A 55,959-nucleotide genomic window follows, 5' to 3' on the forward strand; every position below is an offset into this window, starting at 1 on the left:
GGCCGCCGGGTGCGTAGTAACGGGTGATCTTGCCGAAGCTGGGCAGGAAGTTGTTCTTCGGGTCCTCGGCGTTGATACGGAACTGCAACGCAAAGCCACGATGCTGGATATCTTCCTGTTTCACCGACAGCGGCAGGCCCGACGCGATGCGAATCTGCTCGCGCACGATATCGATCCCGGTGATTTCTTCGGTGATGGTGTGTTCCACCTGCACCCGGGTGTTCATCTCCATGAAGTACACCTCGCCCTCGGCGAGCAGGAACTCCACGGTGCCGGCGTTCTCGTAGCCCACGGCCTTGGCGGCGCGCACCGACAGGTCGCCGATGTAGGCGCGCTGTTCGGGGGTCAGCTGGGGGCTTGGGGCAATTTCGATGAGTTTCTGGTTACGACGCTGGATCGAGCAATCACGCTCGAACAAATGCACCACGTTGCCAAAGCTGTCACCGAGGATCTGCGCCTCGATGTGCTTGGGATTGACGATGCATTTTTCCAGGAACACTTCCGCCGAACCGAACGCCTTGGTGGCTTCGGAGATAACGCGGGGGAAGGCTTGTTCAAGTTCTTCGCGGCTGTTGCAACGACGGATGCCACGACCGCCGCCACCAGAAGTGGCCTTGAGCATCACCGGGTAACCGATGCGGTCGCCTTCAGTAAGCGCTTCGTGGATATCGGCGACGTTGCCTTCAGTACCGGGAGTGACCGGCACACCGGCCTTGATCATGCTGCGGCGCGCTTCGGTCTTGTCGCCCATGCGACGGATCACTTCGGCCGACGGGCCAATGAACTTGATCCCGCGTTCGGCGCAAATGTCCGCCAGTTCAGCATTTTCTGACAGGAAGCCGTAGCCGGGGTGCAGGGCGTCGCAACCGGTTTCCACGGCCAGGTTCACCAGCTTGCGCGGGTTCAGGTAGCCGGCCAGGGGCTCGGCACCAATGCTGTGAGCCTCGTCGGCACGCTTGACGTGCAACGCGTGGCGGTCGGCGTCCGAGTAGACCGCGACCGAGCGAATGCCCATCTCGGCGCAGGCACGTACGATTCGTACGGCAATTTCACCACGGTTGGCGATCAGGATCTTTTTTATCACTTGGAAATTCCCTTGAGCCGATTGCTGCGTCTTCGACCTGATGGAACTGGTCGGCGCGTGACCAAATGTTTCATGACAGTCGCGAGACACACACTAAGCCCGCCAAGGGATTAACAAAAATCAATAATTATTGGGTCATGCATAAGCAAAGACTTATAGTTGGCTGAATAGCCTGCGGTGAAGGGATCTAAATAATGCGTAAGTCACTGATGAGACTGACATTACGTCAATTGCAGATCTTTCATGAGGTTTGCGACCTGCGCTCCTACAGCCGCGCGGCCGAGGAAATGTCCCTGACGCAACCCGCCGTCAGTCTGCAGATTCGTCAGCTGGAAGAGCTGATCGGCCAGCCGCTGTTCGATTATGTCGGTAAAAAGCTCTACATGACCGAGGCCGCCGAAGCCCTGCAACGGGCCAGCCGCGATATCTTCGGGCGCCTGGAAAACCTCGACATGCAGCTATCGGACATGCAGGGCTCGCTGCAGGGCCAGCTGAAACTGGCGGTGGAATCGAGCGCCAAGTATTTCGTGCCGCACCTGTTTGCCGCCTTCAAGCGCCAGCACCCGGAGGTGCAACTGCACTTGACGGTCGTCAATCGTGCCCAGGTAATCCGCAGGCTTTCAGACAACCGCGACGATTTGGTGATCATGTCCATGGTGCCTCAGGACATGGGCCTGGAATTCCTGCCGTTTCTCAACAACCCAATTGTCGCCGTGGCACTGCCGGATCATCCGTTGAGCCTGCAAGGGCCGTTGCGTCTGCAAGACCTGGAGCCTTACACACTGCTGATCCGCGAGCCAGGTTCCGGCACGCGGCTGGCCTGCGAGGAATACTTCAAGGAAAAACGCGTGCACTTCACCCAGACAGTGGAAGTGGCCTCGGCCGAGGCGCAGCGTGAGTGCGTGGCAGCAGGTTTGGGCGTGGCCCTGCTGACGCGCCACGCCTTGAACCTGGAACTGGCCACCGGCGGGCTCAAGGAGCTGCCGGTGGAAGAACTGCCGCTGTACCGCAGCTGGTGCCTGGTGCAGGCCAAGGCTAAACGCCTGTCACCAGTGGCCCATGCGTTCCTGGGCTTTATTCGCAGCGAACGGGTGCAGATCAGCGCGCTGGCTGAGCGTTTCGCTGGGCGGCCACGGGTGCCTGCCAATGGAGTTCCGGGTAGTCAGTGATGCTCTGGAGCAACTGGCGCTCTTCGCAACGGTCTTCGATGGCGCGACGGAACGCCATGCGGCGCTGGTCTTCCTGCTGACGACGGGTCTTGACGGTGCTGTTGCTGTCTTCGTAGTGCCGGGTCATTTGGAGTCTCCCAATGCGAGTACGGGGGAGTACAGGGTGGACGCGGGGGATGACGGGGCGATGACAGCCTGATGAAGATTCTGGATGCATGGAAAATCTAATGTGGGAGGGGGCTTGCTCCCGATAGCGGAGTTTCAGTCACAGATTCATTGACTGACCTACTGCTATCGGGAGCAAGCCCCCTCCCACATTGAGTTCTGTGTACAGTTTTTTTTAGTCGTCGAGGGCTTTGACGGATTTGGGCGACAGGCGCAGGCTGCGCAAGCTGCGCTTGACGCTCTTGAGGTGGTTGACCAGGCTCGGGCCACGGGCCATGGCCACGCCCATCGCCAGCACGTCGATCACCACCAGGTGAGCGATGCGCGAGGTCAGCGGCGTATAGATTTCGGTGTCTTCATGCACGTCGATCGCCAGGTTCACCGTGGACAGTTCCGCCAATGGCGTCTGGCTCGGGCACAGGGTAATCAGCGAAGCGCCGCTCTCACGCACCAGGTTGGCGGTGATCAGCAAATCTTTGGAACGACCGGACTGGGATATACAGATCGCCACGTCAGTGGGCTTCAAGGTCACTGCCGACATTGCCTGCATGTGCGGGTCGCTGTAGGCCGCAGCCGTCAGTAGCAGGCGAAAGAACTTGTGCTGGGCATCGGCCGCCACCGCGCCCGAGGCACCAAAGCCATAGAACTCGACGCGCTGGGCCTGGGACATGGCAGTCACCGCCTTTTGCAGCTCCACCGGGTCAAGCTTCTCGCGCACTTCCATCAGGGTATGCAAGGTGGTGTCGAAGATTTTCAGGCTGTAGTCAGCGACGGAGTCGTCTTCATGAATCGCAAACTGGCCAAAGCTCGCGCCGGCCGCCAGGCTCTGTGCCAGCTTGAGTTTCAGATCCTGGAACCCGGAGCAGCCAATGGCGCGGCAAAAGCGCACGATGGTCGGCTCACTGATGCCCACGCTGTGGGCCAGGTCGGCCATGGAACTGTGCATCACGGCCGCAGGATCAAGCAGCACATGATCGGCAACCTTGAGTTCCGATTTGCGTAACAGGTGGCGCGACTGGGCGATATGTTGCAACAGGTTCAAAGGGCAGGACTCTTGTTATTGGCAGGCGCCAGGGATGTAGCAAGCTTGTAGTTATACTACAAGAATTCTCGTTTTGCCCGTTCGATGCATCACTAAATCGCCCTGCTCCCCCTCTGGTTTCAGCGGGCAGGCGCTATGTAGCCATAAATTCGGCCTACGCTGCGTTAAGAAAAATCTGCATTTTTGCGTAACAAATCCGCCAGCCCTTCGGCCGGCATCGGCTGGCTGATCAGATAACCCTGCACTTCATCGCACTGCTCACCGCGGAGAAACTCCAGCTGCTGCTGATCTTCCACGCCTTCGGCCACGACCTTGAGCGCCAACCCATGGGCCATGGCGATGATTGCACGGGTGATCGCCGCATCCTCACGCCCCTGGCCAAGGCCACGGATAAAGGTCTGGTCGATCTTCACGTAGTCCACCGGAATGCGCTTGAGGTAGCTCAGGGACGAATAACCCGTGCCAAAGTCATCGATGGCCAGTTTCACCCCCAGGTCGCGCAACTGCTGGAAGGTGGCGATGATGTGTTCAACGCTGTCGAGCAACTGGCTTTCAGTCAGCTCCAGCTCCAGGTATTGCGGGTCCAGGCCGGTTTCTTCCAGGACCTGGCGCACCAGACTGACCAGCTTGCCCTGGCGCAACTGATGCACCGACAAGTTGACTGATACCCGAATCGGCGCGAGCCCCTGGCGCTGCCACTCACAAGCCTGCCAACACGCCTGGCGCAGCACGAACTCGCCCAACGGCACGATCAAGCCGGTTTCTTCGGCCAGGCCGATAAAGTCCCCCGGCGGCACCATGCCCCATTGCGGATGCTCCCAGCGGATCAGCGCCTCGGCGGCATTCAGCTTGCCGGTGGCCAGGCACAGTTTGGGCTGGTAGAACACACTCAAATGACGCTCTTCGATGGCTTTACGCAGGTGATTTTCCAGCTGCAAACGCTCCAGGGTGCTGGCTTGCAGGCTGTCGGTGTAAAACTGGAAATTATTCCCGCCCAAGTGCTTGGCGTGTTGCATGGCCATATTTGATTGGCTGACCAATGCAGAAATTTCCCGCGCATTATCCGGCAGCAGACTGACCCCCATTGAGGCGCTGACCACCAGCTCATGCCCCTCCACCGTCACCGGTACACGCAGTTTTGCCAGCAGCCGCGTCGCCACCCGTGCCAGGCTCGACAGGTTGCCGTAGGCGTCGAAGAGCACGGCAAACTCGTCACCGGACAGGCGCGCAATGGTGTCGGCTTCAGGCAACGCGTTGATCAAACGCCGGGCCATTTTCTGCAATAACTGGTCGGCCACTTCATGGCCCAAGCTGTCATTGAGCAACTTGAAGCGGTCCAGGTTGATATGCAGCAGCGCCAGGCTGCGCCCGCCCTGACGCACACGCTGGTGGGCCTCGCGCAGGCGTTCGCGAAACAGCGAGCGGTTGGCCAGGCCGGTCAGTTCATCGTAGTGAGTGAGGTAGCGCATACGCTCCTCGGATTCACGCCGCGCCGAAAGATCGGCGAAAAAACCCACGATATGGCTGACGTTTCCCCGAACATCGCGCACTACGTTCAGTTGCAGCCACTGCGGGTAGAGCTCGCCGTTCTTGCGCGTTTCCACCAACTCGCCCTGCCAGGTACCGTGGCTGAGCAGCGCCTGGCGGATCACCGGGAAGTGGCGTCGCGCATCGCGGCTGCTGGGCAGTTCCACCACATTGCGGCCAAGCATGTCGTCGATGTCAAAACCGGTGACACGGCTGAATGCCTGGTTCACCGCGATCAGCACGTACTCGGGATCGAGGATCACGATGCCTTCGCTGGCCGCCTCGAACACCGTCGAGGCGAGCCGTTGCTGTTCTTCCAGCGCCTTACTCGCGCTGATATCTCGGCGCGTACCGAGCATGCGGGTCACGCGGCCGTTGGGCGCGCGCTCCACCGCACGGCCACGGTCCTGGATCCACACCCAATGCCCGTCACCATGGCGCACCCGGTATTCCACCTGATAGTCCTCGCTACGGCCTTTGAGATGCTCCACCAGCGCACGCTTGAGCAGCGGCAGGTCGTCGGGGTGCAGCCGCGGCTTGAGGTGGCTGAGCATCGCCGTGACGTACTCGGGCTCCAGGCCGAACAGCTCCTTGAGTTGGGTGTGGTGGACTTCGTCGGTTTGCAGGTTCCAATCCCAAAGACCCAGTTCGCTGGCTTGCAGGGCCATGGCCAGGCGCGCTTCGCTTTTATTCAGGGCAAGGCTGGCGGCATCCAGCTCCTGGCTGCGTCGCGCCATACCGTCTTGGAGGCCGACCTGGGCGTCGCGCAAGTCCTGTTCAACCTGGCGGCGCTGCTCGACTTCACGCACCAGCTCCAGGTTCAACTGTTCGCTGCGCTGCTGAGACTGTTGCAAATGCTCGATCAAGGCCTGGTTCTGAAATCGTCGCAACAGCCCGCGCTGAATCAGCCGGTTGACCTGCCAGGCCACCAGGCTCAGGGACGCCAGCAGGATCAGGCCGAGCACACCCCAGCCCTGCTGCTGGGCCGTGCCATTCCAGAACAGATAGACGATGGCCGGCACCAGGCACGGCAAGACAAACGACAGGAAGGCCCACAGGCTCACGGCATAGGCCACGCTGGCCGACAATGAAGCGGCGCCGATCAGGCCAAACACCCAGGCCTGATGCATGAAGCTGTCGGCAGGTACCAAGGCGATGGCCGCGACAGAAAGCGTCAAGCCACTGACCGCCGAACCGAGCATGAACATGCGCCGCCACACCGGCTGGGCCTGACGGCTGGGCATCGCCGAATCAAAGGCCGCCACCTGAATCACACGCATCGCCACCAGGGCCAGTAGCCAGAGCAACCAAATGCTGTCGAGCAGGTATTGCTGGGGGTTCCAAAGCAACCAGGCGCAGACCAGGCCATTGACCAGCATCAGCAGCGTCGGCAGCAATGAGCCCTGATATAGCAGGCGTGTGCGCTCGACCGCCATTTGGGTTGCATAGTGTTTACGGATGACCTGCGCCGGCGCCGCCGAGGGGCCGAACAGGTCGGTGCTAAGGGTCATAGGCGGTGTTCTTATAATGGTGAGCCCGAAACGTCGACGGAGCATACACAAGCAGGCGCCTGCACCAAACTGCTCCAGGTCATAAAAACCCCGCCAAGATCGGCCGCAAACCTTTGGCCCAGACGGCTTGAGCGAGACGCGGCGCGGGCTGCGGCCGATGACCAACCGGTCATCCCCCTCGGCAGAATGTCTGCCCGGTCGACAGCGCTCCGGATGTTTTGCGTCGACCACCTGGCATTGGGATTTGCCCGAGCCCCCTTAGGCCCATAGAATGCGTCGATGCGCGATGATCTCTCACTTTTGTTGAACTCCCTCAACGATGCCCAACGCCAGGCCGTAGCGGCCCCCGTTGGCCGTCAGTTGGTCCTGGCCGGTGCTGGCTCCGGTAAAACCCGAGTGCTGGTGCACCGTATCGCCTGGTTGATCCAGGTCGAAAACGCGTCCCCGCACTCCATCTTGTCGGTGACCTTTACCAACAAGGCCGCTGCCGAGATGCGCCATCGTATCGAGCAGTTGATGGGCATCAGCCCGGCCGGCATGTGGGTGGGCACTTTCCACGGCCTGGCGCACCGCTTGTTGCGGGCGCATTGGCAGGAAGCGGGGCTGAGCCAGACCTTCCAGATTCTCGACAGCGACGACCAGCAACGCCTGGTCAAGCGCGTGATCCGCGAACTGGGCCTCGACGAACAGCGTTGGCCGGCGCGCCAGGCCCAATGGTTTATCAATGGTCAGAAGGACGAGGGCCTGCGCCCGCAGCATATCCAGGCCAGCGGCGATCTGTTCCTGGCTACCATGCGCAGCATTTATGAAGCCTACGAGGCGGCGTGTTTGCGTGCAGGCGTGATCGACTTCTCCGAACTGTTGCTGCGCGCCCTCGACCTGTGGCGTGACAACCCCGGTTTGCTGGCCCATTACCAGAAGCGCTTCCGCCATATCCTGGTGGACGAGTTCCAAGACACCAACGCCGTGCAGTACGCCTGGTTGCGCCTGCTGGCCAAGGGCGGCGACAGCCTGATGGTGGTGGGTGATGACGACCAGTCGATCTACGGCTGGCGCGGCGCGAAAATCGAGAACATCTACCAGTACTCCGAAGATTTCCCGGACGCGGTGACCATTCGCCTGGAGCAGAACTACCGCTCCACCGCCGGGATCCTCAAGGCTGCCAATGCCTTGATCGCCAACAACACCGGGCGCCTGGGCAAAGAGCTGTGGACCGACGGCGGCGAAGGCGAAGCGATCAACCTGTACGCGGCGTTCAACGAGCACGATGAAGCGCGCTACGTGGTGGAAACCATCGAAAGCGCGCTGAAAACCGGCCTGGCGCGCAGCGATATCGCGATCCTGTACCGTTCCAACGCCCAGTCGCGGGTATTGGAAGAAGCCTTGCTGCGCGAGCGTATCCCCTACCGCATCTACGGCGGCCAGCGCTTTTTCGAACGTGCCGAAATCAAGAACGCCATGGCCTACCTGCGCTTGCTGGAAGGCCGTGGCAACGATGCGGCGCTGGAGCGGGTGATCAATATTCCGGCCCGTGGCATCGGCGAGAAAACCGTCGAAGCGATCCGCGACCATGCACGCCATGCCGATGTGTCGATGTGGGAAGCCATGCGTTTGCTGATCGCCAACAAAGGCCTGACCGGCCGCGCTGCCGGGGCTCTGGGTGTGTTTGTCGAGTTGATCGAGAACCTCGCCGCCAAGTGCGCAGAAATGCCCCTGCACCTGATGACCCAGACCGTGATCGAGCAGTCCGGGCTGATCGCTTACCACGAAGCGGAAAAAGGCGAGAAAGGCCAGGCCCGGGTAGAAAACCTTGAGGAACTGGTCAGCGCCGCCCGCGCCTTCGAAAATACCGAGGACGACGAAGAGCTGACGCCGCTCGCCGCCTTCCTGGGCCACGCGTCGCTGGAAGCTGGCGATACCCAGGCCGATGAGCACGAAGACAGCATCCAGCTGATGACCTTGCACAGCGCCAAAGGCCTGGAGTTTCCGTATGTGTTCCTGGTGGGCATGGAAGAAGGCCTGTTCCCCCACAAGATGAGCCTGGAAGAACCCGGCCGCCTCGAGGAAGAACGCCGCCTGGCCTATGTGGGCATTACCCGGGCGATGCAGAACCTGGTGATGACTTACGCCGAGACCCGACGCCTGTACGGCAGCGAGACCTACAACAAGGTGTCGCGCTTTGTACGTGAAGTGCCGAAAGGGCTGATCCAGGAAGTGCGCCTGTCCAACAGCGTCAGCCGCCCGTTCGGCGGCGGCCAGCAGCAGAACTCCAGCACCATGTTCTCAGGTTCCGAGATTCCGGAAACCCCGTTCAGCCTGGGTCAGCAGGTCAGGCATGCGATCTTCGGCGAGGGCGTGATTCTCAACTTCGAAGGCGCCGGTGCCCAGGCGCGGGTGCAGGTGAACTTCGCCGAAGGCAGCAAGTGGCTGATGATGGGCTACGCAAAGCTCGAAGCGGTCTAACACCCTCCCTTGTAGGAGCGAGCTCGCTCGCGAAGAACGTCCAGACAACGCGTTCCTCCAGAATGCCCACGTTATCGTTGACGATTTTCGCGAGCAAGCTCGCTCCTACAGAGAACGGTTCAACATGAAGGTTACGGCTGTGCCCTTGTATTTCACGAGCGCGGGCCAATATCTGTAATACGTCCTACAGACCCTTCGGATTCAGTCTTACGCAAAAGCCCGAAACATTATGCCGCTAGCCACTGTCACGACACCTGTGCAACATGGCGCGCGTGCAATCCACAAATGGGAATTCCCTTTATGAAACGTTTTCTTAGCATCGCCATGGCGTTGTGCATCGGCTTGACGATGAGTCTCGACGCCAACGCCAAACGCTTCGGTGGCGGCAAAAGCTCAGGCGCGGCGCCGACTCACCAGACCAGCCAGATGGCTCCAACCGCCGGTGCCGGCGGTGCTGCCGCAACTGCGGGCGCAGCCGGTGCCGCTGGCGCTGCTGCCAAGGCCGGCGGTGCTTCGCGCTGGCTGGGCCCTCTGGCCGGTATCGCTGCCGGTGGCCTGCTCGCCTCCATGTTCATGGGCGGCGGCTTCGAGGGCATGCAGATCTTCGACATCCTGATCCTGGCCGTCATCGCTTTCGTGATCTTCCGCTTTATCGCCGCCCGTCGTCGCAAGCAGCAGGAGCACCTGGCTCCAGCCGGCGCGCCAATGCAGCGTGAAGTATTCGAGCAGAAGCCTGCCATGGGTTCGATCTTCGGTGGTTCGGCAGCACCTGCCGCTGCCGCCCGTCCGGTGATCAACGCACCGGCCTGGTTCAACGAAGAGCGTTTCGTCGAAGCGGCCCGCAGCCACTTCCAGTCCCTGCAACAACACTGGGACGCCAACGAAATGGACAAGATCTCCGAGTTCGTGACCCCGCAACTGCTGGAGTTCCTCAAGCGCGAACGTGCCGAGATCGGTGACGCGTTCCAGTCGACCTACATCGACGACCTGCGCGTACAACTGGACGGTGTGGATGATCGCGCCGACAAGACTATCGCCACCCTGACCTTCAGCGGCGTGTCGAAGACCTCGCGCTTCGACCAGGGCGAAGTGTTCAGCGAAAGCTGGAACATGGAACGCGCCCAGGGCGAGGACCAGCCATGGCTGGTGGCCGGTATCCGCCAGAACGGCTGAAACCTGCACGTTTGAGCAAGCGGTAACAAAAACCCCGGACATGTCCGGGGTTTTCTATTTCACGGTTGCACTTATAGCGAGCTACTGTATAAAACGCCCCTATAAACCGCGCCATCTAGCAAGAGGATCCCGGCCGTGGAAGAAATCATCGAACAATTGCGTGAAGCCAACGAACCGGTCCCGGTTCCTTTGGAGCTGCCTGACGAAGACCAACTGGTGGAAATCGAAGAACAACTGTTCATCGACATCCCGTTTGTCTTCCGCGAATTCCTGCTGACCGTCAGTGATGTGGTGTACGGCAGCCTGGAGCCGGTGACCGTCACCGACCCACAATCCCATACCTACCTGCCGGACGTTGCCGCCAACGCCTGGGACGCCGGCGTCGACCGCAGCATGATCCCGATCTGCCAGGACGGCGATGACTACTATTGCGTCGAGGAAGACGGCACCGTGGTGCTGTGGTCCGGCGAAGAAGAACTCGTTACCGAAGAAACCTGGGAATCGGTATGGCACTGGGCGCGGGACGTCTGGCTGGAAAGCTGAGGCCTTTGCAGGAGTCGAGCTTGCTCGCGAGAAACCTGAGGGCGCCACTGGGTGTCAGGTTTCCCGCGTTATCGCTAACGATCTTCGCGAGCACGCTCGCTCCTACTGCGTATCCTTGTGGTTATCCAGGGTCTCCAGCAACGCCACTTGCATCCGCGTATGCACACGGATAAACCAGCGCCAGAGCACCGCCGCCACCGCAGCCGTGACCACGGCAATCAGCACCAGCAACTTGTTGGTCGGCAGAATGCTGGCCGACAAGGCTGCCAATAGCAGGAAGATCACCAGCAGCGACAATAGGGGGATCAGCTCCGCAATCACCCGTCGCACGCGCTGGGTATGCCGCCCGGCCATCTCCGGCTTCACACTCATCTCTGCCAACAACATCGACAGCGCCTTGAGCTTGCGATACGCCGCAATCAGGAATGGCAGCGATAACAGCAGTGCCCCACCCCAGATCAATGCCTTCTGCCAGCTCGGATCACTGATCCAACCCTCCAGGTACCCGCCGATGCGTGCGGCGAAATAACTACCAGCGAAGAAGATCGCGATCACCAGTGCCAGGTTGACCCCTACCTGCAGGATGATCTTGCGAATCATCGAGGCCAGCATCGCCCCCTCGCCCTGGGGCTGGATGCTGCGCAGCCACTCGCCATACATGCCGAAGACCCGGCTCATGCGCTTGGGCATCACCGCTGCGATCTTCAATGACAGTGGATCGGCGCCGCGAATCAGGTAGGGCGTCAGCAGCGTGGTAATCGCCGAAACAGCAACCGCCACCGGATACAGGAAGTCGCTGGTCACCTGCAGGGTCATTCCCAATGCTGCAATGATGAAAGAAAATTCGCCAATCTGTGACAGCCCCATGCCGACCCGCAGCGAAGTGCGGCCATCATTGCCGGCGATAAAGGCTCCCAGGCCGCAGGACAGCATCTTGCCCAGCACCACCGCCACGGTGATCACCGCAATCGGCCAGGCGTATTGCAGCAGGATATGAGGGTCGATCATCAACCCTATCGCGACAAAGAAGATTGCACTGAACATGTCGCGAACCGGCTCGATCAGGCCCTCGATCTTAATCAATTGACGGGATTCAGCCATGATCGCACCAATCAAAAAGGCCCCGAGCACCATGCTGTATTCCAACTTCACCACCAACAGGCAGAAACCGAAGCACAAGCCCAGCACGGTGATCAGCAGCATCTCATTGCTTTCAAACTTGGCCACATAAGCCAGCAGGCGCGGCACCAGCAAAATGCCGATCACCAGCGCAACGATCATGAACAAGGACAGCTTGCCGACCGTAGAGAACACCTCGCCGGAGCTGACCGTGCCACTGACGGCGATGCTCGACAGCAAGGCAATGATGCCGATACCCAGGATGTCCTCGACGATCAGCACGCCAAAAATCAGCTGGGCGAAACGCTGGTCTTTCATCTTAAGGTCATTGAGGGCCTTGACGATGATGGTGGTCGAGGAGATCGCCAGGATCGCGCCGAGAAACAGCGAGTCCATGGTGCTCCAATCGAACCAGCGGCCGATCTCGTAGCCGATCCAGATCATCAGGACGATCTCAAGGAACGCCGCGATAAACGCCGTGGCCCCCACTTTGAACAGCTTGCGCAGGCTGAACTCCAGGCCCAGGCAGAACATCAGGAAGATCACCCCCAGCTCGGCCAGGGTTTTGATGGTGTCTTCGTCGTGGATCAGGCCAAACGGCGGAGTATGGGGGCCGATAATGAAGCCCGCGACGATATAGCCCAGTACCACCGGCTGTTTGAGGCGATGAAACAGGATGGTGACGACCCCTGCTACCAGCATGATCACGGCCAGGTCCTGGATAAAGCTGATGGCGTGCATGGCGAGGGGCTCCTTGAGGGTACTGGCGCTTTTCCCACTTCCGGCCGCGCCTTTGTAGGGTCGCAAAGAGCGGAAGGAAAAGTCTGCCTTGGACGTAAGAAAAGCCCTGAGATGGGCTTTTGAAGGTTAACACCGCGACTTCTGCTGAAAAGCCGGTGCAATATATGGAAACAGATCGCCGAGCGCGTGACGGCAAGCCGCCCACTGGCGTCCCGTTAGGGATGGCGCTGCAAAGACTTCAGCACCCGCAGAGGTGCCCCCTCCCCCAACCAATGCCTACAACCCGTGAGTGTGCTATGGAACCCGGAAACGCCCAGCTGTCGATGACGGTATTGATGACCCCTGACATGGCCAACTTCTCAGGCAATGTCCACGGCGGCACGCTGCTTAAGTATCTCGACGAAGTGGCCTACGCCTGCGCCAGCCGTTATGCCGGCCGTTACGTGGTGACGCTGTCGGTGGACCAGGTGATTTTTCGCGAACCGATCCATGTCGGTGAACTGGTGACTTTCCTGGCGTCGGTCAACTACACCGGCAATACCTCGATGGAAGTGGGCATCAAGGTAGTGACCGAGAACATTCGTGAACGCTCGGTGCGCCATACCAACAGCTGCTTCTTCACCATGGTGGCCGTGGACGACCAGCGCAAACCCGCCGCCGTGCCGCCCTTGCAGCCGCAGAACAGCGAGGACAAACGCCGCTTTGTGCAGGCCCAGCAACGTCGGCAGATTCGCCAGGAGCTGGAAAAGCGTTATCAGGAAATCAAAGCCGAAGCGCCTTAATTCAAAACCTGTAAACCCTCCCACACTGGTTTTTGTGTACTTAGAGGCTAATGGGTGTGGCTTCAAAGCGTACACGAGGATGAGCAATGCGATCCTGGGCGCGCACCAGTTCCAGTTCATAACTGGCGCAGGCCTGGGTTTCCAGCAGCACTTCATGCACTGCCGCGGCGGTGAACTCAAAGGCTGCCACCAGGCTATCGCCCAGCAGCACCCGCGCGAGGAACAGGCCCGACGTCAGGTCGCCCACACCCACCGGCTGACGCGGGAACGCCAGCAACGGCCGACGCAAGTGCCAGCTGGCGTCTTCGGTCACCAACAGCATCTCGAAGCCGTCCGGCAGTTTGCCCGGGTAATCCAGGTGTTTGACCAGCACCGCCTTGGGCCCACGTGCCAGCAAGGCCTTGGCCATTGCAAGGCAATCGAACAGCGACTGCGGCTTGCGCCCGGCAAAACTGTCCAGCTCCAGCTGATTGGGGCAGAGGAAATCCGCCATGGCCGCAGCCTCGTCCAGCAGGAAATCGCTGACCTCCTGTGGCACGATGCAGCCCTTTTCCGGGTGACCCATCACCGGGTCACACAGGTACAGCGCCTTGGGGTTGATCGCCTTGATGCGGGCTACACCGCTAAGGATCGCGCGGCCTTGGGCTGCACTGCCGAGGTAGCCGGACAGCACCGCATCGCAGTTGCCCAGCTCACCAATAGCGGCAATGCCTTCCACCAGCGCCGGAATTTGCTGCGGCGCCAACACTTCCCCCGCCCATTGTCCATACTGAGTGTGGTTGGAGAATTGCACCGTGTTGAGCGGCCAGACATTCACCCCGACCCGCTGCATAGGGAATACGGCGGCGCTGTTTCCGGCGTGGCCAAAGACCACATGAGACTGGATCGCAAGCAGATGAGGTGTGCGTTTCATGCGGGAGATTTCCGTCAAGCCGTTGAAATTCTGGCCGCGCAGTATGCGACTAAACGCAGCCTGTACGACAGACCGGCGACACAGTTAAGCTGCTCTCACTTTGTTGGAGTTCATGGAATGCTGACCCTGGGAAACATGTTCGTGTTGATGCTGCTGGCGACCGGCGCCGCCTGGGTCTGGCACAACCACGGCCTGCGTGAGCGCGCGCTGGAGCGGGTCAAGCAGCATTGCGCCAAGCTTGATATCGAACTGCTCGATGGTGCGGTGGCACTCAAACGCATCGGGTTCGTCAAGGATGCCAATGGCCGGCGGCGCCTGGCACGTGTCTATAATTTCGAGTTCACTGTGACCGGGGAAACCCGGCATGCCGGAATTATCACGCAGTTCGGCGCCCACAGTGCGCAGATTGAACTGGCGCCCTACCCGTTCGAGGCCAAGGAGCCGTTGCCCAGCGCCGAGGTGATCGAATTGAGCCAATGGCGCCAGGACCACGCGACCAAGAAACGTCAATAACGGCAGGCCGCCAGCGCACCCTGCAATACCGCTGCGTCCTGGGGCTCGCTGAAGATCAATTCAAGCCGCGAATCTCGACGCCATTCGCTGGGTCGCCAAGCTAGGGGGCTGTTATCCACAGCGTTGGCCGAGATCCAGCCATCGACACTGTGGATAACCAGTTTGGCACGCCTCCATTCGAGACCTGATAGCCAATGATGCAGACGGCTGACATCGAATCGCTGGCTCGGGTGCCAACGCCAACCGATACTCCAGCCGCCCTCGTGGCCCTGGCTCAGACAGATCGGCAACCCAGGATCACTCCAGATGGCCGGCATTTGCGCCAGCCCCTTAGGGACGTCGAAGTTATCCACAGCGCCTAGGGCCTGCGCATCCAAGCCTGGCAACCGCTCAAGTGGCAATTGCGCCTGGCGTGTCCAATACACTGCGCATGCGGGTAATTGCGCTTCAATCGCCTGACGTTGTGCAGCATCCAGCGCCTCGTCCTTGTTCAGCACCAGCAGGCCGGCGCTGGCCAATGCCTCTTGCTGTGCCTGCGGCAAAGGCTTCCCCGCCGCCAAGGCCCGGGCATCCAGCACCAGAACACAGGGCTGCACCGCCAGCACGCCTTGCCACGGCGCCTCTCGCAGCTGTTTGAGCAACTGCGCCGGATGGCCCAGACCCGAAGGTTCGATAAACAACCGATCCGGCTTGGCTTTACGTAGCAAGCGGCCCAGCCCGACCTGGAACGGTGCACCATTCACACAACACAGGCAGCCTCCGGCCACTTCACCGAGGGCGATGCCGTCGTCGTCTTGGGTAAGCAAGGCAGCGTCCAGGCCGACTTGCCCGAACTCGTTGATCAGCACCGCCCAGCGCTCGTTGGCCGGGCGCTGGGCGAGCAGGTGCTGGATCAGGCTGGTCTTGCCGGCGCCCAACGGGCCAGCAATCACGTGGGTGGGAATATTCTGCAGCATGGGAAGCATCATTCAGACCGTGTAGAGAGCTTGATCCTACCCGGTTATGCCAGCCAATCCAGTGTCAGGATCAGCCGCCGCTCATCGGCCTTAAGCGCTGGCGAGCGATGGATCAGACCATGCCCTTCATTGCCGTGCCATTTCGTCCCCTTCAGCAACGCCACTTCACCGCAGTGGATCTGCTCGATGCGCTCGATGGGCTCGGCGTCTGCCTGGCTCAATTGGCGCCGGTCCATGACACCTTCGCGCAACCATTGGCTGCCGATGCCGGCATAGGTGGTGATCAGCCGGACCGGCACATGGTCGACATGAAAGCGCGGGCACATGGCCTTGTCCAATAGCCGCAGGCGCACGCCGATACGCTTGGCGCCGAGCAGGCAGGCGAATGCGCTGACCAGCCACGACACATCGGCAATAAACCCGTCGTAACCTTCAAGATCACGACAAGTGGACGCCAAACCCTGCAAGTTCGGCACGGCGTCTTCGTTGTCGAGCTCAATCACCAAGGATTCGGCCAACGGCTCATTGAGCGCTACCAGCAAGGCGCCGAATTCGGCGATATGCAGGGGCAGTTGGCGCTGCCAGACTGCCAGGTTGACGCCATCTTCGAGAATGTCTGACAGCGCCAGCGGGGTTTCCCCACAGGTCTGGCGGATCACGGGGCGCAGGGGAATAACCGGGGCCAGCATCAGGCTACCTGCTCATACCAAGGGCCAAAAGGATCAGGCAGCAGGCGCCAGCTTTCGACGCCCAGGGCCATTTCTTCATCATTGAGCAAGCAGGCATCCAGCTCGGCACGCATCTGGGTGAAGTCGATGTTTTGCCCGATAAACACCAGTTCCTGCCGGCAGTCACCGGTGCTCAATTGCCAGTTAGCCATGATTGCCGCGACGCTTTCTTCGTCCTGGGGCCATTGGCTTTTTGGCACAAAGCGCCACCAACGCCCGGCAAACCCATGGCGCATCAAGCCGCCGGCCTGGGACCAGCTGCCAGCGTCCTGATGCTTGCTGGCCAACCAGAAGAAGCCCTTGGAACGCAGCAGCTTGCCGTTCACCCACGGGCGGTCGATAAAGTCGAAAAAACGCTGTGGGTGGAAGGGCCGACGCGCACGGTAAGCGGTGGAAGCGATCCCATACTCTTCGGTTTCCGGCACATGTTGACCGCGCAATTCCTGTAACCAGCCCGGGGCCTGGGCGGCGCGTTCAAAGTCGAAACGGCCGGTGTTGAGGATCTTATGCAGCGGCACTTCGCCCATGACCATCGGGATGATTTCCGCCTGGGCATTAAGGCGCTCAAGGATCGCCATCAACTCTTCGCGCTCGCGGCTGCTGATCAGGTCGATCTTGCTGATCAGGATGACGTCGGCGAACTCGATCTGCTCGATCAACAGGTCGGTGATGGAGCGCTCATCCTCTTCTCCAAGGGTTTCGCCCCGCGAAGCCAGGCTTTCGGCGGCCTGGTAGTCGAGCAGGAAGTTCATACCGTCGACCACGGTGACCATGGTGTCCAGCCGCGCAATGTCGGCCAGGCTTTGCTCGTTTTCATCGCGAAAGGTGAAGGTTTCGGCCACGGGCAACGGCTCTGATATGCCGGTGGATTCGATCAGCAGGTAATCAAACCGACCTTCCTTGGCGAGTTTTCCGACTTCTTCGAGCAAGTCTTCACGCAAGGTGCAGCAGATGCAGCCATTGCTCATCTCCACCAGTTTTTCTTCCGAACGATTGAGCGTGACGTCGCGCTGTACCTCGCTGCCGTCGATGTTGATTTCGCTCATGTCATTGACGATCACCGCTACCCGCAGGTTGTCGCGGTTACGCAAGACGTAGTTGAGCAGCGTACTTTTACCGGCACCGAGAAAGCCGGATAACACGGTCACGGGAAGACGGTTGGGCATCAGGTATTCCTCATCAGGGTTGGCCGGTCAAACTGCCCGTTTATGGCGTTCGCGCAGCTCTTCACGTTCTTTGGCTTCAATGCACAGGGTTGCAGTGGGGCGCAGCAGCAGGCGTTGCAGGCCAATGGGCTCGCCGGTTTCACGGCACCAGCCGTATTCACCGCGGGCCAGCAGCTCCAGGGCGTCGTCGATCTTGTCCAACAGCTTCTTTTCCCGCTCCAGCAAGCGCAGTTGCCATTGACGTTGCTCTTCGGCACTGCCGATATCCGCCAGGTCGCTATTGGTTTCCTGCTCGCGCAGCGCCTGGAACTCAGCGTCAATGCGGGCTTGCAGTTCATTGCGCTGAGCCAGCAAAAGCTCGCGGAAGAAGCGCTGTTGGGCGTCGTTCATGTAGTCGGCAGGCGGTTGGGCCAGAAGGTCTTGTTCGGTCATGGGAAGCGGTTCACGGATCAGGCTGTGTTTTTATGTTATAGTATAACAATGCAAATAAGCCAACCCCCTTGTTCGACGCGACGAAGGACGCAATGCTTGATCATCTTCTTACCCAGAGAAATTCGATGAGATACCTGATGTGCGCCCTGCTCGTGGCAGCCGCAGGGCCCGCCTGCGCCCAAGCGCCCAGCCTGTTGGCCAACTGCACGCGCAGCGCCAACCTGCTGGCGTGCGTAGACCCATCGGGAAACGCCTATAGCGTGGCGACCGTGGGCAGCACCACCTATTTGCGCGGCTTTGAAGTGATCGGTAAACGCTACTGGGCGCAGACCAACAGCCGCTATGGGCAACTGACGTTCTTTACCGGGTTGGCATCCGATGGTGAGGCCTGGGTCGGTTACACGCGGCGTGTGGGCTGGACCACCCTCAACCGCTTTTCCAGCTCAGGTGGCGCCAGTGCCAAGTTCACTTGCAGCCGAATGACCGGCTGTTAAGCCTGGGCTTTGTTCTGCTCCTGCACCCAGGCCATGTAGCTGTTCATGGGTGGGTTCTTCTGGAAGTAGCTTTTCAAACCTTCGAAAAGCCCATCCGCCACCGCTTGCTGGTGGCGCGCGGTAACCAGCCGCTGGGCATCCCGCGCATTGGAGATGAAGCCGGTTTCCACCAGGATCGAAGGCACGTCCGGTGACTTGAGTACCGCAAACCCTGCTTGCTCAACACGCTTCTGATGCAGGCTGGTGATGCTTTGCAGGCTGCCCAATACCGAGCTGCCCAGTTGCAGGCTGGAGGCGATGGTAGCGTTCATCGACATGTCCAGGATCACCCCGGCCAGCATTGGGTCCTTGTCCTTCAGATTGAGCAAGGTGGTGGCGCCCAGCAAGTCTGCGCCGTTTTCGCGCTGGGCCATAAAGCGCGCCGTGGCGGAGGTGGCACCGCCCTCAGACAATGCATACACCGAAGCGCCCGATGCGGTAAGCCGTGGGGCAGCGTCGGCATGCACCGAGATAAACATATCGGCCTTGTGCTGGCGGGCGATGTCCACACGTTTGCGCAGCGGCACAAAGAAGTCGTCGTTGCGCACCAGTTTTACGTCAAAGCCCTTTTCGCGCTTCAAGCGTTTAGCCAGCAACTGGGCGATCGACAGCACCACATCCTTTTCGCGCTGGCCCTTGGAACCGACAGCACCCGGGTCTTTGCCGCCATGCCCGGGGTCGACCACCACGATGATGTCGCGCTTGGGATGCCCCTTGCCCACCGGAGTCACTATCGGCGGCGGTTCAGCAGCAATTTGACGGGGGGCACGAGTGGCGTTGGTCAGGTCCAGCACCAGGCGATGGCCTTGGCCATCCTGGGGCGGCAGCACGAAACTGTTGAGCTGCATCGGCGCGGCCAGGTCCAACACGATGCGCGTGTCGCTCTTGCCAAAATGCCCGGAACGGATCGAGGTAATCCCACTGTTCTTCAGCGCCAACTGAGAGAAGTCGCCACTGAGGCCGGCGCCACTCAAGTCGATGATCAAGCGGTCTGGAGCCGTCAGGGAAAAGGTCTTGTATTGCACCGGGCCGCTGAGGTCGAACACCAGGCGCAGCTTGTCGTCCGAGCGCCACAGGCGTGCATTGCGAATCTGCGTGGCATAGGCGCCCAAAGGCAAGGTGAACAAGGGGCTGACCAGCAGCAGGTTGAGGAGCTGACGTCTGTGCATGACATATACCGCAGATAAAGGAGCGTCCCTGCTCGACATGACTGAACAAAGGCTAGAGTAGAAATTTCATCGTAGTAAATATTGTTATACTATAACATGACGAATTATTTCCAACGATGGACCTGCTTATGAATGCGCTGACTCTGCCGGATATCGCCGCGCAGGCTTCACGCCAAGCCTTGCCACTCGACTGGGTGGGCATGTGCGGCATCGCCTTGCCTATTTTGATTGACGGTCAGTGCCTGACCGCCACTGCCGATGCCGGCGTCAGCCTGGACGACGGCACGGCCCGTGGCATTCATATGTCACGCCTTTACCTGGCGCTGGAAATGCTCCACCAGCAATCACTCACACCTGCACTTCTGCGTAATGTACTGCTTCGATTTCTCGCCAGTCATGAAGGTTTATCTAAGAACGCCTACCTGCGTATCCACACCGATCTGCTGCTTAAGCGCCCGGCGCTGGTCAGCCCATTGGCGGGCTGGAAAAGTTACCCGGTGAGCATCGAAGCGCGGTTGGAAAAACAGATGTTCCACGTGGAACTAAAAATTGACGTTACTTATTCTTCAACCTGCCCATGTTCTGCCGCCCTCGCCAGGCAGTTGATTCAGCAGAAATTTCTCGAGGACTTCACCAACTCACCGTTGCAGCACGAAGACGTGTTGGCCTGGCTCGGCAGCGCCAATGGCATTGTCGCCACGCCTCATAGCCAGCGCAGCAGTGCGCAGTTACACGTTCACCTGCAAGGTAATGAGCTGGCGATAGTCGACTTGATCAACAGTGCCGAAGCCGCCCTCGGCACCGCTGTGCAAACCGCAGTGAAACGTGCGGACGAACAAGCCTTCGCCCTGGCCAACGGGCAGAACCTGATGTTCTGCGAAGACGCCGCTCGCCGCCTGAACCTCGCCTTGAAGCGCTCGGATGCGGTCAAAGCCTTCCACATCAAAGTGATCCACGCCGAAAGCCTGCACGCGCATGATGCCGTGGCTGAAAGCCGCTGGACGAGTGACCTGGCATGATCACCTGTAACGCTCTGCGCTGGGGCGCTCCCGGTCAACCACTGACGCCGGCACTGGATTTGACGCTGGAAAAAGGCAGCCTCACCGGCATCATCGGCGCCAACGGCACGGGCAAGAGCAGTTTGCTCAAAGTCATTGCTGGCCTGCAAAAGCCATTGTCGGGAAAGGTCAGCATGGATGTTCCACGCCGTGGTGGCCTGTCGTTCCTGCCCCAGCAGCAACACTTGGATCGCCAGTTCCCCATCAGCTTGCAAGAATTGGTCGCCGCCGGTTTTTGGGGTACCCGGTACACCAGCGAGGAACGCAGCCAACGCCTGCAAGAGGTACTGGACGACTGGTGCCTCAGTGGCCTGGAACATCGGCCGTTGATGGCGTTGTCCGGAGGTGAACTGCAACGTGCCCTGCTCGCCCGCATGAGCCTGGCCGATGCGCCGATCCTGTTGCTTGACGAACCCCACGCCGCCCTCGACGAGGACGGCCAGGCCCTGTGCTGGCAACATATCCACGCCTGGCATAGTGAGGGCCGCACGCTGATCGTCGTCTGTCATGACCTGGCATCTGTGCGCTATCACACCCAGCAGGTGGTGCAGATCAAGAACACCGGCTGCATCTTCGGCCCCAGCAAGGCGCTGATCCGCCCGCAACCACAGATGCAGGTGGCCTGATGCACCTTAGCGCCCACCTGTGGATGCCGTTCCATGAATTCGTGTTTATGCGCCGTGCACTTATCGGCGGGTTGGTGCTCGCCTGCAGCACCGCGCCGCTGGGGGTGTTTCTGATCCTGCGGCGCATGAGCCTGATCGGTGACGCGGTGGCACACGGCATCTTGCCCGGCGCCGCCCTGGGCTTCTGGTTCGCAGGCTTGAGCCTGCCCGCGCTGACCATTGGCGGCCTCGGCGCCGGCCTGAGCATGGCCGGCCTGGCCGGGTGGATCACCCGTCGCACCGGCCTGCGCGAAGACGCCAGCCTCGCCGCCATCTATCCCATTTCCCTCGCTGCCGGCGTACTGATCCTGGGCCTTGCCGGCAAACGCCTGGACCTGCTGCACCTGCTGTTCGGTTCAGCCCTGGCGGTGGATCAAACCACCCTCACCGGCATGCTCTGGGTCTCAGGTTTCAGCCTGATCGCCATGGCGCTGATCTACAAACCGCTGCTGCTCGACACCCTTGACCCGCTGTTTCTGCAGACTGTCAGCCGTCTCGGCCCGCTTGCCCATGGCGTGTTCCTGACCCTGGTGGTGCTGAACCTGGTGATCGGTTTTCAGGCCATCGGCGCCTTGATGGTGGTGGGCTTGATGATGCTGCCGGCCATCGCTTCACGCTTCTGGAGCCGACGCCTGCCGGTACTGATGGCGGTATCGGCAGTGCTGGGATGCCTATCGGTATGGCTAGGGTTGTTGCTGTCGTTCTACTACTCACTGCCCAGCGGCCCGGCCATTGTGCTGGTGGCGGGCGCCGGGTATCTGCTGTCCGTGGTGTTCGGTCCGGTGCACGGCTTGTTGCGCCGCCCGCCTTTGCTTTCATCCCAATGAGGTGTTTCCCGATGCGCGCCCTACTCGTGCTGTTCAGTCTGCTACTGCCGCTTTCGATGGCTCACGCTGCGGACAAACTCCAGGTGGTCACCAGCTTCAGTATTCTCGATGACATCACCCACCAGATCGGAGGCGACCATATCCAGATCAGCAACATGGTCGGCCCGGACGCTGACGCCCATACCTATGAACCCACCCCGGATGATGCCAAGGCACTGCTCAAGGCCCGGGTCATCATCAAGAACGGGCTTGGTTTCGAGCCATGGCTGGATCGCCTGGTGACCAGCACCGAAACCAAGGCCACTGTGGTCACCGCTAGCAAAGGCGTGATTTCCCACACCATGGACGAAGATGGCGAAACCATTCCCGACCCACACGCCTGGCACAACCTGGCCAACGCCGAAATCTACGTGAGCAATATCACCAAGGCGCTGGTGGCCGCCGACCCGGCCAACACCACCGACTACCTGCGAAACAGCCAGGCCTACCTGAAACAAATCCACAGCCTGCTGGCCGACGCCAAGGCCAAGTTCGGCGCCCTGCCGCCGGGCAACCGTCGCATCGTCACCTCCCATGACGCCTTCGGTTACCTGGGCCAGGCCTATGGTATCCAGTTCCTCGCGCCCCAAGGCTTGTCCACCGAGCGTGACCCTTCGGCCGCCGAAGTCGCCGCGCTGATCACCCAGATTCGCAAGGACAAGGTCAAAGCCGTGTTCATGGAAAACATCAAGGATGCGCGCCTGCTCAAACAGATCGCTGATGAAAGCGGCGCACAGATCGGCGGCACGCTGTACTCCGACGCCCTCGCCGCAGAAGGCCCGGCCAGCACCTTTACCGGCCTATTCGAATACAACCTCAACACCCTCTACGCAGCCTTGAGCAAGCCATGATTCGCAAGAACCCTTCCGGCGACCTGCCGGTGATTGCTGAATCGGCCTACGTGGACAAAACCGCGATCATCTGCGGCAAAGTCATTATCGGCGAGAACGTGTTCGTCGGCCCCTATGCCGTGATCCGCGCAGACGAAGTCGACGCCAGCGGCGCCATGGACCCGATTACCATCGGCGCCAACTCCAACATCCAGGACGGCGTGGTCATCCATTCCAAGTCCGGCGCAGCGGTGACCATCGGCGAGTTCACCTCCATCGCCCACCGCTCCATCGTCCATGGCCCCTGTACAGTCGGCGATCGCGTGTTTATCGGTTTCAACAGCGTGCTGTTCAACTGCGGCGTGGGCGATGGTTGCGTGGTGCGCCACAACTCAGTGGTCGACGGCCGCGACCTGCCCGCCGCCTTCTACGTGCCCTCCACCACTCGCATTGGGCCCAACACCGACTTGTCGCAATTCCCGCCGGTGAGTGTCAGTGCCTCGGAGTTTTCCGAAGACGTGGCGCGCACCAACGTCGACCTCGTGCGCGGCTACAAAGCCCTGCAAAACGAGTTCTGAGCCAGCACGCGCTGGTTTCCGGGCACCTGGCCTGTCACAACGGCCAGGGCCATCCCGCATGTTCTGCGTTAAGCGCGGGGTTTGACCGTACCGCAATCGTTGCCCAGCCATTGGGCGTGGCTGTCCAGGCTGCCTTTCTGCTGGATGCCGGTGGCATTGAACGTACCGTTGACGGTGGTGGTAAATTCTTTCTGGCTCTGGAACGTCGCTACGCCTGTGCCTTGTGCTTTCGGGCAGCTGAAACGGAATTTCCACTGGTTGCCGCTCTTGTCAGTCACTTCCTGTTTGCAACCCGATTGAGGGTCGGTCAGCGGGATAGAGTCGGAGGCAACCTGGGCAGGGGTAAGGCACACCTGCACACCCTTACCGGCCATGTTGATGCCTTGCTTTTCGAGCATGGCGCGCTGTTCAGGGGTCATCTGTTGCTTGAGCTGACCGAGGATCAGCGACAGGTCCGGCAGGTCCTGGTTATCGACCTTCATATTGCTGGTGGTCAATTCCCACAAGCCCGGCGCCAGCATCTGCGCCTGCGCCGCCACCGGCAGCGACAACCCAACAACCATGGCCAAACCTAGCAGACGAGCATTCATCGGGTAACTCCTGGGTAATTGTCGGCATTAGACGTCGTAAAGCAGCCAGTGTTGCACGGCAAATAAAATAGCGACATTCGCCGTCGTTCATGGTCTGTTACGCACTGGACTGCCTGGAGTTACGTCGTTCATGGATTTCTTTGGCCCGCACCTGCTCGCCTACTTCATTGCCACGCTGCACGTTCTCGGGAGCCTTGCCGCAATTCACGCGGTACTGACCGTCCGCACTGCCCAGGGCTCGATCGCCTGGGCCTTGTCGCTGATGTTCATGCCTTACCTGACGCTGATCCCCTACCTGATTTTCGGCCGCAGCACCTTCGACGCGTACATCCAGGCCCGGCGCCAGGCCAACCAGGAAATGCACACGGCGATCACCGAGCTGAACTGGCGCCCATGGGTAGAGGAAGCCCTCGCGGCACGCAACTCCAGCGCCTATGCCTCCCTGCGCGCCATGCCCAAGCTGGGGCGCATGCCATGCCTGGCCAATAACGAAGTGCGTTTGCTGATCAATGGCGATGCCACGTTCGGCGCGATCTTCGAGGCCATTCGCAACGCCAACACCGCCGTGCTGTTCCAATTCTTCATCATTCATGACGATGAACTGGGCCGCCAGTTGCAGGCCCTGTTGAAGCAAAAGGCCGCCCAAGGCGTGGCGATCTACGTGCTGTACGACCGCATCGGCAGCCATGCCCTGCCCCATCGCTACGTGCAATCGCTGCGCGACGCCGGGGTGCAGGTCAAGGCCTTCGCCACCCGCAGCGGCTGGCTTAATCGTTTCCAGGTCAACTTTCGCAACCACCGTAAGATCGTGGTGGTGGACGGCCTCACCGGGTTTGTCGGCGGGCATAACGTCGGCGATGAATACCTGGGCAAGAAACGACCGTTGGCGCCATGGCGCGACACCCATGTGCAGGTCACCGGCCCGGTAGTGGCGTGTCTGCAGGAATCGTTTGCCGAGGACTGGTTCTGGGCTGCGCGGGAGCTGCCACCACTGATTCTGCCGGACGCTTATCCTGAAGACGGCGTGCTCTGCCAACTGCTCGCCAGCGGCCCGGCCGACCCCTATGAAACCTGCTCGCTGTTTTTCGTCGAGGCCATTCACGCGGCGACCGAACGAGTCTGGATCACCAGCCCCTACTTCGTTCCCGACGAAGCCGTATTTGCCGCCCTGCGCCTGGCGGTGCTGCGTGGGGTGGACGTGCGCCTGCTGCTGCCATCTCGGCCCGACCACCGCATCGTGTATGCCGCCTCCAGCCTTTACGCCATCGAAGCGGTGCGCGCAGGCGTGCGTGTGTTCCGCTACACGCCAGGGTTTCTGCATCAGAAGGTGGTGTTGGTGGACAGGGAAATCAGCGCCATTGGCAGCGCAAATATGGACAACCGTTCATTCCGGCTGAATTTCGAAGTGATGTTGCTGACGGTGGATGAAGCCTTCGCCAGCCAGGTTGAACACATGCTGCTGGACGATTTCGCCCTGTCCCATGAGGTCAGCCAGGAGGAAAGCCGTGAGACTCGCCGCCTGCAGCAATTGGGGATGCGGGTGGCGCGTCTGATCTCACCGATCCTCTAACAGACAAAACAGGGGGAACATGTGGGAGGGGGCTTGCCCCCTCCCACATTTTGATCTTCTGCGTTTGCGTGATCAGTGTTTCAGCGATAGAGATCTTCCCGCGTCCAGGGCAGTTCATGGCTGCCATCGGCGTGAGGTTTCACCGCCAGGATCTGGTGCAGGTTGATCCAGCCCCGGGCAAACGCATAAGCGCAACCGGCCAGGTACAGACGCCAGATGCGCAACGCCTGCTCCGGCACCATCTTCGCCGCCGCTTCCAGGTTGTCTTCCAGGCGCTCGCTCCAATGATCCAGAGTGCGTGCGTAGTGCAAACGCAGGCTTTCGACATCGACCACTTCGAGCCCGGCTTCACTGATCTCAGCGGTCATCATCGCCAGGTGCGGCAGCTCACCATTGGGAAATACGTAGCGTTCGATAAAGTCCCCGGCGCCACGGCCTACTGGGCGGCCATCGGTGTGCTTGGCGGTAATGCCATGGTTCATCACCAGGCCACCTTCGCGTACGGCGCCAAACAGGGTTCGGCAATATTGCGCCAGGTTGGCATGGCCGACGTGTTCGAACATACCCACGCTCACCACTTTGTCGAAACGACCGTCCTGGGGCAGGTCGCGGTAGTCGAGCAGTTGCAGGTCGACCTGATCTTCCAGGCCTTCGGCTTTCACGCGCTCCTTGGCCAGCGCCAGTTGTTCCTTGCTCAGGGTGATGCCAAACACCTTGACCCCGAATTCCCGCGCCGCAAACCGCGCAAGTCCGCCCCAACCACAACCCACATCAAGCAAATACTCACCCGGCTGCAGCCGCAACTTGCGGCACAAGTGGCGGAATTTGTCTTGCTGGGCCTGGTCGATGGATTCGCTGCCGGTTTCGAAATAACCGCAGGAGTACGCCATGTCCTGGTCCAGCCAGAGCTGGTAGAACTCGTTGGACAAGTCGTAGTGATAGGAAATGGCTGCCGCGTCGGTGGCCTTGTCATGGATAGAGCGCACCGGACGGCTGCCCTCGTCGTCATCGACCAAGGCGTGACTCAGTTCGTCACAAACCCGGATCACTTCGGCGATGGAGCCTTCCAGCTCCAGTTTGCCTTCGACGAAAGCTTCGCCCAGAGAGTCGAGCGTTGGATGGCTCAGCTTGGACACGACCGTGGGATCCTTGACCACGATGGTCACACTGGGCTCGGGGCCCAAGTTGAATTCATGGCCGTCCCAGAGTCGAAGACGCAGCGGTAGCTGAAGATTCTGTAAGGCCGGTGGAAGTTGCGCGAGCATGAGTAGTCCCCCCTTGTTTCAGACGTCTGCTGTGAGGGTAGACCATCCTAAACAAAGTAGGAAGCTATCGATCGATAGCACCTTTCTATGGCACTCGTCGCTCGAGCAAACCGTCCTGGATCCACTGCTTCAGCCATGTGGCCGCTTGCAGTGGTGCGCCCTCTTCATAAGTGACTGCCAACTGCGCACACAGTTCTGAAAAACTCCAACCGGTGGTCACCATCCCCGCCAGAGCACAGGCTTCTTCGGGCTCCAGGCTGCGGTAGTGGCACACATTCTCATGGCGCCACACCAGGCAGATTTGCGCCAGATTCAGAGCTTGGCTGCCGGGGAAATCCAATTGCTCCTTGCTGGCGCGCCAGATCGCCACCGTATTGAAACGGCAAAGCAACTGCTGCACTGAGGGCGCGGGGGTGACCTGTAACGCCGGCCAGTCTTCAGGCGCCAGTTGCGCCATGTCATTCAAGGTCAGCGGCGCACCCTGGGGCGCATCAAACGCCAGGGTGAACGCCCACTCCAAGCGCGCCATTTCAGCCAGCGGCGCACTTTGTTCTGCGACCAGGTGCTCAAGGATAAACACTGCAAAGCGTTCACCCAGCCAGCGCAGGCTGTAGTGGGCCGAGGGATATCGACGGATATAGGCTTGGGTCAGCAAGGCAAACTCATCATCTCCCAGCCAATACCAGATGGCGCCGAAGTCATGGCGCAGCACTTCCTGCAATCGCGACAGGTAGGCGTTGTGATAAATGGCCAGCCCCGTGTCTACATCCAGCGTCGGCCCACCCAGCAAGGTGGCGGCAAAGCCACTGTTGGCGATGGACGTTTCGGACAACAGATGCTGCTCAAAAGCCAACTGCCAGTCGATCAGGCGCATAACGATCTCCGGGCCAAGGCGCTGGTCCCAAGTTCACGTGCCTTGCTCAATTCGGTGAGTAACTCTTCGAACGGCGGGAAATGGTCATCGCGTTCCAACAGTGTCGACACCGGCCCCAAGTGCTCCAGGGTCTGCTGATACAGCGCCCATACCGGATCGCACACCGGATGGTCATGGGTGTCGACCACATAGTCGCCGTAGTCCATATGCCCTGCCAGGTGCAGTTGGCGAATGCTCTGGGGCGGCAGGTTGCGAATAAACGTCCAGGCATCGAACCCATGGTTACGCGAGCTGACGTAGACGTTATTGACGTCCAACAACAACTGGCATCCGCTCAGGTGGGCCAGGGCGTTGAGGAATTCCCACTCGGTAAAGTCATCGGCCTTGGAGCGCACATAGCTGGAGACGTTTTCCAGTACCAGCGGGCGCTGCAACACATCCTGTACCTGACGCACACGGCCGGCCACGTGATAGAGACTTTCTTCGGTGTAGGGCAGAGGCAGCAGGTCATGCAACTGGTGCGCGTTGCCGCGGCTCCAGCACAGGTGATCGGAAATCCACTCCGGCTGGATGCGCTCGGCGAGCTGTTTGATTTGCTCCAGGTAATCGGTATCGAGGGCATGGGGCCCGCCGATGGACAAGGACACCCCGTGCATCACCAGGGGATAGCGCTCGGCTATGGCATCCAGGTAGTACAAGGCTTTGCCGCCCGGCACCAGATAATTCTCGGAGATCACTTCGAACCAATCCACCGCAGGGGATTGCGCCAGGATCTGCTCATAGTATTCGTTGCGTAAACCCAGGCCGTAACCCAGGGAGGGGAAGGAACTGCTCATCATGAACTCCCGCAAAAGTGTCCGCAGCGGTGGAGCGGGACCGCTGCGGTTGCACTCGGTTGTCGCTTACTCGCCGACTTTGCCGCCAGCCTCGTCGCAAGCAGCCTTGGTCATAGCCTTGAAGCCGTGGCCTTTGCAGACAGCCTGGCCTTTGCAGGCGTTTTCGGCGGTCTTGCAATCGTTCATGCCTTTGCAGGAGGTGACGCCGTAACAATGAACGGATGCGTCGGCAGCCTGTACCTGAGTGGCGACACCGGCAAACATGGAGGCGGCAGCGATAGCCAGGGCAGCACCGGAAACAGCGTGTTTGATGTTCATTGTGTAGTCCTCATAGATCTGTAGTGGAGTCGGTCTGAACGGATTGCGCAGTCTCGACACACCACTAGAGTGAGGCCCCTTATCAGCGTTACAGCTGTGAGCAAATTTTTCCAAAATTAATCCTCAAGCTTCAACAGCGGCTCCTGGAAGCGCAATAAACGCCCGGCGTTACCCAGCACCAGCAAGGTGCTGAGATTATGTAACACCGCCGCGATCATGGCGCCCGCCGCACCCAGCCAGCCAAACGCTGCGAACACTACGATGGCCAGGGTCCAGCCCAAGCCGATGATCACGTTCACCTGCAACGTCTGCCGGCACCGGCGACTCAAGCGCACGCAGGTGCCCAGGCGGCGCAAGTCGCTGCCGATCAACACCACGTCAGCCGACGCCAGGGCGATGTCCGCACCGCCCGCGCCCATCGCCACGCCGACCACACCGGCCTTGAGCGCCAGGGAGTCGTTGATGCCATCGCCCACCACCATCGGCCGGAAGCCGCTGCTGATTTCCCCCAGCACGCGGTTGAGCTTGTCTTCCGGCAGGGCCTGGGCTTCGACATCACTGATGCCCACATCCAGCGCCAGGCTATCGGCCACGCTCTGGCGGTCACCGGTCAGTAGCAATTGGCGGCCCAGGCCCAAGTCCCGCAGTTCTTGCAGGGCCTGGCGCGCTTCCGGCTTGACGCTGTCGGCCAGCAACATCCAGGCCAGGAACTCGCCGTTCAACGCCAGCCCGGCGATCGGGCCGTCATGGGTGGGAACGCCGGTAGTGACGATGCCCAACTGTTCGAACAATTCCGGGCGCCCGAGCGCCGCTTCGCCCTGCTCGGTCTGCGCTACCACACCCAGGCCCTGGCGCTCGCGGATGTCGGTGAGTACCAGCATTTGTTCCTGGGTCGCCAACCCCGCCAACGCTCGGCTGACCGGGTGACTGCTCGCGGAGCCGAGGCTGGCCGCCAGGTTCAGCAGCGCCTGGCGATCCGGCGCGGTGGTGTCGATAGACTGCAGGCGCAAAGTGCCAAAGGTCAGGGTGCCGGTCTTGTCGACCACCAGCGACGTCAGGTCAGCCAGCTCTTCGAGGAACGCCGAGCTGCGAATCAGAATCCCGTGGCGCGCCGCCACGGCGATCCCGGCAATCGCCGTGGCCGGCGCCGACAACACCAGGGCGCACGGGCATGCCGCCACCAGCACGGCGAGCATGGCCTGGGCGTCATTGGTGACAAACCAGGTCACCGCTGCCAGCAATAGCACCAGCACCATATAGCTGCCGGCATAACGCTCCAGCAGCCGGGTGATCGGCGGCTTGGAACGCTCGGCGTTCTGCATCAGTGCGATGACTTTGCCCAAGGTCGACTCATTGCCGGTGCGCGTCACTTCAAGGCGTAACAAACCATCGAGGTTGATCGCACCTCCAAACACCTGCACGCCGACGCCGGCTTCCAATGGCACCGACTCGCCGGTAATCGGCGCCGTATCCAGGCTCGCCTGGCCGGATAGCACTACACCATCGGCCGGCACGCGGTCACCGGCGCGCACTTCGACGATATCGCCGGTGTTCAGGGTGCCGTTATCCACTTCGGTGATGGTGCCGTCCGCGTGCACCAGGCGGGCGTGGCTGCGGGTGAGTTTGCCCAGGGCATGGATCGCTTCCTGGGAGCCGATCACGCTGCGCTCTTCCAGCACATGCCCGAAGATCATGATGATCGGCAACAGCGCCGCGGTCAGCAGGTCGCCGGTGGCCCAGGCGCCCAGCATGGCCAGGGCGATCAATTGGTCAGTGATGCCGTGCAGGCTCGGGAAGCGCAGGCTGTACCAGGCCGAACGCATCACCGGCACCGCCACCAACAGCGAAGCCAAGCCCAGCAGCAACTGGCTCACGCCGCTCTGGTCCGGCGCCAGCCAGCGCCATACCAGACCCAGTACCAACAGCCCCAAGGCGAGCATGGCCAGGGTCAATTGCCGGGCAGCGCTACGCTGTTCGGCGGAAGTCAGCATGGGTGCGCTCATTGTTCGGCTCCCTGGATGATCAAGCGGGAGTCGTCCTTGGGGTCGACGGTGGTGACAGAACCGGCCTGGCCGAGAATCTTCGGCATGCGCTCGCGGTACAGCCGCAATAGCAAGCCAGGATCTTTTACCTGGGCCAGGCTGGCGACAGTAGCGGTTTGCGCCTGGGCCTTGGCCAAGCGTTCGCTGGCCTGGGCGTGGGCGACTTGCACCTGGCGGTCAGCTTCCTGATTGGCGCTCTGGGTGAGTTTTTCCGCTTCGGTGCGCGCATTGGCCACGGCTTTATCGGCTTGCTGGCTGGCGGTCAGTACCGCGTTGAAGGCATTCACCGCCGGGCCCGGCAGGCTTGATTGCACATCGACGCGGGTGACTTCGACGCCCAGACCCAAACCGTTGGCGGCCAACTGCGCCAGGCGTTTGTTGATGCCTTGCACCAGATCGCCGCGCAGCCGCTCACGGCGTTCGGCGGCGCCGTTGTCGCTGCCGATCAGTTCCGGGCGGGCTACCAGGATGGTGTCCAGATCCCGCGCCGCGGTGAGGGCCACAGCGCTGCGGGTCACCAGCCGATCCAGGGCAGGCAACACATGCTCGCCTTGCAATACGAAAGCGTAGGGCTCGGTCACCTTATAGAAAACCCGCACGTCCAACTGCACTACCCCGGCATCGCCCGTCAGCAGATAACCGGAGCCAGCCAAGGCATCGCTCAACGGCGTAGCGAAACTGGCCACGCGATCAGCCTGCAGCGCCGCGTCGGAACGTAGCAGGTTTTCTACCCGGCGCTCGATCACCCGGTCCGCTGCCGGCAGCAACACCACCTGCTCGAAGGGCTGCGGCCAGGCCAGCAACAGCCCGGCGTTCTGAATGCGATCAAGGGCGCCGAAGTGCAGGACCACGGCGCGATTCTGCGGGTCGATCTGGCGCACATTGGAAAAGGCCCAGGCCAACGCCGCCAACACGGTGACCGCGTACAGCGCCAGGAACGTCAGGCGCCCGGCCTGGATCCATGGGCTGTCCGGGCTGTCACGCTCGCTCATGGCTGGATGTCCTTCGGCCCATCCACCAAGGCGCGGAACGGCGCAGCATCGGTGCGCAGGATGATCTTGGTGCCCGGCGTAACCACGGTGCCCAAGGTGTCCAGCGAGCGCAGCAGGTTGTACAGCTGTGGATTACCGGCGTAGGCGCGGCCATAAATCTGCGCGGCTTCGACCCGCGATTGCGCTTCGATATCGGCGGCTTTCACCGTGGCATCTGCCTGCACGATGCGCGCATCACGCTCAGCGGCGGAGCGGATCTGCGCCGCTTCGCGCTTGCCCACGGCAGTGCGCTCGGTGGCGATGGTTTCACGCTCGGCACGCATGCGGTCAACGGTGGCGGTGAGGGTCACCGAAGGCAACGTCAGGCGCTCGATGCCGACTTGGGCCACACGCACCCCATAGGTGGTGAGCAATTGTTGATCAATCTGCTGGCGCAACTGCGCTTCGAAATCAGCAATGCGCACTTGGCTGGCATCGGTATTGATCAGGCTGGACAGGTCAAAGCTGGCCGCGGTGGTCTCCAGCGCCGAACCGACGAAGGTGCGGATCTGCCGTGCCGCTTCATCCGGCTGGTTCTGCACCGCGCGCATAAAGCGCTGCACATTGTCGGCATCGCCCTGCACCTGCCACGCCACATAAGCCTGCACAATAATCCGCAGGCCATCGCGGGTGCCCACGTCCTGCAGGCCGCTGGACGTGGTGCGCAGGCGCAGGTCCACCGGGATCGCCGCTTCGAACGGCGCTGGCCAGCGCCAGCCCAGGCCAGGTTCCAACAGCACCCGTGCGGGGTTGCCGAAGCGGGTAATCACCGTGGCCTCGCCGGAGCGCACCTGCACAAGGCTTGCCGCTGCCACGGCAAACAGCACCAGCAACACCGCCCAGGCCATACGACGCCAAGGAAAAGGCCCGCTCGCCTGCTCATCGCCGTGATGGTGATGGTGGTGGCCGTGATGATGGTGATGACCGTGATCGTGAGAATGAGCGCTCAACAGACAGACTCCTTATTGAACGGCTTTGCGCGGCACCGACGGATCGGCGGGCAAGGTAAAAGAACGCAGATCAATCGTCGGCGCACTGCCGGCACCCAAACGATGATCCAGAATTAGCAGCTTGGCGTGGGCCAGGCCCTGGCTCAGTTGGCCCAGGTACTGTTCCAGCACGAAGGCCTGGCCAGCGGCGGCATAGGCTTTTTGTTCGGCGGCAAAGCGCAGGTTCGCCGCTTGCGCGCCAGCATTCACCTCGCGGGCGTTGGCCTGGGCTTGATCCCGGGCAGTGCTGGCTTGCAACAGCGCTTGGTTGGTCTGCTCGCTGGCGGCGCCGCGTTCCCGGGCGATCAGGGCCTGGGCGCCGATCTGCGCGGCTTGCACACCGTGGTAAGCGTTGGCGGCTCCAGCGGGCGGGTGAATCGCTTCGACCACCGTGGCAAGGATCTCCACACCACTGTCGAGTGTTTGCAGATCGGCTTGCACACTGCGACCAATTTCGTCGGCGAGGCTGGTGCGTTGTTCACCGAGCAATTCGTCAAGGGTGCGCGAGGCGAAGTCATGCACCAGGATGCGGCTGGCGGTACTGCGGATCAGGGTCGGGATATCAGCGCTGTTATAAGTGGCGGCGAGCGCGGCCTGGTCGGTAAGGCCGATACGGTAGACAAAACGCACGTCCATATTGACGATCTGGAAGCCCTGCTTATCGCCGCTGCTGCTGGCGATGACCTGGGATTTGTCATTTACATGGCTGGCGTCCCACAGGCGGTTGGCGATCAACGGCGCCGGGCCTTCGGCAGCGGCCAACGGCGCAGTGGCGGCTTCACTGACGCTGGTCGCCAGCTCATGCACCACGCCGTTTTCGATGTTCAGCACACGGCCCAACGGCCACGGTAAACCCGCATGCAGGCCGGGGCCGAACACCTCGACCGGTTTGCCAAAGCGCTCATAAATCCCACGGCCTTGCAGGGGCACCTCATGCACGCCGGTCAGCGCCCAACCGACCGCCAGCACCACCAGCAACACCGGCAAAAACGCCCGGCGCATGTAGGTAAAGGCCCAGATCTGGCGCAGGTCGATACCGAAACGGTTGTGCAATTCATGCTGCAACGCCAGCAAGGGTTGTGGCGGCCAACGCAGCAGGCCGGCGATAAAACTCTGGGCCATCAAGCGCGGTTCGAGACGCGGCTGGCGCGGGCTGAACAGCGACAGCACACCCCTGAGCAGGAACTCCAGCGCCACCAGTGCCGGCAGCAGGCCGATCAGTGTCGCCAGGCGCAGTGGCCAAACCGACTCGGCATTGGCAAACAGCAGGCAGATTGCACTGATCACCAGGCAGATAATTGCCACCCGGCTCAACTGCGCCAGCTGTGACGCTTCCGGCCATTGGGCGGCGGTTTCCTGGGCGAGGCGACGTTCAAACACCAGCAGACCGAACGCCAGCGCCAACGCCAGCGCCGCGCCGATGCTTGCCGATTGACCGACGGCCGCAGCGGGCAAGGCCAGGTTCCAGAACTGGGTAACACTGATCAACGCCAGCAGCGACCAGCCACCCAACCACAACACCGGCGCGCCGACCTGGGCCAGCAGACCATTGCCGAAACGATTGATCAGACCCTTGTGCCAAGTGGTGGGCTCTCTGGGTTCTTCGACCAGTCCAACGCTTGGCGCCTCCAGCGCCTGGGCGCGCCAATCGGCCACCCACCAGGCCGACTGCAAGCCGGCGACCAGTACCAACAAGGCCGAAGCGCAGTTGATCAACACCACCGGCCAGATCGACAGTGGCGCAAACAACGCCACGAACAACGCCAGTACCCAAGCACTGATGGCCAGGGTCGTCAGGCTGATGCCGGCCTGGCGCAGTCGACGGGCATGGAACAACCCTTGCTGGAAACGCGCAAGGCCCTCTACCGAAGCGCCGTCAGCTTCTAGATCCACTTGCATCCACTCAACGCCCGCGTGTACATAATTCGTTACGATATAACACGAAGCGTGAAATTTTTGTTCGCTTTTGAACTCAGCCTGGATCCCTGTGGGAGGGGGCTTGCTCCCGATGGCATTGGGTCAGTAAGTAGATGGGTTGGCTGATGCACTGCTATCGGGAGCAAGCCCCCTCCCACATTTGCCTCACGGTGTTCTCTGGATTGTGACTAACCCCCTATAAACACGAGCTATCACTAGTGTCGGCGGCAATAAGTCGGCACACTCCTGAACAGTTTTTCGCGGGTTCACGGACAAGGAAGCGCCACCCCCCATGATTTCCATCTACCAACTCAAACCGCGGTTCCAGAACCTGCTGCGCCCTCTCGTGCAGCGTCTCTACGACAACGGCACCACCGCCAACCAGATCACCGTGCTGGCGGGGGTGATTTCCTTGCTGGTCGGCTTGCTGATCGCTGCTTTCGCCCAGCAGCTCTGGCTGTTTGCACTGATCCCGCTGTGGATGATTGTACGCATGGCCCTCAACGCCATCGACGGCATGCTCGCCCGGGAATTCGGCCAGCAGTCAAGGCTCGGCGCCTACCTCAATGAGCTATGCGATGTGATCGCCGACAGCGCGTTGATCCTGCCCTTTGCCCTGATACCCGGCGTGAGCCTGGCGCCAGTGTTGCTGGTGACGCTGCTCGCGATATTCAGCGAGTACGCCGGAGTGCTTGGGCCGATGGTGGGCGCATCGCGTCGCTACGACGGGCCGATGGGCAAGAGTGATCGGGCCTTCGTACTCGGTGTGCTGGCCACCGGCGTGGCGCTGGGCTGGCTCGGCGCCGGCTGGGTCGAGTCGGTGATGTGGCTGGTGGCTGCCCTGCTCGCCTACACCTTGGTCAACCGGGTGCGTCAGGGCCTCAAAGAACAACAACACACTCCCCCTTCTGCATAAGGATTTTGCGATGCGCGAACAGCAACAGCACACCTGCAGTACCCATGATGGCGTCGAGCTTTTCTACCGGCACTGGCCGGCTACGGCAGGCTCCGGGCCGCGCAAGGCAATCCTGTTGTTCCATCGCGGCCATGAGCACTCCGGGCGTATTGCCCACCTGGTAGATGAACTGGGCTTGCCGGAGTTTGATTTTTTCGCCTGGGACGCCCGCGGCCACGGCCAATCGCCCGGCGAGCGCGGCGACAGTCCCAGCTTTGCCACCAGTGCCCGTGATGTGCAGACCTTCTGTGACCACATCGGCGCCACCTACGGCATCGAAGAGCAAAACCTCGCCGTGATCGCCCAAAGCGTCGGCGCGGTGATCGCGGCCACCTGGGTCCACGACTATGCGCCGAAGATCCGCGCCCTGGTGCTCGCCTCGCCGGCCTTCAAGGTCAAGCTGTACGTGCCCTTCGCCCGCCCAGGCCTGACCTTGATGCGCAGGTTCCGGGGCAACTTTTTCGTCAACAGCTACGTCAAGGCCAAGTTCCTCAGCCACGACCCGGAGCGCGTAGCGTCCTACGACAGCGATCCGTTGATCACCAAGGCCATTTCGGTGAATGTGCTATTGGGCCTCTACGAAGCAGCGGATAGGGTTGTAGCCGATGCACAAGCGATTCAGGTGCCGACCCAACTGCTGGTCTCCGGCTCCGATTTTGTGGTGCACCGTAAACCCCAGCAGCAGTTTTTCGACCGCCTCGGCAGCCTGAAAAAAGAGCTGCATATCCTCCCCGGGTTCTTCCACGACACCCTTGGCGAACGTGACCGTGCCGTGGCCGTGAACAGCGCCAAGCGCTTTATCCTGCAGAACTTCGCCCACCCGCTGGATCGCGCCTCTCTGCTGGACGCTGACAAACTTGGCGCCACCTGCGCCGAATCCGAATCCCTCGCCGCGCCACTGCCACGCAATTCCCTGCGCGACCTCTACTGGCGCATGACCCGCGCCAGCATGGGCCTGGGCAAGAACCTGTCGGACGGAGTAAAGCTGGGCTTCGACACCGGTTTCGACTCCGGCAGCACCCTGGACTACGTGTACCGCAACAAACCCACCGGCAAGGGCGGCCTGGGGCGGATGATCGACACCAACTACCTCAACTCCATCGGCTGGCGCGGTATTCGTCAGCGCAAGCTGAACGTCGAAGAGCTGCTGCGCCTGGCGATGGCCAAGCTGCGTGAGGATGATCGCCAAGTACGCATTGTCGATATCGCCGCCGGCCACGGCCGTTACATTCTGGAGGCTTTGCAGGGCGTGTCGCCGTTGCCGGAATCCATCCTGCTGCGCGACTACAGCGACATCAACGTGCGCGACGGTGGCGCGCTGATTCTCGAGAAGGGCCTGGGAGACATCGCCCAGTTCGTCAAAGCCGATGCGTTCGACCGCGCCGACCTGGCCGCCCTGGAGCCCAAGCCGACCTTGGCCGTGGTGTCGGGCCTGTATGAATTGTTCGCCGATAACGCCATGGTCGGCGGCTCACTGGCGGGCTTGGCCGAAGCCTTGGAGCCAGGCGGTTACCTGGTGTATACCGGCCAGCCATGGCACCCGCAACTTGAGCTGATTGCCCGTGCACTTACCAGCCACCGCCAGGGCCAGGCCTGGGTGATGCGTCGGCGCAGCCAGGCGGAAATGGACCAGCTTGTCGAAGCCGCGGGCTTTCGCAAGATCACCCAGCGCGTGGATGAGTGGGGCATCTTTACGGTATCCCTGGCACAGAAGATCTGAACATGCGCGAACCCGGTCTATTGAAACCAGCGGCCCTCTGGCTGCTGCTATTGGCGCCGCTGTTCTTCAGCACCTATGGCTTCGCCACCTGGGTCACCAGCCAACGCAGCGATGTCGGCATGCTGGTGTTTGGCTGGGAAACCCATATACCGTTCTGGGCCTGGACCATCGTGCCCTACTGGTCCATCGACCTGCTCTACGGCTTCTCCCTGCTGTTACCCAATACACGCCATGAACTGAAACAACATGCACTGCGCCTGCTGAGCGCGCAGGTCATAGCCGTCAGTTGCTTCCTGATCTGGCCACTGCGCTTCACCTTTGAGCGGCCGGAACTGGACGGCGTGTTCGGCTGGCTGTTCGCGGTGCTGGCCGGTTTTGACAAACCCTTCAATCAGGCCCCGTCACTGCATATCGCGCTGCTGGTGATCCTGTGGGTCATGTATCAGCGGCACACCCGGGGTTTCTGGCGTTGGGTAGTGCATGGCTGGTTCACCCTGATCGGTCTCTCGGTGCTGACCACTTATCAACATCACTTTATCGACTTACCCACAGGCGCCCTCGCAGGGTGGTTGTGCGTGTGGTTATGGCCTGTGGAACACCCGAGCCCATTGGTGAATGCGCGACTGACGCGGGATCCCCAACGCTGGCGGCTGGGAGTGCGCTATGGGCTGGGTGCATTAATACTGGCGGTGCTTGCCTTCGTGCTCGGCGACGGCTGGCTGTGGCTGCTGTGGCCGGCGGTGTCCCTGGCGTTGATCAAGGCCAACTACCTCGTGCTAGGCGCGTCAGGCTTTCAAAAACGCGAAGATGGCCGTCTTACTCCCGCCGCGCGCTGGCTATATGCACCCTATCTAGCTGGTGCGTGGATCAATTCGCGCCTGTGGACACGCAAACATCCACAGCCCGACCTGATTGTGGATAACGTCTGGCTCGGACGCATCCCCACATCGCGCCAGCAAGGTTCATTCAAGGCCATTGTCGATCTGTGCGCCGAACTGCCGATTAATCCACAGGGCGGCGCGTATGCCTGCGTGCCAGTGCTTGACCTGATCGCACCGACACCCGACGAATGCATCAAAGCCGCGCACGCTATCGAGCAACTGCGCCAGCACGGGCCCTTGCTGGTGTGCTGTGCCCTCGGTTACTCCCGCAGCGCTACCGCCGTTGCCGCCTGGCTGCTGAACACAGGGCGCGCCGCCACGCTAGATCAAGCGCTGGCTATCATTCGTACAGCACGGGCCAATGTGGTCCTGCACCCCGCACATCGTGAAGCTTTGGAGGGTCTGCCCCATGCCCGCTGATATGGAACTCCAGGTGGTCGCCAGCCTGCTGCGCCGTGGCCGCTCACTGGATCAGTTATCCACAGGCCTGACGCTGCTCGGCGTACTGTTCGGCCTTGCCCAGCTATTGTTGGCCAGTATCTCGACGATCTGCCTGCTGCTGGCCCTGTGGATGATCGTACTGGGCCTGCTGCAAAAATACTGGGCATTACGCGTGGCCCTCGACGCCGACCTGTTTGCCCTGCTCGCCCGCGACACCGCACGTACACCGGACCTCGACCAGGCCCTGCAAACCCTTGGCCTGCAATCACCTAAACGGGCCGGCCGGCCCTGGAGTGAACGCCGTCGTGGCGCGCTCAAACTGTTGCGCAAACAAGCCTGGCTGCTGGGCGCGCAAGCGCTGCTGACCCTGGGCGTCATCCTCGCCAGCCCTTGGCTGCCTTTCGCCGGATAAGGAATCCCCATGTTCGAACCCGTGGTCGCCACGCTGATTACCTCCATGGCCCGCACCGTCACCGGCGCTCGCAGCCTGTGGCTGGGGTGCGCTCCGGTGCCGGTGCAACGCATCTATTTCGCCAACCACAGCAGCCACGGCGACTTCGTGCTGGTATGGGCGTCGCTGCCGCAGAACCTGCGCAAGTTCACGCGCCCGGTGGCGGGCAGTGATTACTGGAACAAGAGCGCCCTGCGCCGCTACATCATCAACCGTGTGTTCAATGGCGTGCTGATCGACCGCGAGCGCAGGGAGCCTGTGGATAACCCTTTGCAACCCATGCTCGCTGCGCTGGAAGGCGGTGACTCGCTGATTATTTTTCCGGAAGGCACGCGCAATCTGGAGGATGGCTTGCTGCCCTTCAAGAGCGGTTTGTACCACTTGGCAAAAAGTTACCCACAGGCCGAACTGGTGCCCGTGTGGATAGCCAACCTTAACCGGGTCATGCCCAAGGGCCGAGTGCTGCCACTGCCCTTGTTATGCACAACCAGCTTCGGTGCTCCCCTGCAATTGGAAGAGGGCGAAGACAAAGCCGCATTCCTTGCCCGTACCCGCGACGCCCTGCTCGCCCTTGCCCCGGAGCATTCCTGAAATGGATAGCCAAACCCTGATGTTATTCGGTGGCATCGGCGCGATTCTGGTCATCGCCTCGCTGATCGGCCTGATCCTCAAGCTGCGCACCCGTGGCAGCCCCAATGCCGTGATCGACAACCTCAACGCCCGCATCAACGCCTGGTGGGTGATGGTGGTGGTGATCGGCATCGCCTTCTGGCTCGGCACCGGCGCGGTGATCCTGTTGTTCTATGCCGTGTCGTTCTACGCCCTGCGAGAATTCCTCACCCTCACCCCAACCCGGCGCAGCGACTACCCGGCCCTGGTGGCCGCGTTCTACCTCGCGCTGCCGCTGCAATATGTGCTGATCTACGCCGACTGGTATGGGCTGTTCTCGATCTTCATCCCGGTGTACGTGTTTTTGCTGCTACCGATCCTCGCCTCCCTTGGGGGCGACAGCACACACTTCCTGGAACGCGCCTCGAAGGTGCAATGGGGGCTGATGATCGCGGTGTTCTGCGTGTCCTTCGTCCCAGCCCTGCTGACGCTGGACATCCCCGGGTACGAAGGCCGCAACCTGTTGCTGATCGCCTACCTGGTGATCGTGGTGCAACTGTCAGACGTATTGCAGTACGTATGCGGCAAGCTGTTCGGCAAACACAAGATCGCGCCCAATCTGTCACCGTCGAAAACCGTGGAAGGGTTCGTAGGCGGAATTCTGCTGTCATCCCTGATCGGCGCGGCGCTGTGGTGGACCACACCGTTTAATCCCTGGCAGTCGTTCCTGATTGCGCTGTTGATCAACTTGCTGGGCTTTGCCGGTGGGATTGTGATGTCAGCGATCAAGCGTGACCGCGGCGTAAAAGACTGGGGACATATGATCGAAGGGCACGGCGGGATGCTGGATCGGCTGGATTCGGTGTGCTTCGCGGCGCCGATCTTTTTCCATCTTGTGCGTTACTGGTGGACGTGATGGTTGACCAGAGCACCAGCCCTCGAGACTGACAAAGAACAAAATGTGGGAGGGGGCTTGCTCCCGATTACGGTGGACCAGTCAAGGTATCTGATGCCTGTCACACCGCTATCGGGAGCAGCCCCCTCCCACCTTGGTTCTTGTGTGCTTTCAAGACCATTAGGCAGTGATCTCGACGTAGCGGGACTCCCCGCCTCCTGTCGCACCCGATAGCCAGCCCCAATCAAAACTCAGCGTTGTGCGCCCGTCACGATCCACGCCTACCGTGCCACGTGACCACCCCGCGAGCAGTTCCCCTTCAAGGGTCACGCATTGATAAAGCAGCTCGATGGTATCTGTACCGGTCACCCGCCCGACCTGCGTGCCCAGGCGAATCCGGCCACCTTGGTAGGTGCTTGAAATGACGCCATCTTCAACTTGGTAGTGAAATACTGTCCCCGTGCCGGACAGCCCTTGAGTATTGTTCGCGACCGCAAAACGGCGGTTATGCAAACGTGCTTGAACGGTCGCTGATGGGCTTTGCATATTGGCATCCTTGAGTGGAGCGAATTCAAAACCATAAAAAAGGGGCTGTTAAAAACAGCCCCTCTTCAGGTACGCGAGAAAGCCTTACTCCACCGTCACCGACTTCGCCAGGTTACGCGGCTGGTCAACGTCAGTGCCTTTGAGCACGGCAACGTAGTACGACAGCAACTGCAGCGGGATTGTGTAGAGGATCGGCGACAGGGTGTCGTGAATGTGCGGCATGTTGATCACGTGGGTGCCTTCACCATTGGTCATGCCTGCCTTCTCATCTGCGAAGACGATCAGTTGGCCGCCACGGGCGCGTACTTCCTGCAGGTTGGACTTGAGCTTCTCCAGCAGTTCGTTGTTTGGCGCCACGGTAACCACTGGCATATCGTCATCCACCAGGGCCAATGGGCCGTGTTTCAGCTCACCGGCCGGATAGGCTTCGGCGTGGATGTACGAGATTTCCTTGAGTTTCAGCGAGCCTTCCATCGCCACCGGGTATTGCGCGCCACGGCCCAGGAACAGGGTGTGGTTCTTGTCAGCGAACAGCTCGGCGACTTTTTCCACGGTGCTGTCCATGGCCAGGGCTTCGCCAAGGCGGGTTGGCAGGCGGCGCAGTTCTTCCACCAGAGTGGCTTCGACGCCGTCGGCGAGGGTGCCGCGTACTTGGCCCAGGGACAGGGTCAGCAGCAGCAGGCCCACCAGTTGAGTCGTGAAGGCTTTGGTGGAGGCTACGCCGATTTCGCGACCGGCTTGGGTCAGCAGGGTCAGGTCGGATTCACGTACCAGGGAGCTGATGCTGACGTTGCAGATTGCCAGGCTGCCGAGGAAGCCCAGTTCCTTGGCATTGCGCAGGGCGGCCAGGGTGTCGGCGGTTTCGCCGGACTGGGAGATGGTCACGAACAAGGTGTCGGGCTGCACCACCACCTTGCGGTAGCGGAATTCGCTGGCCACTTCGACTTGGCAAGGAATGCCGGCCAGTTCTTCGAGCCAGTAACGGGCAACCATGCCAGCGTGGTAGCTGGTGCCGCAGGCCACGATCTGCACATTGCGCACCTTGGCGAACAACTCGGCGGCTTGCGGGCCGAAGGCGTTGACCAACACTTGATTCTGGCTCAGGCGACCTTCCAGGGTGCGTTGCACCACAGACGGCTGCTCGTGGATTTCCTTGAGCATGAAGTGGCGGAACTCGCCCTTGTCAGCGGCTTCGGCACCGTCGCGGTATTGCACGGCTTCGCGCTCGACGGACTGGCCGTTAACGTCCCAGATCTGCACGCTTTCACGACGGATGTCGGCAATATCGCCTTCTTCCAGATACATGAAGCGGTCGGTCACTTGGCGCAGGGCCAGTTGGTCGGAGGCGAGGAAGTTCTCGCCCAGCCCCAGGCCGATCACCAGCGGGCTGCCACTGCGTGCAGCAACCAGGCGATCAGGCTGGCTGGCGCTGATCACGGCCAGGCCGTAGGCGCCATGCAGTTCCTTGACCGTGGCCTTGAGGGCGGTGGTCAGATCGCTGTGGTCCTTGAGCTTGTGGTTGAGCAGGTGGGCGATGACTTCGGTGTCGGTGTCCGAGGTGAACACATAACCCAGGCCCTTGAGTTGTTCGCGCAGCACTTCGTGGTTTTCGATAATGCCGTTGTGCACCACCGCCAGGTCACCGGAGAAGTGTGGGTGAGCGTTACGCTCGCATGGCGCACCGTGGGTTGCCCAACGGGTGTGGGCAATGCCCAGGCGGCCTACGAGCGGCTCGCCGGCCAAGGCCTGGTCCAACTCGCTCACCTTGCCCGGCCGGCGCATGCGCTCCAGCTTGCCGGCATTGGTGAAAACCGCCACGCCAGCGCTGTCATAACCGCGGTACTCGAGGCGCTTGAGGCCCTCGATAAGGATGGCAGTAACGTTACGTTCGGCGACTGCGCCAACAATTCCACACATGGTATTTCTCCTAGATGACGGCCGCGCATATCAGCGTAATGCCGCGGGCTTGGATCTGGTCGCGGGCCTCAAGCGGCAGGCGATCATCGGTAATAAGGGTATGGACGCTGCTCCAGGGCAGTTCCAGGTTGGGAATCTTGCGGCCGATCTTGTCGGACTCGACCATCACTACGACTTCACGGGCGACCTCGGCCATGACGCGGCTCAGGCCCAGGAGTTCGTTGAAGGTGGTAGTGCCGCGCTGCAGATCGATGCCATCGGCACCGATAAAGAGCTGATCAAAATCATAGGAGCGCAGCACCTGCTCGGCGACCTGGCCCTGGAACGAGTCCGAATGCGGGTCCCAGGTGCCGCCCGTCATCAACAACACCGGTTCGTGTTCCAGTTCGCTCAGGGCGCGGGCCACGTTCAGGGAGTTGGTCATCACTACCAGGCCGGGCTGATGGCCCAGTTCGGGGATCATGGCGGCGGTTGTGCTGCCGCTGTCGATGATGATGCGTGCGTGTTCGCGCAAACGCACCACTGCCGCACGCGCGATGGCGCGCTTGTAAGCCGAGATGGGTTGTGCGGCGTCGCCTACGAGCTCCTGGGGCATCGTGATTGCGCCACCGTAGCGACGCAGGAGCAGGCCATTGCTTTCGAGGGCGGCTAGATCCTTGCGGATGGTTACTTCCGAAGTTTCGAAACGCTTGGCCAATTCGTCCACACTGACTTCGCCCTGCTCATTGAGCAGAGTGAGGATATTGTGGCGTCGTTGAGGTGTATTTCGTTTCGACATGGTGATGATAAGTTTCGTTTCGAAAGATAACGAAGGCAATCAAAACCTATTGGCGAAAGATCGTCAAGTGAGATCTCTAAATAATGCAGGCAAAATGTGGGAGGGGGCTTGCTCCCGATGGCGGTGTGTCAGCCAATGTATATGTGACTGAACCACCGCTATCGGGGGCAAGCCCCCTCCCACATTGGAGTTTTGCTGCTGGCGAGGCTGTGGATAACTCAGGTTTTCTTGATTTTCACCGGGCGCTTCCAACCGTCGATGTTGCGTTGACGGGCGCGGGCGACGGCCAGCTGCGACTTATCCACATCCTGGTTGATGGTGGAACCTGCCGCGGTGTTTGAACCATCACCTATGGTGACCGGCGCAATCAACGAGTTGTTGGAGCCGATGAATACATCCTCACCGATAGTCGTCTGGTACTTGTTGGCGCCGTCGTAGTTGCAGGTAATGGCACCGGCGCCGATGTTGCTGCGGGCACCGATCACTGCATCACCGAGGTAAGCCAAGTGGCCGGCCTTCGCGTCGTCACCCATTTTCGCGTTTTTCAGCTCGACGAAATTGCCAACGTGCGCTCTCAAGCCCATCACTGTACCCGGACGCAACCGTGCAAACGGCCCCGCATCGCTACCCTCGCCCATCACGGCACCGTCGATATGGCTGTTAGCCTTGACCACCACGCCTTTGCGCAAGGTGCTGTCCTTGATCACGCAGTTCGGGCCGATGACCACGTTGTCTTCAATGATCACGCGGCCTTCGAGGATCACGTTGATATCGATCAGCACGTCGCGACCCACCGTCACTTCGCCACGCACATCGAAACGCGCCGGGTCACGCAGGGTCACCCCCTGGGCCATCAGGCGCAGACCTTCGCGCAGTTGGTAGTGACGCTCCAGCTCTGCGAGCTGCTTGCGGTCGTTGGCGCCCTGCACTTCCATCGGGTCGTGGGGCTGCTCGGTGGCGACCAGCAGGCCGTCACTCACCGCCATTTCGATCACATCGGTGAGGTAGTACTCGCCCTGGGCGTTGTTGTTGGACAGACGGCTCATCCAGTCGCCCAGCTTATCGGCAGGCACGGCAAGAATGCCCGTGTTGCCTTCAGTAATGGCGCGCTGGGCTTCGCTGGCATCCCTATGCTCGACGATAGCGGCAACCTTGCCGTCGGCATTACGCACGATGCGGCCGTAACCGGTAGGGTCGCCCAGCTCAACGGTGAGCAGGCCCATCTGTCCAGGCACGACATGCTTGAGCAGACGTTGCAGGGTTTCGACTTCGATCAGCGGTACGTCGCCATATAGGATCAGCACGGTATCAGCTGTGATGAAGGGTACAGCCTGCGCAGTGGCGTGGCCGGTGCCGAGTTGTTTGTCTTGTAGAACGAAATTCAAGTCGTCTGCGGCGAGGCGTTCACGCACCACATCGGCACCGTGGCCGATCACCACGTGAATGCGCTGCGGGTCCAGCTGGCGGGCGCTGTGGATAACATGGCCCAGCATGGAATTGCCGGCAACCGGGTGCAGCACCTTGGGCAGGGCCGAACGCATGCGAGTGCCCTGGCCTGCGGCGAGAATGACGATTTCAAGAGACATGAATGGCTACCAATCCTGGGCGGTCCGGGTTCAGACCAAAGAAGTGTTTTGCAAAAAAAGAAAAAGGGTAGCCGAGGCTACCCTTTTTAATCAATCACACATGAAGCGTAACGGCATGGCCGCTTACTTCTTGCGGATCTGCTGGAGCGTGCGCAGCTGGGCTGCAGCTTCGGCCAGACGAACTGCAGCAGCGCTGTAGTCGAAGTCTGCGCCTTTTTCGTTCAGCGCCTTCTCGGCAGCCTTGACGGCTTCCTGAGCGGAGGCTTCATCCAGGTCGCCAGCACGTTGCACGGTGTCGGCAAGTACCTTGACCATGTTCGGCTGAACCTCGAGGAAACCACCGGAGATGTAAAACACCTCACGTTCCCCGCCTTGCTTGGTCAGAGTGATCGGACCTGGCTTCAAGCTGGTAATCAACGGAGCGTGACCCATGGCGATACCAAGATCACCCAAGTCACCGTGCGCTGTTACAAACTCGACCAGACCGGAGAAGATTTCCCCTTCCGCGCTGACGATATCGCAATGGACTGTCATAGCCATCTGATTGCCTCAACCTGATGAGCGCCCGTTGCCGGGCGCCTGGATTACAGTTTCTTGGCTTTCTCGATCGCTTCTTCGATGCCGCCGACCATGTAGAACGCTTGTTCTGGCAGGTGGTCGTAGTCACCGTTGAGGATGCCTTTGAAGCCAGCAATGGTGTCTTTCAGGGAAACGTATTTACCCGAGGCACCGGTGAAGACTTCAGCCACGAAGAACGGCTGCGACAAGAAACGCTGGATCTTACGAGCACGGTTTACCAACTGTTTGTCGGCTTCCGACAGCTCGTCCATACCCAGGATCGCAATGATGTCCTTCAGTTCTTTGTAGCGCTGCAGCACGTACTGAACGCCGCGAGCGGTGTCGTAGTGCTCCTGGCCGATCACGTTCGGGTCCAGCTGGCGCGAAGTCGAGTCGAGTGGATCGACCGCTGGGTAGATACCCAGGGAAGCGATGTCACGGGACAGAACGACGGTGGCGTCCAAGTGGGCGAAGGTGGTGGCTGGCGACGGGTCGGTCAAGTCATCCGCAGGTACGTATACCGCTTGGATCGAGGTGATCGAACCTTCCTTGGTCGAAGTGATACGTTCTTGCAGAACGCCCATCTCTTCAGCCAGGGTCGGCTGGTAACCTACTGCCGAAGGCATACGGCCCAGCAGTGCGGATACTTCAGTACCGGCCAGGGTGTAACGGTAGATGTTGTCGACGAACAGCAGAACGTCGTTACCTTCGTCACGGAACTTCTCGGCCATGGTCAGGCCAGTCAGGGCTACGCGCAGACGGTTTCCCGGCGGCTCGTTCATCTGACCGTAAACCAGTGCCACTTTGTCCAGAACGTTGGAGTCCTTCATCTCGTGGTAGAAGTCGTTACCCTCACGGGTACGCTCACCCACACCGGCGAACACGGAATAACCGCTGTGCTCGATGGCGATGTTACGGATCAGTTCCATCATGTTTACGGTCTTGCCTACACCGGCACCACCGAACAGACCGACTTTACCGCCCTTGGCGAACGGGCAAACCAGGTCGATAACCTTGATACCGGTTTCCAGCAGGTCGTTGCCGCCTGCTTGCTCGGCGAACGAAGGCGCGGCGCGGTGAATGCCCCAGCGCTCTTCGGTGGCAATCGGGCCAGCTTCGTCGATCGGGTTGCCCAGTACGTCCATGATCCGGCCCAGGGTCGCTTTACCGACCGGTACGGAGATGGCAGCGCCAGTGTCGACAACGTCCAGACCGCGCTTCAAGCCTTCGGTAGAACCCATCGCAATGGTACGAACTACGCCGTCGCCCAGCTGCTGCTGGACTTCCAGGGTAGTTTCCGCGCCTTGTACTTTCAGCGCGTTGTAGATGCTCGGTACGCTGTCGCGTGGAAATTCCACGTCGATAACGGCGCCGATGATTTGAACGATACGTCCGCTACTCATAGCTGGATCCTCTGAATATTTGAACCGTTAAACCGCGGCAGCGCCGCCGACGATTTCCGAGATCTCTTGGGTGATCGCAGCCTGACGCGCCTTGTTGTAGATCAGCTGCAAATCGCTGATCAGATCACCGGCGTTATCGGTAGCGTTTTTCATCGCGATCATCCGCGCCGCTTGTTCAGCTGCGTTGTTCTCGACCACCGCCTGGTACACCTGCGACTCCACGTAGCGCACCATCAAGCCATCAAGCAGCTCTTTGGCGTCTGGTTCGTAGAGGTAGTCCCAGTGGTGCTTGAGTTCCTGATCCGGGGTCGCCACCAGTGGAATCAATTGCTCCACAGTTGGCTGCTGGGTCATGGTGTTGATGAACTTGTTGGATACCACGGACAGGCGGTCAATCCGGCCTTCCAGGTACGCATCCAGCATCACCTTCACACTGCCGATCAAATCATTGATCGACGGCTCTTCACCCAGGTGGCTGATAGCTGCAACGACGTTACCGCCGAAGTTACGGAAAAAGGCCGCACCCTTGCTACCCACAACACACAGATCGATCTCGACGCCGTTTTCGCGGTTTACCGCCATGTCCTTGACCAGGGCCTTGAACAGGTTGGTATTCAGACCACCACACAAACCACGGTCACTGCTCACTACCACATAACCTGCACGCTTGACGGCGCGCTCGATCATGAACGGGTGGCGGTATTCCGGGTTGGCGTTGGCCAGATGCCCAATTACCTGGCGGATACGCTCCGCATAAGGACGGCTAGCAGCCATGCGCATTTGTGCCTTGCGCATTTTGCTTACCGCCACTTTTTCCATGGCGCTGGTAATTTTTTGCGTGCTTTTGATGCTCGCAATCTTACTGCGAATCTCTTTTGCGCCTGCCATGTAACACCTATCAGGTTAGCAAGCGGGAGCCTTGCGGCTCCCGCTGCGGCTTACCAGGTTTGGGTGGCCTTGAACTTCTCGATACCGGCTTTCATGCCAGCGTCGATATCGTCATTGAAGTCACCCTTCACGTTGATCTTCGCCATCAATTCGGCGTGATCGCGGTTGAAGTAAGCAATCAGCGCTTGTTCAAAGCTGCCGACCTTGGCGATTTCAACGTCGGTCAGGAACCCACGCTCAGCGGCATACAGCGACAACGCCATGTCAGCGATCGACATCGGGGCGTATTGCTTCTGCTTCATCAGCTCGGTAACGCGCTGACCATGCTCAAGTTGCTTACGGGTCGCTTCGTCCAGGTCAGAAGCGAACTGGGCGAATGCCGCCAGTTCACGGTACTGAGCCAGAGCGGTACGGATACCACCGGAGAGCTTCTTGATGATCTTGGTCTGAGCGGCACCACCCACACGGGATACCGAAACACCGGCGTTCACAGCAGGACGAATCCCGGAGTTGAACATGGCCGATTCCAGGAAGATCTGACCGTCGGTGATGGAAATCACGTTGGTCGGAACGAACGCGGAAACGTCGCCAGCCTGGGTTTCAATGATCGGCAGTGCGGTCAGGGAACCGGTTTTGCCGGTCACTGCGCCGTTGGTGAACTTCTCTACGTACTCTTCCGAAACGCGGGATGCGCGCTCCAGCAGACGGGAGTGGAGATAGAACACGTCGCCTGGGTAAGCTTCACGGCCTGGTGGACGGCGCAGCAGCAGGGAAATCTGGCGGTAAGCCACTGCCTGCTTGGACAGATCGTCATAAACGATCAGCGCGTCTTCACCGCGGTCGCGGAAGAATTCACCCATGGTGCAACCGGAGTACGGTGCCAGGAATTGCAGCGCAGGAGATTCCGAAGCACTGGCAGCCACGATGATCGTGTTGGCCAGGGCGCCGTTTTCTTCCAGCTTGCGAACCACGTTGGCGATGGTCGATTGCTTCTGACCAATGGCTACGTAGACGCAGAAAATGCCGCTGTCTTTCTGGTTGATGATCGCGTCGATCGCCAGGGCGGTTTTACCGATCTGACGGTCACCGATGATCAGCTCACGCTGGCCACGGCCGACCGGGATCATGGCATCGACAGCCTTGTAGCCAGTCTGTACAGGCTGGTCTACCGACTTACGCCAGATCACGCCTGGAGCAACTTTCTCGACCGCGTCGGTCTCGGTGTTGCCCAGTGGACCTTTGCCGTCAACTGGATTACCCAGTGCGTCGACTACACGACCCAGCAGTTCCTTACCAACCGGAACTTCCAGGATGCGGCCGGTGCACTTGGCGCTCATGCCTTCAGCCAGACTGGTGTACGCGCCCAATACAACGGCACCTACGGAGTCTTGCTCCAGGTTGAGGGCCATACCGTAGACGCCGCCCGGAAACTCGATCATCTCGCCGTACATGACGTCGGCCAGACCGTGAATCCGCACGATGCCGTCAGATACGCTGACGACAGTGCCTTCGTTACGGGCTTGGGAGGTCACATCGAGCTTGTCGATGCGGCCCTTGATAATTTCACTTATTTCGGAAGGATTGAGTTGCTGCATTGCTCTGCTGCCCCTTCAAACTCAAGATTTCAATGCTTCGGCAAGTTTCGCGATTTTGCCGCGAATCGAGCCATCGATAACCAGGTCGCCGGCACGGATAACGACACCACCAATCAGGGATGCGTCCTCCGAAGCTTGCAGGCGCACTTCCCGATTGAGTCGTGCACTGAGAACCTTGGCGAGTTTGTCTTGCTGTTCTTGGTTCAATGCGAAAGCACTGGTCACTTCAACGTCTACCGATTTCTCTGCTTCGGCCTTGTACAGGTCGAACAGAGCGGCGATCTCCGGCAATAACGGGAGACGGTCGTTTTCGGCAATGACGTGAATGAAGTTCTGCACCTTCACATCAAACTTGTCGCCGCACACTTCAATAAAAGTGGCGGCCTTGTCTGCGCTCGTCAGGCGCGGGGCCTTGAGCACGCGCTGCATGGTGTCGTCTTGCGACACTGCTGCAGCCAGGCCGAGCATGGCTGACCAAGAGGCCAGCTGCTGGTGGGCCTGGGCGTGCTCGAAGGCTGCCTTAGCATAAGGTCGGGCCAACGTGGTCAGTTCTGCCATGATCGCCCTCGCTTAAATTTCAGCAGCCAGTTTGTCAACCAGCTCCGCGTGCGCGTTTTGATCGATTGTGGCACCAAGGATCTTCTCCGCGCCGCCGACCGCCAGGGCACCCAGTTGGGCACGCAGCGCGTCTTTGACACCGTTCAGTTCCTGTTCGATCTCGGCATGAGCCGAAGCCTTAACACGGTCAGCTTCGACGCGGGCTTTTTCAACAGCCTCTTCGACGATCTGGTTACCGCGTTTCTTGGCTTGCTCAATGATTTCAGCTGCCTGTGCTTTAGCTTCGCGCAGTTGAAGACCCACTTTCTCTTGGGCCAACTCCAAGTCGCGAGCTGCACGGCTGGCAGCGTCCAAACCATCCGCGATCTTCTTCTGACGTTCGTGCAAAGCCGCGATGACCGGAGGCCACACGAACTTCATGCAAAACACTACAAAAATGAAGAACGCAACGGATTGGCCAATCAGGGTTGCATTAATGTTCACGCCAACACCTCGCTCATTCGTTGTCCATCACCCCAATCACTCGAAAAGTCGAGTGATTAGCCAGCGAGTTGACCAACGAAGGGGTTCGCGAAGGTGAAGAACAGTGCGATACCAACGCCGATCATGGTCACGGCGTCGAGCAGGCCGGCGACGATGAACATTTTAACTTGCAGCATTGGGACCATTTCTGGCTGACGCGCTGCGCCTTCCAGGAATTTGCCGCCCAGCAGGCCGAAACCAATGGCAGTACCCAGGGCGCCCAGGCCGATCAACAGTGCAACAGCGATAGCGGTTAGACCAACTACAGTTTCCATCTTTCCTCCCGACTTTTACGTCGTATGGTTTAGGTTTTTTAGATTTTAAAGCGGTAAAACAAATCGTTTCATAGCCCTGGTGGGCCACCTTCCCGTTTGACCGGGAAGGACATCAGACTAGTCGAGACTGGTCTTAATGGTTCTCTTCGTGCGCCATCGACAGGTAGACAATGGTCAGCATCATGAAGATGAAGGCCTGCAGGGTAATGATCAGGATGTGGAACACAGCCCACGCCCACTGCAGAACTACGCCCAGGCCGCTAAGCCAGAGCAGGCCGCTGCCGAACATCACAGCGATCAGGATGAACACCAGCTCGCCGGCATACATGTTGCCGAACAGTCGCAGGGCCAGGGAGATCGGCTTGGCGACCAGGGTCACGAATTCCAGCAGGAAGTTCACCGGAATCAGCAGGGCTTGAACGAAAATGTTCTTGCTGCCGAACGGGTGCAGGGTCAGTTCGCCGATGAAGCCGCCGATACCCTTGACCTTGATGCTGTAGAAAATGATCAACGCGAACACCGACAGGGCCATGCCCAGGGTGGCGTTCGGGTCAGTGGTCGACACGGCGCGGAATGGAATGTGCGCATCGCCGGAGATCAGGATGGCCAACTGAGGAATCCAGTCCACCGGGATCAGGTCGACGGCGTTCATCAGGAACACCCATACGAAGATGGTCAGTGCCAGCGGTGCGATCACCGGGCTACGGCCATGGAAGCTGTCTTTCACGCTGCCATCGACGAATTCGACCAGTACTTCAACGAAGTTCTGCAAGGCACCTGGCTGACCGGAGGTCGCCTTCTTTGCCGCCATGCGGAAAATCAGGACGAAGATCAGACCCAATGCGACCGACCAACCCAGAGTATCCAGGTGGAAAGCCCAGAAACCCATTTCTTTGGCCTCTGCTGCGGTGTGGGCAAAGCCCCAGCCGCCGTTGGGAAGCTGACCGAAGGTCAGGTTCTGCAAGTGGTGCTGGATATAGCCCGAAGCGGTTGTTTCTGCCATGGTTGCCTCAAACGCCCTAAGGTTTCGAAAGTCTTGTTTTCATTAGCAGGGGAGCGAACCAGCTGACCAGTTGGGTCAACACGAAGACGCCGAATACAGCCAGCGGCGCCAATGGCTTCACACCTGCAAAGGTCAGTGCAAACAGCACTGCCGTCAAAATCAGTTTCCCCGCCTCGCCGGCATAAAAAGACCGGACGATAGCCTGGGCTGCTCGGGCGCCGGAAAACCGAAAGGCCCTGTGAGCGAAATACATATTGGGCAGCAAGGCTATCAGGCCTCCGCAGAGTCCTGAATATCCGGCTACGACTCCATGCCAATACCAAAGCGCCAAAGCGGCGATCAGCAGAATGACAAATTGAGCCAATAAAACCGGGAAAACAGCCAAGCGATGGAACGGCAACGTGTTTGGCGTGCGGGTTTCCATCACTCTTGCTCCTCAATGGTCGGCTGCCGGAAATCAATAACTTGGCATAATTTGTGCCGACAAAATGCGCGCAGAGTATAGGGGCGGTTCTGCCCCTATTCAACTGTCGGGTAGTGATTTCCGATCACACGCTACATAAGCAAATGTTTCAGCGGATGTGGGCAAGGACGCCCTGCAGCTCATCGAGAGAGTTATATCCGATGACCAATTGCCCTTTGCCCTTCTTGCCGTGACGAATTTGCACCGCAGAGCCCAGGCGCTCGGCCAGGCGCTGCTCGAGTCGTGCGATATCCGGATCAGGTTTGGCCGCTTCGACCGGTGCAGGTTTGCCGCTGAGCCACTGGCGAACCAGGGCTTCGGTCTGACGTACAGTCAGACCTCGTGCGACAACGTGTCGCGCCCCTTCAACCTGTTGATTTTCCGGCAAACCGAGCAAAGCACGGGCGTGGCCCATTTCCAGGTCTCCGTGGGACAACATGGTCTTGATGACTTCCGGCAGTGCGATCAGGCGCAGCAAGTTGGACACGGTGACGCGGGATTTCCCCACCGCGTCGGCCACTTGTTGCTGGGTCAGCTGGAATTCGTGCTGCAAACGCTGCAACGCAATCGCTTCTTCGATCGGGTTGAGGTCTTCGCGCTGGATATTCTCAATCAACGCCATGGCGATGGCGGTTTCATCCGACACATCGCGCACCATCGCCGGGATGGTGTCCTTGCCGGCCTGTTGGCTGGCGCGCCAGCGACGTTCACCGGCGATGATCTCAAAGCGGCCAGCGCCAATCGGGCGCACCACAATCGGTTGCATCACGCCCTGGGCCTTGATCGAGTTAGCCAGTTCTTCCAGCGCCTGGGGATCCATGTCCCGCCGTGGCTGGTATTTGCCGCGCTGGATCAGGTCCAGGGGCAGGTGCTGCAGCTCGCGCTCGTCGGCCTGCACCGCTTGCTCTTCAAGCGATGTGACGGTCGGACCACTCAGCAGTGCATCCAGTCCACGTCCGAGACCTCGTTTCTTGACGGCCATGGGGATTCCTTAAGTTGGCTGGGCGGCAGCGGTGCGTGAATTGCGGCGTTGACGGCGAACCATCTCGCCGGCCAGCGCCAGGTAGGCAATGGCACCACGCGAGGACTTGTCGTACGCAAGCGCAGGCATGCCATAGCTTGGCGCTTCAGCCAGGCGGATGTTGCGTGGGATGACGGTGTCGTACAACTGGTCGCCAAAATGTTCCTTGAGCTGCGCCGACACATCGTTCATCAGGCTCAGACGCGGATCGTACATGGTCCGCAGCAGGCCTTCGACTTTCAGGTTCGGGTTGAGCAACTCGGCGATACGCTTGATGTTATCCACAAGGTCGCTCAAGCCTTCGAGGGCGAAGTACTCGCACTGCATTGGGATAATCACCCCATCAGCGGCCACCAGGGCGTTGAGCGTGAGCATCGACAGCGACGGTGGGCAGTCGATCAGAATGTAGTCGTAATTCTCTCGAATGGGCGCCAGGGCGCTACGCAGACGGCTTTCCTTCATCTGCATTTCCAGCAGCACCACTTCCGCCGCGGTCAAATCGCGGTTGGCTGGCAGCAGTTGGTAACCACCATGCTCGGAATAGTGCATGGCCTGCGCCAGGTCGCATTCGCCAATCAGCAAATCATAGACCGAGTTTTCCAGGCCGTGTTTATCCACACCGCTACCCATGGTGGCGTTGCCCTGTGGATCGAGATCGATCAACAGCACCCGACGCTTGGTGGCGACCAGGGATGCTGCGAGGTTGATACAGGTGGTGGTCTTACCCACGCCACCTTTCTGGTTCGCAATCGCGAATACCTTAGCCATTCTTGCTTGTGTTCCCAATCATGCCGTGCGGCGCAGTATCAGCAGATGGCGTTGGCCTTGGCAACCGGGTACGGCCAAGGCGTGTTCGCTATCGAGGTGGAAGTCTGCCGGCAATGCTAACAGCTCGTCGCTTGGATGGACGCCCTTCATTGCCAGCCAGCGGGTGTCACGGTCGCCGAGATGGCGGGTCCAGTTGCTGAAATTCTCCATGCTGCTGAACGCTCGGGACACAATGCCGTTGAAAGGCTGTTCAGGCGTGAAGGCCTCCACGCGGCTGTGGATAACCTGCAGGTTATCCAGCTTGAGTTCGAGTTTGACCTGGGTCAGGAAGCGGGTTTTCTTGCCGTTGCTGTCCAGGCAGGTCACTTGAGACTCGGGAAACAGGATCGCCAATGGAATGCCAGGCATCCCGCCGCCACTGCCGACGTCGAGCCAGCGGCCGTTTTCGATGAACGGCATCACGCTGAGGCTGTCGAGCAGATGCCGTGACACCATCTCATCTGGATCACGCACAGCGGTGAGGTTGTAAGCCTTGTTCCATTTGATCAACAGGGCCAGATAGCTCAGCAATAACTCTTGCTGGGCTTCGGTGAGGGCCACACCCAACTGGCGCGCTCCTGTGGATAACTCTTCGGCGTGTTGCGAGGTGACCAACGAACTCAAGCGCTTTGCTCCAACTGACGGCCCGCGCCGCGTTTTTTCAAATGAATCATCAACAGCGAAATGGCTGCAGGAGTGACGCCTGGAATGCGTGAAGCCTGGCCAAGTGTTTCCGGCCGAGTTATCCCCAGCTTGCTTTGAATTTCTTTCGACAGCCCGGAAATCCCGGTGTAGTCGATATCCACAGGCAGCTTGGTATCTTCACTGGCGCGCAGGCGAGCGATTTCGTCCTGCTGGCGATCAATGTAACCGGCGTACTTGGTCTTGATCTCGACCTGTTCGGCAACCTGTGGATCTTCCGCGCCCTG

At 60.3% G+C, this 55,959-nt stretch carries 56 protein-coding genes (2 of these 56 running past the window's edge); 19 read left to right on the forward strand and 37 right to left on the reverse strand.

Going from position 1 to position 55,959, the window contains the following annotated elements; translation table 11 throughout:
- Positions 1-1,084 carry the 5' portion of an acetyl-CoA carboxylase biotin carboxylase subunit gene (locus ASD70_RS22720; protein ID WP_003195732.1) on the reverse strand. 332 nt of this gene lie to the left of the window's left edge, so 1,084 of the gene's 1,416 nt are visible here — the first part of the coding sequence; its start codon is at positions 1,082-1,084; its stop codon lies off the left edge, out of view.
- A gap of 194 nt (positions 1,085-1,278) precedes the next feature.
- On the opposite strand from ASD70_RS22720, the gene ASD70_RS22725 reads away from it, so the two are divergent.
- Complete coding sequence (locus ASD70_RS22725; RefSeq protein ID WP_046070159.1) at positions 1,279-2,253, forward strand: LysR family transcriptional regulator; 975 nt, start codon at positions 1,279-1,281, stop codon at positions 2,251-2,253.
- Here the strand turns inward: ASD70_RS22725 and ASD70_RS28640 are convergent.
- The 3 genes from ASD70_RS28640 to ASD70_RS22740 form a co-directional block, all read right to left on the reverse strand.
- A complete protein-coding gene (locus tag ASD70_RS28640) occupies positions 2,183-2,380 on the reverse strand; it encodes a PA3496 family putative envelope integrity protein (RefSeq protein ID WP_080944696.1) in 198 nt (65 codons plus the stop codon). The two genes, ASD70_RS22725 and ASD70_RS28640, sit on opposite strands and share 71 nt — an antisense overlap.
- A 213-nt stretch (positions 2,381-2,593) precedes the next feature.
- Complete coding sequence (gene hexR, locus ASD70_RS22735) at positions 2,594-3,460, reverse strand: transcriptional regulator HexR (RefSeq protein ID WP_003177007.1); 867 nt, start codon at positions 3,458-3,460, stop codon at positions 2,594-2,596.
- Between the two features lie 164 nt (positions 3,461-3,624).
- Complete coding sequence (locus ASD70_RS22740) at positions 3,625-6,498, reverse strand: putative bifunctional diguanylate cyclase/phosphodiesterase (RefSeq protein WP_046070160.1); 2,874 nt, start codon at positions 6,496-6,498, stop codon at positions 3,625-3,627.
- Between the two features lie 279 nt (positions 6,499-6,777).
- Here ASD70_RS22740 and uvrD point away from each other — a divergent pair, with 279 nt between their 5' ends.
- The 3 genes from uvrD to ASD70_RS22755 all read left to right on the forward strand — a co-directional run bounded on the left by uvrD (position 6,778) and on the right by ASD70_RS22755 (position 10,677).
- A complete protein-coding gene (uvrD, locus tag ASD70_RS22745) occupies positions 6,778-8,961 on the forward strand; it encodes a DNA helicase II (protein ID WP_046070161.1) in 2,184 nt (727 codons plus the stop codon).
- A 300-nt stretch (positions 8,962-9,261) separates the two neighbouring features.
- Positions 9,262-10,134, forward strand: a complete 873-nt coding sequence (locus tag ASD70_RS22750; RefSeq protein ID WP_043048169.1) for a Tim44 domain-containing protein — start codon at positions 9,262-9,264, stop codon at positions 10,132-10,134.
- A 135-nt stretch (positions 10,135-10,269) separates the two neighbouring features.
- The gene (locus tag ASD70_RS22755; protein ID WP_017739032.1) at positions 10,270-10,677 is read left to right on the forward strand and encodes an SMI1/KNR4 family protein; all 408 of its coding nucleotides are present in this window, start codon (positions 10,270-10,272) and stop codon (positions 10,675-10,677) included.
- A 102-nt stretch (positions 10,678-10,779) separates the two neighbouring features.
- Here the strand turns inward: ASD70_RS22755 and ASD70_RS22760 are convergent, their stop codons facing one another.
- A complete protein-coding gene (locus tag ASD70_RS22760; protein ID WP_046070162.1) occupies positions 10,780-12,537 on the reverse strand; it encodes a cation:proton antiporter in 1,758 nt (585 codons plus the stop codon).
- Positions 12,538-12,833: 296 nt separating this feature from the next.
- Between ASD70_RS22760 and ASD70_RS22765 the strand changes: the two genes are divergently transcribed.
- Positions 12,834-13,319, forward strand: coding sequence for an acyl-CoA thioesterase (locus ASD70_RS22765; RefSeq protein ID WP_046070163.1), 486 nt, complete (start codon positions 12,834-12,836; stop codon positions 13,317-13,319).
- A gap of 40 nt (positions 13,320-13,359) precedes the next feature.
- Here the strand turns inward: ASD70_RS22765 and pdxY are convergent, their stop codons facing one another.
- A complete protein-coding gene (pdxY, locus tag ASD70_RS22770; protein WP_046070164.1) occupies positions 13,360-14,232 on the reverse strand; it encodes a pyridoxal kinase PdxY in 873 nt (290 codons plus the stop codon).
- A gap of 117 nt (positions 14,233-14,349) precedes the next feature.
- On the opposite strand from pdxY, the gene ASD70_RS22775 reads away from it, so the two are divergent.
- Entirely contained in the window at positions 14,350-14,745 is a 396-nt protein-coding gene (locus ASD70_RS22775) for a DUF3301 domain-containing protein (RefSeq protein ID WP_046070165.1), read from the forward strand.
- Here ASD70_RS22775 and ASD70_RS22780 read toward each other — a convergent pair.
- Genes ASD70_RS22780 through dksA form a run of 4 tightly spaced genes read right to left on the reverse strand, consistent with a single transcriptional unit; the run spans position 14,739 to position 18,027 of the window.
- Complete coding sequence (locus tag ASD70_RS22780) at positions 14,739-15,701, reverse strand: CobW family GTP-binding protein (protein WP_046070166.1); 963 nt, start codon at positions 15,699-15,701, stop codon at positions 14,739-14,741. The two genes, ASD70_RS22775 and ASD70_RS22780, sit on opposite strands and share 7 nt — an antisense overlap.
- A 44-nt stretch (positions 15,702-15,745) precedes the next feature.
- On the reverse strand, positions 15,746-16,390 hold the full coding sequence (locus tag ASD70_RS22785; RefSeq protein WP_056847501.1) for a DUF1826 domain-containing protein: 645 nt from the start codon (positions 16,388-16,390) through the stop codon (positions 15,746-15,748).
- Entirely contained in the window at positions 16,390-17,595 is a 1,206-nt protein-coding gene (gene zigA / locus ASD70_RS22790) for a zinc metallochaperone GTPase ZigA (RefSeq protein WP_056847502.1), read from the reverse strand. The genes ASD70_RS22785 and zigA overlap by 1 nt, the downstream gene beginning before the upstream one ends.
- Positions 17,596-17,622: 27 nt before the next feature.
- The gene (dksA, locus tag ASD70_RS22795; RefSeq protein ID WP_043048182.1) at positions 17,623-18,027 is read right to left on the reverse strand and encodes an RNA polymerase-binding protein DksA; all 405 of its coding nucleotides are present in this window, start codon (positions 18,025-18,027) and stop codon (positions 17,623-17,625) included.
- A gap of 125 nt (positions 18,028-18,152) precedes the next feature.
- Here dksA and ASD70_RS22800 point away from each other — a divergent pair, with 125 nt between their 5' ends.
- A complete protein-coding gene (locus tag ASD70_RS22800; protein ID WP_046070170.1) occupies positions 18,153-18,521 on the forward strand; it encodes a hypothetical protein in 369 nt (122 codons plus the stop codon).
- On the opposite strand, the gene ASD70_RS22805 is transcribed toward ASD70_RS22800, so the two are convergent.
- Complete coding sequence (locus ASD70_RS22805) at positions 18,518-19,729, reverse strand: N-acetylmuramoyl-L-alanine amidase (protein WP_046070171.1); 1,212 nt, start codon at positions 19,727-19,729, stop codon at positions 18,518-18,520. The genes ASD70_RS22800 and ASD70_RS22805 overlap by 4 nt on opposite strands.
- 128 nt (positions 19,730-19,857) lie before the next feature.
- Here ASD70_RS22805 and folE2 point away from each other — a divergent pair, with 128 nt between their 5' ends.
- Genes folE2 through ASD70_RS22830 form a run of 5 tightly spaced genes read left to right on the forward strand, consistent with a single transcriptional unit; the run spans position 19,858 to position 23,726 of the window.
- On the forward strand, positions 19,858-20,748 hold the full coding sequence (folE2, locus tag ASD70_RS22810) for a GTP cyclohydrolase FolE2 (protein WP_056847503.1): 891 nt from the start codon (positions 19,858-19,860) through the stop codon (positions 20,746-20,748).
- Positions 20,745-21,413: a metal ABC transporter ATP-binding protein gene (locus ASD70_RS22815; protein WP_046070173.1), complete on the forward strand. Its 669-nt coding sequence runs from the start codon at positions 20,745-20,747 to the stop codon at positions 21,411-21,413. Before folE2 ends, ASD70_RS22815 begins: the two co-directional genes overlap by 4 nt.
- Entirely contained in the window at positions 21,413-22,279 is an 867-nt protein-coding gene (locus tag ASD70_RS22820; protein WP_056847504.1) for a metal ABC transporter permease, read from the forward strand. The genes ASD70_RS22815 and ASD70_RS22820 overlap by 1 nt, the downstream gene beginning before the upstream one ends.
- An 11-nt stretch (positions 22,280-22,290) precedes the next feature.
- Complete coding sequence (locus ASD70_RS22825; RefSeq protein WP_046070175.1) at positions 22,291-23,169, forward strand: metal ABC transporter substrate-binding protein; 879 nt, start codon at positions 22,291-22,293, stop codon at positions 23,167-23,169.
- Complete coding sequence (locus ASD70_RS22830; protein ID WP_046070176.1) at positions 23,166-23,726, forward strand: gamma carbonic anhydrase family protein; 561 nt, start codon at positions 23,166-23,168, stop codon at positions 23,724-23,726. The genes ASD70_RS22825 and ASD70_RS22830 overlap by 4 nt, the downstream gene beginning before the upstream one ends.
- 68 nt (positions 23,727-23,794) lie before the next feature.
- Here ASD70_RS22830 and ASD70_RS22835 read toward each other — a convergent pair whose 3' ends face one another.
- Positions 23,795-24,316: a DUF3617 domain-containing protein gene (locus ASD70_RS22835; RefSeq protein ID WP_034116524.1), complete on the reverse strand. Its 522-nt coding sequence runs from the start codon at positions 24,314-24,316 to the stop codon at positions 23,795-23,797.
- 130 nt (positions 24,317-24,446) lie between these two features.
- Here ASD70_RS22835 and cls point away from each other — a divergent pair, with 130 nt between their 5' ends.
- Complete coding sequence (cls, locus tag ASD70_RS22840; protein ID WP_056847505.1) at positions 24,447-25,886, forward strand: cardiolipin synthase; 1,440 nt, start codon at positions 24,447-24,449, stop codon at positions 25,884-25,886.
- Between the two features lie 80 nt (positions 25,887-25,966).
- Here the strand turns inward: cls and cfaB are convergent, their stop codons facing one another.
- The 8 genes from cfaB to hflK (ASD70_RS22880) form a co-directional block, all read right to left on the reverse strand.
- Positions 25,967-27,151 (reverse strand): C17 cyclopropane fatty acid synthase CfaB, encoded by a 1,185-nt coding sequence (gene cfaB / locus ASD70_RS22845; protein ID WP_056847506.1) that lies wholly within the window; start codon positions 27,149-27,151, stop codon positions 25,967-25,969.
- A gap of 85 nt (positions 27,152-27,236) precedes the next feature.
- On the reverse strand, positions 27,237-28,025 hold the full coding sequence (locus ASD70_RS22850) for an HvfC/BufC N-terminal domain-containing protein (RefSeq protein ID WP_056847507.1): 789 nt from the start codon (positions 28,023-28,025) through the stop codon (positions 27,237-27,239).
- Positions 28,016-28,861 (reverse strand): MNIO family bufferin maturase, encoded by an 846-nt coding sequence (gene bufB, locus ASD70_RS22855; RefSeq protein ID WP_056847508.1) that lies wholly within the window; start codon positions 28,859-28,861, stop codon positions 28,016-28,018. Before bufB ends, ASD70_RS22850 begins: the two co-directional genes overlap by 10 nt.
- 66 nt (positions 28,862-28,927) lie before the next feature.
- On the reverse strand, positions 28,928-29,179 hold the full coding sequence (gene bufA2 / locus ASD70_RS22860; RefSeq protein WP_046070181.1) for a BufA2 family periplasmic bufferin-type metallophore: 252 nt from the start codon (positions 29,177-29,179) through the stop codon (positions 28,928-28,930).
- Positions 29,180-29,295: 116 nt separating this feature from the next.
- Positions 29,296-31,182 carry a cation-translocating P-type ATPase gene (locus ASD70_RS22865; protein WP_056847509.1) on the reverse strand — a complete coding sequence of 629 codons (1,887 nt, stop codon included), beginning with the start codon at positions 31,180-31,182 and terminating at the stop codon, positions 29,296-29,298.
- On the reverse strand, positions 31,179-32,213 hold the full coding sequence (gene hflK, locus ASD70_RS22870) for a protease modulator HflK (RefSeq protein ID WP_056847510.1): 1,035 nt from the start codon (positions 32,211-32,213) through the stop codon (positions 31,179-31,181). Before hflK (ASD70_RS22870) ends, ASD70_RS22865 begins: the two co-directional genes overlap by 4 nt.
- Entirely contained in the window at positions 32,210-33,205 is a 996-nt protein-coding gene (gene hflC / locus ASD70_RS22875; RefSeq protein ID WP_162252761.1) for a protease modulator HflC, read from the reverse strand. Before hflC ends, hflK (ASD70_RS22870) begins: the two co-directional genes overlap by 4 nt.
- A gap of 9 nt (positions 33,206-33,214) precedes the next feature.
- Positions 33,215-35,140, reverse strand: coding sequence for a protease modulator HflK (gene hflK / locus ASD70_RS22880; RefSeq protein ID WP_056847511.1), 1,926 nt, complete (start codon positions 35,138-35,140; stop codon positions 33,215-33,217).
- A 310-nt stretch (positions 35,141-35,450) separates the two neighbouring features.
- Between hflK (ASD70_RS22880) and ASD70_RS22885 the strand changes: the two genes are divergently transcribed.
- Genes ASD70_RS22885 through ASD70_RS22910 form a run of 6 tightly spaced genes read left to right on the forward strand, consistent with a single transcriptional unit; the run spans position 35,451 to position 41,131 of the window.
- Positions 35,451-36,074, forward strand: a complete 624-nt coding sequence (locus tag ASD70_RS22885) for a CDP-alcohol phosphatidyltransferase family protein (RefSeq protein WP_046070186.1) — start codon at positions 35,451-35,453, stop codon at positions 36,072-36,074.
- A gap of 10 nt (positions 36,075-36,084) precedes the next feature.
- Positions 36,085-37,833 (forward strand): bifunctional alpha/beta hydrolase/class I SAM-dependent methyltransferase, encoded by a 1,749-nt coding sequence (locus ASD70_RS22890; RefSeq protein ID WP_056847512.1) that lies wholly within the window; start codon positions 36,085-36,087, stop codon positions 37,831-37,833.
- Between the two features lie 2 nt (positions 37,834-37,835).
- Positions 37,836-39,134, forward strand: coding sequence for a phosphatase PAP2/dual specificity phosphatase family protein (locus tag ASD70_RS22895; RefSeq protein ID WP_056847513.1), 1,299 nt, complete (start codon positions 37,836-37,838; stop codon positions 39,132-39,134).
- Positions 39,124-39,567 (forward strand): hypothetical protein, encoded by a 444-nt coding sequence (locus ASD70_RS22900; RefSeq protein WP_056847514.1) that lies wholly within the window; start codon positions 39,124-39,126, stop codon positions 39,565-39,567. Before ASD70_RS22895 ends, ASD70_RS22900 begins: the two co-directional genes overlap by 11 nt.
- Positions 39,568-39,576: 9 nt before the next feature.
- The gene (locus tag ASD70_RS22905; protein ID WP_046070190.1) at positions 39,577-40,197 is read left to right on the forward strand and encodes a lysophospholipid acyltransferase family protein; all 621 of its coding nucleotides are present in this window, start codon (positions 39,577-39,579) and stop codon (positions 40,195-40,197) included.
- A 1-nt stretch (position 40,198) separates the two neighbouring features.
- The gene (locus ASD70_RS22910; protein ID WP_043048213.1) at positions 40,199-41,131 is read left to right on the forward strand and encodes a phosphatidate cytidylyltransferase; all 933 of its coding nucleotides are present in this window, start codon (positions 40,199-40,201) and stop codon (positions 41,129-41,131) included.
- Between the two features lie 159 nt (positions 41,132-41,290).
- Here the strand turns inward: ASD70_RS22910 and ASD70_RS22915 are convergent, their stop codons facing one another.
- From ASD70_RS22915 to mnmG, 17 genes are all read right to left on the reverse strand, one after another.
- Positions 41,291-41,656, reverse strand: a complete 366-nt coding sequence (locus ASD70_RS22915) for a hypothetical protein (protein WP_056847515.1) — start codon at positions 41,654-41,656, stop codon at positions 41,291-41,293.
- Positions 41,657-41,740: 84 nt separating this feature from the next.
- A complete protein-coding gene (gene glmS / locus ASD70_RS22920) occupies positions 41,741-43,573 on the reverse strand; it encodes a glutamine--fructose-6-phosphate transaminase (isomerizing) (RefSeq protein ID WP_056847516.1) in 1,833 nt (610 codons plus the stop codon).
- Positions 43,574-43,583: 10 nt separating this feature from the next.
- Entirely contained in the window at positions 43,584-44,351 is a 768-nt protein-coding gene (locus ASD70_RS22925; protein ID WP_005792599.1) for a DeoR/GlpR family DNA-binding transcription regulator, read from the reverse strand.
- Between the two features lie 218 nt (positions 44,352-44,569).
- A complete protein-coding gene (gene glmU, locus ASD70_RS22930; RefSeq protein WP_056847517.1) occupies positions 44,570-45,937 on the reverse strand; it encodes a bifunctional UDP-N-acetylglucosamine diphosphorylase/glucosamine-1-phosphate N-acetyltransferase GlmU in 1,368 nt (455 codons plus the stop codon).
- Between the two features lie 123 nt (positions 45,938-46,060).
- Positions 46,061-46,477 carry a F0F1 ATP synthase subunit epsilon gene (locus ASD70_RS22935; RefSeq protein WP_003195825.1) on the reverse strand — a complete coding sequence of 139 codons (417 nt, stop codon included), beginning with the start codon at positions 46,475-46,477 and terminating at the stop codon, positions 46,061-46,063.
- A gap of 44 nt (positions 46,478-46,521) precedes the next feature.
- Positions 46,522-47,898: a F0F1 ATP synthase subunit beta gene (atpD, locus tag ASD70_RS22940; RefSeq protein ID WP_003195827.1), complete on the reverse strand. Its 1,377-nt coding sequence runs from the start codon at positions 47,896-47,898 to the stop codon at positions 46,522-46,524.
- Positions 47,899-47,925: 27 nt separating this feature from the next.
- Positions 47,926-48,786: a F0F1 ATP synthase subunit gamma gene (atpG, locus tag ASD70_RS22945; RefSeq protein ID WP_005792602.1), complete on the reverse strand. Its 861-nt coding sequence runs from the start codon at positions 48,784-48,786 to the stop codon at positions 47,926-47,928.
- A gap of 50 nt (positions 48,787-48,836) precedes the next feature.
- Entirely contained in the window at positions 48,837-50,381 is a 1,545-nt protein-coding gene (atpA, locus tag ASD70_RS22950; RefSeq protein WP_003195831.1) for a F0F1 ATP synthase subunit alpha, read from the reverse strand.
- A 21-nt stretch (positions 50,382-50,402) separates the two neighbouring features.
- A complete protein-coding gene (locus ASD70_RS22955; RefSeq protein ID WP_003195833.1) occupies positions 50,403-50,939 on the reverse strand; it encodes a F0F1 ATP synthase subunit delta in 537 nt (178 codons plus the stop codon).
- A gap of 12 nt (positions 50,940-50,951) precedes the next feature.
- Positions 50,952-51,422, reverse strand: coding sequence for a F0F1 ATP synthase subunit B (locus ASD70_RS22960; protein ID WP_046070209.1), 471 nt, complete (start codon positions 51,420-51,422; stop codon positions 50,952-50,954).
- Between the two features lie 56 nt (positions 51,423-51,478).
- Positions 51,479-51,736, reverse strand: coding sequence for a F0F1 ATP synthase subunit C (gene atpE, locus ASD70_RS22965; RefSeq protein WP_002555987.1), 258 nt, complete (start codon positions 51,734-51,736; stop codon positions 51,479-51,481).
- Between the two features lie 133 nt (positions 51,737-51,869).
- Positions 51,870-52,739 (reverse strand): F0F1 ATP synthase subunit A, encoded by an 870-nt coding sequence (gene atpB / locus ASD70_RS22970; protein ID WP_046070210.1) that lies wholly within the window; start codon positions 52,737-52,739, stop codon positions 51,870-51,872.
- A gap of 16 nt (positions 52,740-52,755) precedes the next feature.
- Positions 52,756-53,163 carry a F0F1 ATP synthase subunit I gene (locus ASD70_RS22975; RefSeq protein WP_010565865.1) on the reverse strand — a complete coding sequence of 136 codons (408 nt, stop codon included), beginning with the start codon at positions 53,161-53,163 and terminating at the stop codon, positions 52,756-52,758.
- Positions 53,164-53,311: 148 nt separating this feature from the next.
- Entirely contained in the window at positions 53,312-54,184 is an 873-nt protein-coding gene (locus tag ASD70_RS22980) for a ParB/RepB/Spo0J family partition protein (protein ID WP_046070211.1), read from the reverse strand.
- A 9-nt stretch (positions 54,185-54,193) separates the two neighbouring features.
- The gene (locus tag ASD70_RS22985) at positions 54,194-54,991 is read right to left on the reverse strand and encodes a ParA family protein (RefSeq protein ID WP_005792605.1); all 798 of its coding nucleotides are present in this window, start codon (positions 54,989-54,991) and stop codon (positions 54,194-54,196) included.
- An 18-nt stretch (positions 54,992-55,009) separates the two neighbouring features.
- Entirely contained in the window at positions 55,010-55,654 is a 645-nt protein-coding gene (gene rsmG / locus ASD70_RS22990; RefSeq protein ID WP_005792606.1) for a 16S rRNA (guanine(527)-N(7))-methyltransferase RsmG, read from the reverse strand.
- Positions 55,651-55,959: the 3' end of a tRNA uridine-5-carboxymethylaminomethyl(34) synthesis enzyme MnmG gene (gene mnmG / locus ASD70_RS22995; protein WP_046072612.1), read on the reverse strand. It continues 1,584 nt past the right edge of the window; 309 of the gene's 1,893 nt are visible here — the last part of the coding sequence; its start codon lies off the right edge, out of view; it ends in the stop codon at positions 55,651-55,653. Before mnmG ends, rsmG begins: the two co-directional genes overlap by 4 nt.

Source organism: Pseudomonas sp. Root569, from assembly GCF_001427465.1.
GTDB classification, from domain to species: Bacteria; Pseudomonadota; Gammaproteobacteria; order Pseudomonadales; family Pseudomonadaceae; genus Aquipseudomonas; species Aquipseudomonas synxantha.

What these genes read in the sequence shown, in the direction of transcription:
- ASD70_RS22890 (WP_056847512.1), top strand. Translation starts at nt 36,085, where the DNA reads ATGCGCGAACAGCAACAGCACACCTGCAGTACCCATGATGGCGTCGAG.
- ASD70_RS22820 (WP_056847504.1), top strand. Translation starts at nt 21,413, where the DNA reads ATGCACCTTAGCGCCCACCTGTGGATGCCGTTCCATGAATTCGTGTTT.
- hflK (WP_056847510.1), bottom strand. Translation starts at nt 32,213, where the DNA reads ATGAGCGAGCGTGACAGCCCGGACAGCCCATGGATCCAGGCCGGGCGC.
- bufA2 (WP_046070181.1), bottom strand. Translation starts at nt 29,179, where the DNA reads ATGAACATCAAACACGCTGTTTCCGGTGCTGCCCTGGCTATCGCTGCC.
- folE2 (WP_056847503.1), top strand. Translation starts at nt 19,858, where the DNA reads ATGAATGCGCTGACTCTGCCGGATATCGCCGCGCAGGCTTCACGCCAA.
- ASD70_RS22935 (WP_003195825.1), bottom strand. Translation starts at nt 46,477, where the DNA reads ATGGCTATGACAGTCCATTGCGATATCGTCAGCGCGGAAGGGGAAATC.
- atpE (WP_002555987.1), bottom strand. Translation starts at nt 51,736, where the DNA reads ATGGAAACTGTAGTTGGTCTAACCGCTATCGCTGTTGCACTGTTGATC.
- ASD70_RS22885 (WP_046070186.1), top strand. Translation starts at nt 35,451, where the DNA reads ATGATTTCCATCTACCAACTCAAACCGCGGTTCCAGAACCTGCTGCGC.
- cls (WP_056847505.1), top strand. Translation starts at nt 24,447, where the DNA reads ATGGATTTCTTTGGCCCGCACCTGCTCGCCTACTTCATTGCCACGCTG.
- ASD70_RS22830 (WP_046070176.1), top strand. Translation starts at nt 23,166, where the DNA reads ATGATTCGCAAGAACCCTTCCGGCGACCTGCCGGTGATTGCTGAATCG.
- ASD70_RS22985 (WP_005792605.1), bottom strand. Translation starts at nt 54,991, where the DNA reads ATGGCTAAGGTATTCGCGATTGCGAACCAGAAAGGTGGCGTGGGTAAG.
- ASD70_RS22865 (WP_056847509.1), bottom strand. Translation starts at nt 31,182, where the DNA reads ATGAGCGCACCCATGCTGACTTCCGCCGAACAGCGTAGCGCTGCCCGG.
- ASD70_RS22905 (WP_046070190.1), top strand. Translation starts at nt 39,577, where the DNA reads ATGTTCGAACCCGTGGTCGCCACGCTGATTACCTCCATGGCCCGCACC.
- ASD70_RS22800 (WP_046070170.1), top strand. Translation starts at nt 18,153, where the DNA reads ATGAGATACCTGATGTGCGCCCTGCTCGTGGCAGCCGCAGGGCCCGCC.
- dksA (WP_043048182.1), bottom strand. Translation starts at nt 18,027, where the DNA reads ATGACCGAACAAGACCTTCTGGCCCAACCGCCTGCCGACTACATGAAC.
- atpA (WP_003195831.1), bottom strand. Translation starts at nt 50,381, where the DNA reads ATGCAGCAACTCAATCCTTCCGAAATAAGTGAAATTATCAAGGGCCGC.
- ASD70_RS22760 (WP_046070162.1), bottom strand. Translation starts at nt 12,537, where the DNA reads ATGCACGCCATCAGCTTTATCCAGGACCTGGCCGTGATCATGCTGGTA.
- atpB (WP_046070210.1), bottom strand. Translation starts at nt 52,739, where the DNA reads ATGGCAGAAACAACCGCTTCGGGCTATATCCAGCACCACTTGCAGAAC.
- ASD70_RS22775 (WP_046070165.1), top strand. Translation starts at nt 14,350, where the DNA reads ATGCTGACCCTGGGAAACATGTTCGTGTTGATGCTGCTGGCGACCGGC.
- atpG (WP_005792602.1), bottom strand. Translation starts at nt 48,786, where the DNA reads ATGGCAGGCGCAAAAGAGATTCGCAGTAAGATTGCGAGCATCAAAAGC.
- ASD70_RS22910 (WP_043048213.1), top strand. Translation starts at nt 40,199, where the DNA reads ATGGATAGCCAAACCCTGATGTTATTCGGTGGCATCGGCGCGATTCTG.
- ASD70_RS22925 (WP_005792599.1), bottom strand. Translation starts at nt 44,351, where the DNA reads ATGTCGAAACGAAATACACCTCAACGACGCCACAATATCCTCACTCTG.
- ASD70_RS22825 (WP_046070175.1), top strand. Translation starts at nt 22,291, where the DNA reads ATGCGCGCCCTACTCGTGCTGTTCAGTCTGCTACTGCCGCTTTCGATG.
- ASD70_RS22815 (WP_046070173.1), top strand. Translation starts at nt 20,745, where the DNA reads ATGATCACCTGTAACGCTCTGCGCTGGGGCGCTCCCGGTCAACCACTG.
- zigA (WP_056847502.1), bottom strand. Translation starts at nt 17,595, where the DNA reads ATGCCCAACCGTCTTCCCGTGACCGTGTTATCCGGCTTTCTCGGTGCC.
- ASD70_RS28640 (WP_080944696.1), bottom strand. Translation starts at nt 2,380, where the DNA reads ATGACCCGGCACTACGAAGACAGCAACAGCACCGTCAAGACCCGTCGT.
- ASD70_RS22805 (WP_046070171.1), bottom strand. Translation starts at nt 19,729, where the DNA reads ATGCACAGACGTCAGCTCCTCAACCTGCTGCTGGTCAGCCCCTTGTTC.
- ASD70_RS22980 (WP_046070211.1), bottom strand. Translation starts at nt 54,184, where the DNA reads ATGGCCGTCAAGAAACGAGGTCTCGGACGTGGACTGGATGCACTGCTG.
- ASD70_RS22765 (WP_046070163.1), top strand. Translation starts at nt 12,834, where the DNA reads ATGGAACCCGGAAACGCCCAGCTGTCGATGACGGTATTGATGACCCCT.
- uvrD (WP_046070161.1), top strand. Translation starts at nt 6,778, where the DNA reads ATGCGCGATGATCTCTCACTTTTGTTGAACTCCCTCAACGATGCCCAA.
- ASD70_RS22780 (WP_046070166.1), bottom strand. Translation starts at nt 15,701, where the DNA reads ATGCTGCAGAATATTCCCACCCACGTGATTGCTGGCCCGTTGGGCGCC.
- glmU (WP_056847517.1), bottom strand. Translation starts at nt 45,937, where the DNA reads ATGTCTCTTGAAATCGTCATTCTCGCCGCAGGCCAGGGCACTCGCATG.
- cfaB (WP_056847506.1), bottom strand. Translation starts at nt 27,151, where the DNA reads ATGCTCGCGCAACTTCCACCGGCCTTACAGAATCTTCAGCTACCGCTG.
- ASD70_RS22740 (WP_046070160.1), bottom strand. Translation starts at nt 6,498, where the DNA reads ATGACCCTTAGCACCGACCTGTTCGGCCCCTCGGCGGCGCCGGCGCAG.
- ASD70_RS22785 (WP_056847501.1), bottom strand. Translation starts at nt 16,390, where the DNA reads ATGCTGGCCCCGGTTATTCCCCTGCGCCCCGTGATCCGCCAGACCTGT.
- ASD70_RS22975 (WP_010565865.1), bottom strand. Translation starts at nt 53,163, where the DNA reads ATGGAAACCCGCACGCCAAACACGTTGCCGTTCCATCGCTTGGCTGTT.
- ASD70_RS22900 (WP_056847514.1), top strand. Translation starts at nt 39,124, where the DNA reads ATGCCCGCTGATATGGAACTCCAGGTGGTCGCCAGCCTGCTGCGCCGT.
- ASD70_RS22955 (WP_003195833.1), bottom strand. Translation starts at nt 50,939, where the DNA reads ATGGCAGAACTGACCACGTTGGCCCGACCTTATGCTAAGGCAGCCTTC.
- bufB (WP_056847508.1), bottom strand. Translation starts at nt 28,861, where the DNA reads ATGAGCAGTTCCTTCCCCTCCCTGGGTTACGGCCTGGGTTTACGCAAC.
- ASD70_RS22750 (WP_043048169.1), top strand. Translation starts at nt 9,262, where the DNA reads ATGAAACGTTTTCTTAGCATCGCCATGGCGTTGTGCATCGGCTTGACG.
- hflK (WP_056847511.1), bottom strand. Translation starts at nt 35,140, where the DNA reads ATGCAAGTGGATCTAGAAGCTGACGGCGCTTCGGTAGAGGGCCTTGCG.
- atpD (WP_003195827.1), bottom strand. Translation starts at nt 47,898, where the DNA reads ATGAGTAGCGGACGTATCGTTCAAATCATCGGCGCCGTTATCGACGTG.
- ASD70_RS22725 (WP_046070159.1), top strand. Translation starts at nt 1,279, where the DNA reads ATGCGTAAGTCACTGATGAGACTGACATTACGTCAATTGCAGATCTTT.
- pdxY (WP_046070164.1), bottom strand. Translation starts at nt 14,232, where the DNA reads ATGAAACGCACACCTCATCTGCTTGCGATCCAGTCTCATGTGGTCTTT.
- ASD70_RS22915 (WP_056847515.1), bottom strand. Translation starts at nt 41,656, where the DNA reads ATGCAAAGCCCATCAGCGACCGTTCAAGCACGTTTGCATAACCGCCGT.
- ASD70_RS22850 (WP_056847507.1), bottom strand. Translation starts at nt 28,025, where the DNA reads ATGCGCCTGATCGACTGGCAGTTGGCTTTTGAGCAGCATCTGTTGTCC.
- glmS (WP_056847516.1), bottom strand. Translation starts at nt 43,573, where the DNA reads ATGTGTGGAATTGTTGGCGCAGTCGCCGAACGTAACGTTACTGCCATC.
- ASD70_RS22895 (WP_056847513.1), top strand. Translation starts at nt 37,836, where the DNA reads ATGCGCGAACCCGGTCTATTGAAACCAGCGGCCCTCTGGCTGCTGCTA.
- ASD70_RS22835 (WP_034116524.1), bottom strand. Translation starts at nt 24,316, where the DNA reads ATGAATGCTCGTCTGCTAGGTTTGGCCATGGTTGTTGGGTTGTCGCTG.